Below are 57352 nucleotides of genomic sequence, written 5' to 3' on the forward strand. Positions count from 1 at the left end.
GTTGTAGATCCAGCTGACCTCCATCGCCTCGATGTCGGCCAGGCCCGAACCGGCGGCCAGGTTGGTGTCGAGGTTCTTGATGTGTTCGTCGACGGTCTTCGCCCGGCGCTCGGTGATCTTGACGTTGGGATGGGCGGCCTCGTACTCCTGGTACAGGTCGCCGTAGCCGAACTCGTTGAAGGTCGCGATGGTCAGTTCGACCCTCGGGCCGTCGCCGGTGCCGGACTCGGTCGAGGCCGACGGGTCGCTCCCGCCACAGGCGGAGACCAGCAGGGTGAGGCTGCAGGCCAAAGCGACGACAGCAAAACGTGGGCGGGCACTGGGCCGCATTCGAATGCTCCCTGATACAGGACGGGTTGAGAGCGCTCCATTTTTAGAAAGTGTGCTGAGTTTCGGGCGTTATGACGGAGTGTGTCAAGCGCCACATCGTTACGCTGAGATACGACCGTCACTTGGTCAGTACATAGCCGTCGTGAATGTCACCGTGTGATTCACGGCGGTCACGGATCGCCGATTTCAGGGCAGAAGATCGCGCACCACGGCGTCGGCGAGAAGCCGCCCGCGGGTGGTCAGGACCAGCCGGTCCGTCTCGACCAGGAGGCCGTCGGCGACGGCCAATTTGGCGGCGGCCTGGCCGGGTTCGTCGAGTACGTCGAGCGGGAGTCCGGCGGACAGTCGGATCTCGAGCAGCACCCGCTCCACCCGGCGGGTCTCCTCGTCGAGAGTCTCCCGCGCGTACGCCGGGCTGTCCCCCGCGGCCAGGCGGTCGGCGTACGCGCTCGGGTGCTTCACGTTCCACCAGCGCACGCCGCCGACGTGACTGTGCGCGCCGGGGCCGATGCCCCACCAGGTGTCACCGCGCCAGTAGAGCTCGTTGTGCCGGCAGCGGGCGTCCGCAGTATGGGCCCAGTTGGAGACCTCGTACCAACCGAGGCCCGCGCTGGTCAGCAGGTCGTCGGCCAGCAGGTACTTGTCGGCCAGGTCGTCGTCATCCGGCATCGGGAGTTCGCCGCGGCGGACCCGCCGGGCCAGTTGGGTGCCGTCTTCAACGATCAACGCGTAGGCGCTGACGTGGTCCGGTTCCGCCGACAAGGCCGACTCCAATGAGACGCGCCAGTCCTCCAGCGACTCGCCGGGCGTGCCGTAGATCAGGTCCAGGTTGACGTGCTCGAACCCGGCGGCGGTGGCCTCCTTCGCCGCCTCCAGGGCGCGGCCCGGAGTGTGCTTACGGTCCAGGATCTGCAGCACGTGCGGTGTCGCACTCTGCATCCCGAACGAGACCCGGTTGAAGCCGGCCGCCCGGATCGTCTCCAGATACGCCGGATCCACGGACTCCGGATTCGCCTCCGTCGTCACCTCCGCGTCCGGCGCCAACCCGAACTCATCCCGTACTGCGGCCAGCATCCGCCCGAGGTCATCCGCCGGGAGCAGGGTCGGGGTGCCGCCACCGAAGAACACCGTGTCGACCGGCCGGTCCAGGTCACCCAGCACCCGCCGGGCCAGCCGGACCTCCGCTACCGCCGTCTCGGCGTACGACGCCTGTGATCCGCCGCCGCCGAGTTCCTTGGCGGTGTAGGTGTTGAAGTCGCAGTAGCCGCAGCGGGCCGCGCAGAAAGGCACGTGCAGGTAGAACCCGAACGGACGCGCGGCGGCCTCGTGGACGGCCGGCTCCGGCAGCGACCCGTCCCGGGGCGCAACCTCCCCCTCGGGCAGTGTCGATGGCACCTGTCCATCGTACGTGCAGGGAAAGCTAGTCCCCGCCGGACAGGTGCAGGGTGATCAGCGAGCCCTCGGCGGCGCCGTCGCGGCTTCTCGGGTCGGTGTAGGCCACGGTGCCTTCGGTTTCCGGGGAGTCCACCCGCTCGTCGGCCACGGTGACCTCGAAGCCGGCCCTCCGCAGTACGTTGGTGGCCTCGTCCGGCCGCATCCCGTTGACCGGCGGAAGTTCCTTCACGGCGCCCTTGACGATGCGGGGGTTCGGGGCCACGAACCGGCGCAGCGGCATGCCTTTCAGCGCGCCCTGCATCGCGGTCTGCCACAGCGGGCCCGCGGTACCCGAACCGGTGGGATCGGCGATGTCGCGGCCGTCCAGGGTGTGGCGGTGCATGAGGTTCGTGTACGGCAGGTTCGCGTCGGCCACCACGGCCGCGGCCGCGAGGTTCGGGGCGTAGCCCGCGTACCAGACGGCACGGTTGTCCTGGATGGTTCCGGTCTTGCCGGCCAGGTCCCAGTTGCCGAAGTTGAGCCGTCCGCCGGTGCCGCCCGGTTCCATCACGGCGCTCAGCACCCGGTTCACGCCGTCGGCCACCTCGGGCGCGATGGCCTGGCGGCACAGGGGACCCGGGATCTTGACCGGCTTGGCCGACTTGTCGAGCACCGAGGTGATGAGGAAGGGCCGGCAGTACTTGCCGCGGGCCGCGAAGGTCGCGTAGGCGTTCGACAGCATCAGCGGCGTCACGTAGCCGACGCCCAGGGTGAAGGAGACCACCTGGTCGAGCGGCTGCAGGGTCTGCGCGTTCTGCATGCCCAGGTCGGCGGCGATGGTGGCCGGCGCGCACAGCCCCGTGCGCTGGGAAAGCTGCAGGAAATAGGTGTTCGTCGAGGCCTTCGCCGCCTCGATCATGGTCAGGTTGCCGCTCTTGGTCGAGTTCTGCGGCCGATAGTCCGGATCCCGCGTCGTCCCCGTACAGGTGGTGAACTTCTTCCCGCTCAGGTCGATCTGCGCCGGCGAGTTGATCCGGTAGTCCAGCGGCAGGCCCTTCTGGATCGCCGCCGCGAGCACGAACGCCTTCATCGTCGAGCCGTTCTGGAATCCGCCGTAGCCCCCGGCGTACGACTTCTCGACGTTGTAGTTGTACGCCGTCTCGTTCCGGCCCTTGCCGTACGTCCTGCTCTGCACCATCGCCTTCACCACGCCGGTGCCGGGCTCGACGACGGTGATCGCGGCGATGGCGCTGTCGCCGGACTTGGTGTGCTCGTCGATCGAGGCCTGGGCGGCGGCCTGGATCCTGGGGTCGATCGACGTCAGCACGGTGAGGCCGCCGGTCTTCAGGTAGTGCTCCCGGTCCTTCACGCTCCGGCCCAGGGCCGGGTTGTCCAGCAGCATGGAGACGACGTACTCGCAGTAGAAGGGGTAGCGGGATCCGGCACAGCCGTTCGGGACCTTCCGGACCTTCGCCAGGTCGATCACCGGGGTCCTGAGCGCGCTGTTGGCCTGTGCCAGCGAGATCACCCCGAGCTCGAGCATCCGGCGGATCACCACGTTGCGGCGGTCCTGGGCGCGCTTGAGGTTGTTCGTCGGGTCGTAGCCGGTCGGGTTCTTCACCAAGCCGGCCAGTAGTGCGGCCTGCGGCAGCGTGAGGTCCTTGGCCTTGGTCCTGAAGTAGTGCCCAGCAGCAGCCTGTACGCCGTACGCGCCGTCGCCGAAGTTCGCCAGGTTCAGATACCGCTCGAGGATCTCGTCCTTGGACAACTCCTTCTCCAGGGCGACCGCGTACCGCAACTCCGTCAGCTTGCGCTGGTACGTCACCGCCGTGGCCGCGTGGCGCTCCTCAGCCGTCCGGGCCTTCTCGACCAGGCTCATCTTCACGTACTGCTGGGTGATGCTCGAACCACCCTGCTGCACCTCGCCGCCGGTCTGGTTTCGGACCAGCGCGCGCAGCGTGCCCTTGGCGTCCAGCGCGCCGTGCGAGTAGAACCGCGAGTCCTCGATCGCCACCATCGCCTGCCGCATGATCTGGCTGACCTGACTCAGCCGGACCGGCACACGGTGCTGCTCGAACATGGTGGCGATGAGCGTGCCGTCGCCGGCGAAGATCCGGCTGCGCACGGCCACCGGATCGGTCTTCAACTCCTGCGGCAGGTTGTCCACCGACTCGGCCACCTTCTCGGTGCCGAGTTCGGCCAGGCCGGTGAACGGGATCACCAGGCCGGCCGCGAGCGCACCGGACAGCACGCTCACGGCGAGGAACTTGTTCAACGCCCCGATCTTCGTACGAACGCCATTCCCCGTTGTACGCATATTTCCACGGTACGCCGATCGAGGTCTTCGCTCAGGTCCGTTGGCAAGCCGCGAGGACCCTGCGCCCCACCGTTCAGCCACGCTGTTGACAGAGCGTGAGGGACGGAGGGACTCTCGACCTCACGGAGGGTGAACAAAATAGTGGGGGGAATGAAAGATGCTGCGGAGCAGTGATATCGACACGCCTTCTGGCACTGGGGCTGGAGACGAATCCGAGGCCGGCCCGCCCGGCGCGCCGGCGGCCGAGGTCGCGCGCGCCGACCGCGATCTCCCCCGGGCTGCCAGGAAATGAAGGCTCGAGTGGCTAGGTCCTGTCGCGGGAGGGCCCGACGATTCGCGCGAGGGTTTGCGGTGATCTGCCTGCTCTCACTGCTCGCTGCCAACTGCGGAGAAACCACGGGCGCGGGCCGCTCCGACACCGATCCGCCGTCAACCCGCACCACCGGCGGCGTACCGTCGGTCGAAACCCCCACCTACGGCCCGGTGCCGGCTTCCAGTTGCTTGAACTCCACCGAGCAACTCTCACCCGCCACCGACCTGGAAGGCGTCACGCTGGCCCGCAGTACGGACAGCACCAGAACGTCACTCCTGCTCAAGAACACCGGGAGTCTCTCGGTCATCGTGATCCCGGACGAGAACCGCACGACGCGGCTGAGCCGAGCGCCTGCCCATGTCAACCCGACCGACCCCGCGTCGCAAGCCGCCCTCCAGGCAGTCGCCAACAGCGGCATGATCCAGTCCGTACCCGGCCTGCCGGGCGGCATTCCGTGGGACCAGGTCTACATCGTGCCGCCGCAGTGGGCGGTCTGCGCTCTCACTGGCGATGTGAGCGCACTCGCCAGTGTGCGCTACCTAAGAGACAAGACTTCCAGCGCCGAGTACTTCCTGGTGAAGGAACTAGCCGACGAACTGTCCTCCCGCTTCAGCCTGGCTCACCGACGAACCGCCGCCACGCTACAAACCTGCGCCGAAGGCACCTTCCAACTCCTCCAGGCCGACCCCCAACTCCAGGGTCTCGACCTCTACACCAAGGTCCTCGGGACAACATCATCCTGCCGCTCCAGCTACAAAACCCTCCTGGGCAACAACGAAAAGGCCACCCAACGAACAGGAACGAAGGTCTTGGGCCTGCTGGAGAAAACCCCAAGGCTGCTGGAAACCACCAAGTTCATCCGCGCTGTGCTCAGTTGAGGCACTGAACCACGCTCGCCCAACCAACGCACTTCGGCTCCCGCGCCGCCTGGTTTCACAAGCGAGCGACGCAGGAGCCCGCGCCAAGAAGTACTAGTCGTACATCTTGTCCAGGAGGTCGCCGTACGTTGTCTCCACGTACTTGCGCTTGAGCTTCAGGCTGGGGGTCATCTCGCCGCCCTCGACCGTGAGATCCCGGTCGAGAATGGTGAACTTCTTGATGGTTTCCCAGCGGTTCAGCCCGGCGTTCAGCTCGTCCACATAACCCTGGACCAGCTTCCGCGCCGCGTCCGACGTCACGATCTCCGCGTACGACTTCCCGCCCAGGTCGTTCTGCTCGGCCCAGCCCTGGATCGCCTCCGGGTCCAGCGTCACCAGAGCAGAGACGAAGTTCCGTTGCGAACCGTGTACGAGGAACTGGCTCGCGTACGGGCAGATCATCTTGAAGCGGCCCTCGATCACCTGCGGCGCGACGTACTTGCCGCCGGAGGTTTTGAACAGGTCCTTCTTCCGGTCGGTGATGAAGAGGTACTCATCCTCGAAGTGCCCGATGTCGCCGGTGTGGAACCAGCCGTCGGCGTCGATCACCTCGGCGGTCTGGTCGGGCAGGTTGTGGTAGCCGCTCATCACGCCGGGACCCTTGATCAGGATCTCGCCGTCCTCGGCGATCTTGAACTCGGCCGCCGGGAAGGCCGGCCCGACGCTGCCCAGGCGGTAGTGGTCCGGCCGGTTCAGCGTCGATCCGGCGGCGGTCTCGGACAGGCCGTAGCCCTCGAGGATCAGCAGCCCGGCAGCGTGGAACCACTCCGCCAGCCGCTTGTCCAGCGCGGCCGACCCGGACACGAAGAACCGGATCCGCCCACCGAAGCGGGCGCGGATCTTCGAGAGTACGAGCTTGTCGGCCAGCGTGTACTGCGCCGCCAGCGCTCCGCCCGGCTCCTTGCCCTCCTGCCGCAGCTTCGACACCTTGGCGCCGACCCCGAACGCCCAGTGGAACAGCTTCGCCTTGACCCCGCCCTCGGCCTCCATCATCGTCACGATCCGGCCGTGCGCCTTCTCGAAGACGCGGGGCGCGGCGGCCATGAAGGTCGGCTGTACGACACCGGCGTTCTCCACGATCTTGTCGACCCGGCCGTCGATCGCCGTCGCGAAGCCGATCTGGAACTGCACCGCGAGCAGCACCTGGCCGAACACGTGCGACAGCGGCAGCCACAGCAACTGCAGGTCGTCCGGGCTGAGCACCCGGATCCCTTCCACCGCGGCGCCTTCGTACGTCCACACCGAGTGCGGCAGCCGCACACCCTTCGGCCGGCCGGTCGTACCCGAGGTGTAGACGAGGGTGCACAGGTGCTCGGGCAGAACCTGCGCGATCCGCTCGTCGACCGCCTGCGGGTTGTCGTCCAACTGCTTGGCGCCGAGTTCGTCCAGCGCGGCCAGGCTCATCACCCAGTCGCCGTCGCGCTCCTCCGGCTCACCGTCGATCAGCACGACCTTCCGCACCGACCCGATGTCCGACTTGTGCTCACGCAACTTGTCGACCTGGCTGGCGTCCTCGGCGAACACCACCTGTACTTCGGCGTCCGCGACGATGTACGCGACGTCCGCGGCCATCGTGGTCGGGTAGATCGTGGTGGTCGCGGCGGCGGCGAGCACGCCGGCCAGATAGCACTGGACCCACTCGATCCGGGTGCTCGCGGCGATGCCGACCCGCTGCTCCGGCTGCACGCCGAGAGCGATCAGGCCGGCCGCGCGGCGGCGTACAAGGTCATCGGTCTGCCGCCAGCTGACCGACTGCCAGCCGTCGCCGGCCGGGTGCCGGAAGGCTTCCCGGTCAGGCGTCGCGGCGACGCGGTCGAGGAACATCTGGGCGAGGTGTTCCTTGCGGTTGCTGAGCAACGCGAGCTGGGGACCGTCGGCAACGGGCTTCATGTCTGGCCTCCACGAGGGGTCAAGTAACCGAACGGTAATGGAACGAGACAGCGCTGACTATGCCCTTCGCCAGCCCGTCCGCACCAGGTCGATCACGTTTCCGCAACAGGCGCGCACAGTCGGTCGCACTAGCCTCACTGTCCGTTCTACTCCCCCGTCGGCTCACCCGGTCCCGGCGACCGGCCGGCTTCAGCGGCGCTGCTGCAGGAGCTCCGCGATCTGGACCGCGTTGAGAGCGGCTCCCTTGCGGAGGTTGTCGTTGGAGACGAACAGGACGAGCCCGCGGTTGCCCGGCACCGACTGGTCCTGACGGATCCGGCCGACGTACGACGGGTCGTTGCCGGCGGCGTACAGCGGGGTCGGGAGGTCGGCGAGCTCGACACCGGGCGCCTGAGCGAGCAACTCCGTGGCCCGCTCCGGCGTGATCGGGTCCGCGAACTCGGCGTGGATGCTCAGCGAGTGACCGGTGAAGACGGGCACGCGGACGCAGGTCCCGGCGACCGCGAGATCCGGCAGGTGCAGGATCTTGCGGCTCTCGTTGCGGAGCTTCTGCTCCTCGTCGGTCTCACCGGTGCCGTCGGCAACGATCGACCCGGCCAGCGGGAGCACGTTGAAGGCGATCGGACCGGCGTACACCTGCGGCTGCGGCAGGGTGATCCCGTCGGTCCCCTGCGCGAGCCGGCCGGCGCCTTCGATCAGCGACCTGGTCTGGTCCTCGAGCTCCTGGACGCCGACTCCTCCGGAACCGGAGACAGCCTGGTACGTCGAGACGATGAGGCGGGTCAGCCGCGCTTCCCGGTGGAGCGGAGCGAGCACCGGCATCGCGGCCATCGTGGTGCAGTTCGGGTTCGCGACGATGCCCTTGGGGAGGTTGGTCAGGTCATCCGGGTTGACCTCGGCGACCACCAACGGCACCTCGGGGTCCATCCGCCAGCCGGAGGAGTTGTCCACCACGACCGCGCCGGCAGCGGCGACCTTCGGCGCGAACTCCTTGGACGCCGTCTTCCCGTTGGAGAACAAGGCCAGGTCGAGTCCCTTGAAGTCGGCCGTCGCCGAGTCCTCGACGGTGACCTTCTCGTCGCCGAACGGCAGTTGACTCCCCGCCGAGCGCGCCGACGCGAAGTACCGGATCTCATCGACCGGAAACTCCCGCTCCACCAGCAACTGGCGCATCACGCCACCGACCTGACCTGTGGCCCCGAAAACTCCTACTCGCATGGAAGGAGCCTAGTAGAAGGGACCCGCCTCGTTCCGCACTCGTCCACAGCGCGGGCAGCCGGTCACTACCGCCCGTACACCGCCGTTTGCTCTTCGACCCGCTGCTGGTCGTCCGCGAGGATGCCGCCGTCGACCGCGACCAGGTCGAGCGGGTACTCGACGAGGAACGTGACGAAGTCCGGCAAGTGGTAGGCGTCGGCGACCGCCGCGTTGATCCCTCGCAGCATCTTGCGCTTGGCCTCCCCATCGACTCCCTTCGGGACGTGCAGGACCAGCACAGGCCTAGCCGGTTCGGAGCCGAGGGCCCCGTTCTGGCTCACGCTGTCGTGCGGCCATTCGTGCAGGAAGATCCGCGTGTCGTCCGGGAACGGGAACACCTCGTACACGGCGTCGTAGATCCCCTTCACCAGTTCCCTCTTCTTGCCGAGTTCGAGGCCGGTGGGGACGTCGAGATATCCAACGGGCATGTCCTTCTCCTTCGATCGGTTGTACTTTCTTTTAGAAACTTCTTACTTTCTATCAGAGAGCAGAGAGCATGTCGATAGGAAGTAGTCGCAGTAGGATGGAAACCATGGCGACCAACCGTCGGTACGGTGATGGATGCGCGATCGCGACCGCGCTCGACTATGTGGGCGAGCGATGGGCCCTGCTGATCGTGCGAGAGCTCCTGCTGGGCGCGAAACGCTTCACGGATCTGCAGGACGGGCTGCCCGGCGCGGGCTCCAAGGTGCTGGCCCAGCGATTGCGGGATCTGGAGAGCGGCGGCGTCGTACTGCGTCGCACCCTCCCCCCACCGGCGAGCTCACAGGTGTACGAGCTGACCGAGTGGGGCGCGCGGCTGGATGGCATCGTCGTCGCGCTGGGACGCTGGGGAGCCGATGCGCCGGAGCCGTCCGGGGACCCGGTGGGTGCGGACTCGGCCATGATCCGGCTGCGCAGCTTTTTCGGCGCGCAGCCGGCACACCCATGGACGGCCACCTATGAGATGCGCCTCGGCCGGTACCGCTTCACCATCCGGATCGCGGATGGTCAGCTCGCCGAGGTGAGCCGCGGGGAGCCGCGCGAACGCCCCGACACGGTCATCGAGACGGATCCCGGCACCCTGAACGACATCCTCGGCGCGGATCGGGCACGCACCAAGGCCATCAAGGACGGCCGGCTCGCCATCACCGGGGACGACCAGGCCGGCCACCGGCTCTTCGACGCCGTACGGAGCTGAACCGGCGCCGGCCCGGTTCCTCTGGGGCGGGAGAGGGAACCGGGCCGGCGCGGCGGGGATGGATCAGGAGTCGGAGACGAGGACCCCGCCGTTGGCCACGTCGGACTTCTCGATCTCCTGGAACACGATGCGGACGGCCTCGCGCTTGGCGCCGAGGATGGCGATCGCGGAGTCGGTGACGGCGGCGACGAACTCGCGGCGCTGGTCGAGGGTGCGACCGGAGAGCAGTTCGACGGTGATGTTCGGCATGAGGCTCCTCAGGAAGATGTCAGTTCTGCATTGTGGAACATTGTTCCAGAATGGGGATCAGTTCACCGCCGCTGCCCGACGGGCGAGAACCTCGTCGGTCTCGTCGGGATCGGTGTTCAGCGAGTCGAGCAACTCGTCGACCTCGGGACGACGCTCGGGCAGCAGCAGCCCGAGGCCGACGTACACGACCAAGGATGTTGCCAGCGGCAACGCGACGACCAGGGTCGTGTCGGTGGAACCGGCACCCCACTTCACCACCGACCAGACGATCAGGCCAGCCGCCCACGAGGCGATCGCCGCCCGCGCGCCGCAGCGCCGGAACCAGGGCAGCAGGCCGAGCATCAACGGGATCGAGATCGGGCCCATGGTCGCGGCCACCAGGTCCACGACGATCTTCAGCACCACCCCCTGGCCGCCGGTGATGATCGCGATCAGCATGCTCAGGGTGACGAAGGTGAAGGTGGTGATCCGGGCGAACTTCAGGATCCCGGCGTCGCTCAGCCGGCGCAGTCTCGGGACCAGCACCGGGCCGATGTCGCGGGTGATGACGGAGGAGATCACGTTCGCGTCCGAGGCCACCATCGCCATCGTGTGCGAGAAGAACCCGGCGAGCACGAGACCGATCAGCCCGCTCGGCAGCAGCAGTTGCGACAGCGCGACGTACGACTGCTCGGCCTTGCCGATGTCCGGCACCAGCAGCGGCGCGGCGCACATCGGGATGAACAGCACCAGCGGCCAGACCAGCCAGAGCACCGACGACAGCAGCGCCGACCGCTTGGCCTCGGAACCGGACGGCGCGGCCATGTAGCGCTGGGCCAGATTCCACATGCCGCCGTTGTACTCGAACGTCTTGATGAACAGGAACGCGATCAGGAAGACCGGCGTGTACGGCCCGGTCAGCGCGTCACCGTGCCCCTCGGGCAACTGGTCCCACATCCTCCACAGCGTCGGGATGCCGTCCAGGTGGGTCAGCACGCCGACGAACATCGCGATCCCGGCCGCGGCCTGGATGATGAACTGGCCGAAGTCGGTGAGTACGTCGGCCCACAGGCCGCCAAGCGTCGCGTAGAGCATCGTGACGACACCGGTGAGCAGGATGCCCCAGCGCATCGGCACGCCGGTGAACCCGTTCAGCAGTACTGCGATCGCGACCCACTTCGCCGCGATGTCGACCACCTTCAGCGCGGCACCGGAGTACGCGAGCACCTGCTGGGTCGGCAGGTTGTAGCGCTGGGCAAGGTATTCCAGCGGTGAGACGACGCCGTGTTTCGCCCGCAGCCGGTTCCACCGGGCGGCGAACACGAACGCGCCGATCCCGACCCCGACGCCGATCGACACGGCCCACCAGACGTACACGGTGATGCCGTAGTTGTAGGCGACGGCCGCGAACGCGACGAACATGACCGCGCTGTAGCCGGACATGTGGTGGGAGATGCCGGACAGCCACCAGGGAATCCGGCCCCCGGTCGTGAAGTAGTCCACGACGGTCTTGATCTTGGTGCGGGACCACAGCCCGATCACCACCATCAGCACGAAATAGCCGGCCAGCACCGTCCAGTCGAGCGCGGTCATCTGGTGTCCTCCAACATGCTTGGCCTCCAGGGCGGAGATGTGACCGAAGGTTCCACCTGTCAGAACTAGGTGTCAAGAGGCGGAACACTGCGCCGCTCAGATTGCAGCTCCGCAGCCCACGACACGGACAACGTTTGACAGGATGTTCCACTCAGTAGAACCTTGTTCTGTGAATTCGCCGCAGAAAGCTCTCCAGGTCAGGCACGCCACCCACCCCGACCAGGTGCCCGGGTTCGACACCGCCGCGCTGCGCCGGACGTACCTGGTCGACGACCTGTTCAGCCCCGACTCGATCACCGCCGTGCTCACCCACCACGACCGGATCGTGCTGGCCGGCGCCCGGCCGGTCAGCGGCCCGCTGACCCTGGGCACCTGGCCGGAGCTGCGCAGCGAGTTCTTCCTCGAGCGCCGCGAGGCCGGCATCGTGAACGTCGGCGAGCCCGGCACCGTGACGGTTGACGGCACCAAGTTCGAGCTGACCACCGGCGCCTGCCTGTACGCCGGACGCGGCGCGCGCGACGTCGTCTTCGAGGGCGAGGCCGCCGCCTTCTACCTCTTCTCCGCGGCCGCGCACACCGACTTCCCCACCACGCTGGTCCAGCCGGGCGAGGGCAACCGCCTCGAGCTCGGCGACCAGCAGACGGCGAACCGCCGCACCATCGACCAGTACATTCATGCCGACGGCGTCCGGAGCTGCCAGATCGTGCTCGGCGTGACCACGCTGCACGCCGGCAGCACCTGGAACACGATGCCCGCGCACACCCACGACCGGCGTACCGAGTGCTACCTGTACTTCGGCCTGCCGGAGTCGGAGCGGATCGTCCACCTCCTGGGCGAGCCCGAAGAGACCCGGCACCTGCTGGTCGCGGATCGCCAGGCCGTGATCTCGCCAAGCTGGTCGATCCACTCGGGCGTCGGCACCTCGTCGTACAGCTTCGTCTGGGCGATGGCCGGCGAGAACCAGGCGTTCACCGACATGGACGGCGTCAACGTGACGGATCTGCGGTGACCCGCGCACGACCCGGGCAGACCGTCCAGCCGGGCTTCTCTCTCGTGGGCAAGACAGCCCTCGTGACGGGAGCGCGGCGCGGGATCGGGGCGGCGATCGCCGCCGGGTTCGCCGCGGCCGGCGCCGACCTGATCCTGATGGCGCGCGACGCCGCCCTCGAGGACACGCTGGAAGCGATCAAGCTGAACGGCGGCGGCGAGGCACAGGTGATCACCGCGGACTTCGCCGATCCGGCCGCGGTCGAAGCTGCCGGTGCCGCAGTGGTCGCTGCCCAGGCCGCGACGGGCCGCGCGATCGACATCCTGGTGAACAATGCCGGCACCATCCGGCGTGCGCCCGCCGCTGAGACCACGGCGGCCGACTGGCAGTACGTGATCGACGTGAACCTGAACTCCACCTGGGCGTTGACCCGGTCGATCGGCACCGCCATGGTCGAGCGCGGAGCGGGCAAGATCATCACGATCGCTTCCCTGCTGAGCTTCCAGGGCGGCATCACCGTGCCCGCCTACACCGCGAGCAAACACGCCGTCGCCGGTCTGACCAAGGCGCTGGCGAACGAGTGGGGATCGTCCGGAGTACAGGTGAACGCGATCGCGCCCGGTTACATCAGTACGGACAACACCACCGACCTGCGCGCGGACGCCGAGCGCGAGGCGGCGATTCGCGACCGGATCCCGGCTGGGCGCTGGGGCCGGCCGGAGGACCTGGTCGGGGCCGCGGTCTTCCTGGCCTCGGCATCCTCGGACTACGTCAACGGACACGTGCTCGCCGTCGACGGTGGCTGGCTGGCGAGATAAGAGGTGACAGGATGAGCGACATGAGTTCGCCCTCGGCCATCGACAAGACGCTGATGGTGCTCGACGCCGTCCTCGAGCACTCCCGGTTCACCGACGTGGTGACGGCCACCGGCCTGGCCAAATCGACCGTGCACCGGATCATGGCGTCCCTGGTCGAGCATGAGTTCGTCGCCCAGTCCGAGGACGGCTCGTACCACCCGGGCCCGAAGGCGCTGCGCCTCGCCGGGCACGCGCTCACCAACGTGGACCTGGCGACGGTCGCCCGCCCGGTACTGGCCGACCTGGTCGCGCAGACCCGCTGCACGGTGCACGTCGGCCTGCTGAACGGCGACGAGGCGATCTATGTCGCGCGACTCGACGGGCCCAAGCCGTACCGGATGCCTTCGCGCGTCGGCAAGGCCTTCTGGCTGCACTGCACGGGCATCGGCAAGGCGCTGCTCGCCGAGAAGGACGACGAAGCCATCGACGCGCTCGTCACCCGAACCGGCCTGCCCGCCCGTACTCCGCTCACCCACACGACGGCCGCCGCGCTCAAGGCCGACCTCGCCCAGGTGCGCTCTCGGGGCTACGCGCTGGACGACGAGGAGAACGAGCCCGGGATCCGTTGCGTCGCAGCGGTCATCCACGATCACACCGCGACGGCGATCGCCGCGGTCAGCATCTCCACCCTGTCGCTGGAGCAGTCGATCGCCCAGGTCGCCCTGATGGCACCGGCCGCGATCGAGGCCGCCCGCAAGATCTCCGCCGCCCTCGGCTACCTGGAGCCCGCGAGCTAAGCCCTTGAGCTAGTGTCCCGCGCGGCGATGCGCTCGGCCGTCTCCCTCAACTCGTCCATCACGTCGGCTCCCGAGTCGAGCAGGCCGCGCATCCGGGCCGAGTCCTGGGCCTCGAACATCACGCCGATCGTCACCTCGTGATCCGGCCGGCTCAGTACTTCGATCCGATCCCCCGCGCCCACCGTGCCGGTCTTCAGTACCTTCAGATACGCCCCCGGCCGGTTCTCCTGGTGAAACCGCTTCACCCACTGCGGAATCCCCATCCGGTCCTGGAAGGTGATGCAGGGAATCCGCGGCGCCCGGACCATCACCTCGACCTCGTCACCGATCCGCCAGATCTCCCCGATCAAGGCGTTGGTGACATCGAGCCCCTCGGTCCGCAGGTTCTCGCCGAACAACCCTGACGGAATCTCCCGCCCGAGCTCCCCCGCCCACCAGTCCGCGTCCTCCTGCGCATACGCGTAGAGCGCCAGATCGGGCCCGCCGTGGTTCTTGGTGTCGCACACGCGGTCGCCCGCCAGCCCGAGCTCCCCCACCGCGACTCGTGCCGCCTGCGGCCGCTTGTCGATCGCCGTCCAGCCCGTCTCCTTGGGCCCTGGAATCAGTTCTTCGACCACGTTCACCGTCAGCACCCGCATACCCGGCATCCTCCCCCTCCGCCCGACCCGCTGCCACCGAGTTTCTGGTGAAGCCAGAGCCCCGTCAGTCCTGGATCGCCTTCACGATGGCGATGTTGCGGGTCAGCCAGTCCTGCGGGAGGACCTCGTCGGCGCCGGCGTTCCTCACGGCGCCGAGGGCGTTCTGCATCTGGCGGACGATCACCCAGGCGCGGGCGCGGTCCTCGTCGAGGCCCGCTGTGTCGATGACGGCGTAGAAGCGGCTGCGGAGGGCGATGCGGAGGTCGTGGGCGGCGGCGAGTTCGTCCCAGCGGTTCCACAGCAGCGGGGCGACCTCGTAGTGCGGGTCGCCGGACAGCGGCTTGGGGTCGATCACCAGCCAGGGCTCGCGGTCGGCGGCCAGGACGTTGAAATAGTGGAGATCCGTGTGGATCAAGCGACCGTCGGTGTCGGGGTCAGCCGCGAAATCGCTGGCCAGGGAGGCAGCCTGCTCGACGTAGCGGCGGGGTACGGGCGCGGACGCGGGCAGTTGCAGAAGCTCCTCGGACAGCCGCTTCATCTCGGCCGACAGCGGCTTGAACTGTGGACCCGCCGGGACGTGCAGCCGCTCATAGAGCGAGGCGACGAGTTCGCAGGCCTCGATGGCGTCGACGGTGGTGAGGTCCCGCGCCTGAGCCCGCTCCAGCAGCATCGCGAACCGGCGCGGATCCGCCCGGAGCAGGCGGATCGCCCCGTTCCCGTCCCAGATCCGCAACGCGAGGTGCTCGGTCTCGGCCTCCCAGTGCGGGAACTGGACCTTCAGCACCGCGGCGGTTCCGTCCGCGGTACGGACCGGGACGACCAGCGCACAGTTCCCGTACGCCGAATCGCCGTCGACGCGCAGTCCCCAGCCGTCCAGCAACTCCCGCGTCAGCCGCGGCAGTCCGTCCAGCCAGGAAGCCCACTCCGGCCCGCGCGACGCGACCTTCCGGAACTCCGCGGGGATCTCGACCGGCACTACTTCTTGGCCTTCTCCGACGGCTCGTTCGTCTTCAGGGCGGCGATGAAGGCTTCCTGGGGGACCTCGACCCGGCCCACCATCTTCATCCGCTTCTTGCCCTCCTTCTGCTTCTCGAGCAGCTTGCGCTTCCGGGTGATGTCACCGCCGTAGCACTTCGCCAGCACGTCCTTGCGGATCGCCCGGATCGACTCGCGGGCGATGATCCGGGACCCGATCGCGGCCTGGATCGGTACCTCGAACTGCTGCCGCGGGATCAGTTCCTTCAGCTTGCCGGCCAGCGCGACGCCGTAGGAGTACGCGTTGTCGCGGTGCACGATCGCGGAGAACGCGTCGACCGTCTCGCCCTGCAGCAGGATGTCCACCTTGACCAGGGCCGCGGACTGCTCGCCGGTCGGCTCGTAGTCCAGCGACGCGTAGCCCTTGGTCTTGGACTTCAACTGGTCGAAGAAGTCGAAGACGATCTCGGCCAGCGGCAGCGTGTAGCGCAACTCGACCCGGTCCTCGGACAGGTACTCCATCCCCTGCAGGTTGCCCCGCTTGGTCTGGCACAGGTCCATGATGACGCCGATGTAGTCCTTCGGGCTGAGGATCGTCGCCCGCACCACCGGCTCGTAGATGTCGGCGATCTTGCCCTCGGGGAACTCGCTGGGGTTGGTGACGACGTGCTCCTTGCCGTCCTCCATCTCGACCCGGTAGACCACGTTCGGCGCGGTCGAGATCAGGTCCAGGTCGAACTCGCGCTCGAGCCGCTCGCGGACGATCTCCATGTGCAGCAGGCCGAGGAAGCCGCAGCGGAAGCCGAACCCGAGCGCGCCCGAACTTTCCGGCTCGTACTGCAGCGCCGCGTCGTTCAGTTGCAGCCGCTCCAGCGCGTCCCGCAGCGTCGGGTAGTCGTCGCCGTCGATCGGGAACAGCCCGGAGTACACCATCGGCTGGGGGTGCTTGTAGCCGCCGAGCGCCTCGGTCGCGCCGCGGATCGACGAGGTGACGGTGTCACCGACCCGGGACTGGCGGACGTCCTTCACGCCGGTGATCAGGTAGCCGACCTCGCCGACGCCGATGCTCGGCGACTTCATCGGCTCGGGCGAGATGACGCCGACCTCGAGCATCTCGTGCACCGCGCCGGTGGACATCATCTTGATCTTGTCGCGGTGGGTGAGTTCGCCGTCGACGACCCGGACGTAGGTGACCACGCCGCGGTAGGTGTCGTAGACCGAGTCGAAGATCAGTGCCCGCGGCGGCGCGTCCTTCACGCCCTTCGGCGGCTCCACCTGGGCGACGATCTCGCTCAGCAGGTCCTCGACGCCCTCGCCGGTCTTCGCCGAGACCCGCAGTACGTCGGACTCTTTGCAGCCGATGATGTGCGCCAGTTCGGCGGCGTACTTGTCCGGCATCGCGCCCGGCAGGTCGATCTTGTTCAGCACCGGGACGATGTGCAGGTCCGCGCTCAGCGCGAGGTACAGGTTGGCCAGCGTCTGCGCCTCGATCCCCTGCGCCGCGTCGACCAGCAGCACCGCACCCTCGCACGCCTCCAGCGACCGCGACACCTCGTAGGTGAAGTCGACGTGGCCGGGGGTGTCGATCATGTTCAGGATGTACGTCGTGCCGTCGGGCGCGAGCAGACCGCCGGGCGTCTCGGGCTTCGGCGCGAACGGGAGCCGGACCGCCTGCGACTTGATCGTGATGCCGCGCTCGCGCTCGATGTCCATCCGGTCCAGGTACTGCGCCCGCATCGAGCGGTCGTCGACCACCCCGGTGATCTGCAGCATCCGATCGGCCAGCGTCGACTTGCCGTGGTCGATGTGGGCGATGATGCAGAAGTTCCGGATCAGCGACGGGTCGGTGCGACCCGGCTGCGGCACGGTCGTGGGGCCAACGGGCACGGAGGGTTCCAGTTCGTCTCAGGGTCGTACAGGACTTTCAGGCAACTGCCCAATCATCCCACGGTCCGCCACACCTTTCCGCATCCACGGCAATCCCCGCCGTCGCACGGTGCAACAAACCGGGCCGTCGCGAGTCTCTCTACTGTGAGCGACATGACGATGAGCCCGGGCCGGTCGGGTGTTCCGCCCAGCGCGGTCACGGAACGTGAGGACGCGATCACCCGGCTGCACCGGGAGCAATGGGCCGGACTGGTCCGCCTCTCGCTCCTGCTGCTGGGCGATCGCGCGTCCGCCGAGGACGCGGTCCAGGAGTCCTTCGCGGCGATCTACCGCCGCTGGGACAAGATCAAGGACCGGGACCGGCTGGACGCCTACCTGCGCTCAGCCGTACTGAACACCAGCCGCTCCGTACTGCGCCGCCGCCGGCTCGCCGTGCTCCACCGCCAGCCAATCGAGCCACCCGTGTGGTCCGCCGAGAGCGAGGCGATGCTCGGCGAGGACCGGCGCGAGGTCCTCGCCGCACTGGCGACCCTCCCGACGAGGAGGCGGGAGGTGCTGGTGATGCGGTTCTACCTGCACCTGTCCGATGCCGAGATCGCCGAGACGCTGGGGATCAGCGCGGTGTCCGTCCGCTCGACTGTTTCCCGTGGCCTGAAGGATCTCGGCCAGAAACTGGAGGAGGGCCGATGACTCTCGACGAACGGCTGACCGACGCCCTCGAGGCGGCCGCCCGTACTGTGCCGGACAACGCAGTACCGCGGGAGGTTCCCGAGTTCGACGGCGCACGGCGGTGGCGCAAGCCTGCCTTGGTCGCTGCCCTGGCGGCCGCCGCGGTGGCCGCGGCCGTGGTGGTGCCGCTGGCTGTGACCGATCGCGCCGTGCAACCCACCACCGCGCCCTGCCCGGCGCCGCCTGCGGTGGAGGCGATAGAGCTCGGGCAGCAGAGCTATCCCGGTAGCCAGACCGCACTCGACCGGCTGCCGTTCGGGGCACCGCCTAAGGTGCCGTTTCTGCTGACGAAGGACGGCCGGGGCTATCTCGAGGATCGCGGCGTCCGGGTCCCGTTGCCGTCCGGCGACCGGTACAGCGTGCTGGGCCGGACGTCCTGCGGCTGGCTGGTGGTGCGGACCAAGGACGAGAAGAAGTTCGATGCGGGGCTGCTCGGCAGCGCGGGTGACTTCCGTCCGATCGGGCCGATCGTGGATCGCGAAATCACCCTGTCGCCGGACGGGACCCGGTTGGCGTACCACGACCGGTCCGGGCCGATCGTCGTCCTGGAGGTTGCCAGCGGCAAGGAACTGGCGAGCTATCCGGCCGGCGTCGCAGCCCGGCTCGACGGCTGGAACACGGATGGCATCTGGTTCGCACCGAACCAGCGGAAACTCGGGGTCCAGCTGTGGCGGCCGGGTTCGGCGCCGGTCGTCGTCGTGCCGGACAGCTGGCGCGTGGACGTGACCCGGACCAACGGCCTGGTGATGGTCGACGCGAGCGAAGGCATCATCCCCTGTTTCCAGATCGCCGTCCTCGAGGACACGATGCGGCTGCGGAACCTGCAGAAGAAGGTCTGCGGCACCCCCTTCAGTTCGCTCTCGCCGGACGGCGAGTTGGCCGTGACCACCGCGGGAACGACCGGCGGCTTCTTCGTGCGGTCCCGAGAGGACACCCCACTGGAGTTTCCTGGGATGGTGGGTTCGCTTCCGCCCGGAATCGTGTGGGAGGACGCGAGGCACATCGTCGGAACCACCTCGCCGAGCCTGCAGCGCCAGGCCACCGTCCGCTGTGACGTCCTCACCGGCGCGTGCGAACGGATCCAGGACGGCCCCCCGAAGTCCGGCCTGACCCTCGGCAAGCCGTAATTCGTTCCTTGGAAAGGGCCATCGCGCTCTACCCTCTTCAGTCATGGCACACGCTGTGGGCGTTCGATTGCCGTACGAGAAGGTCCCGGCCCGGGTGCGGGCCTGGGTGGACCGCTCGTTGGGATCGTCGGTGGTCAGCGCCTCGACCCAGCAGGGCGGCTTCTCCCCCGGCGTCGCCGCCCGACTGGTCGCCGCTTCGGGGCGCCGCGCCTTCGTCAAGGCTGTCGGTACGGAGCTGAATCCGGACACGCCGACCTTGTTCCGCAACGAGATCGCGGCGATGCAGGGGTTGGCAGCACACTCGTTGCCCCATACCCCGTTCCTGTACGACGTCTACGACGACGGCGACTGGGTGGCACTCCTGCTGGAGGACGTCGACGGCTATCTGCCGCCTCATCCGTGGCATCCCGCGGACGCGGCGCGGGTGCTCGACGCGCTCGCGGAACTGACGGACTCCCTGCAGCCGTCGCCTTGGGCGGATGCGCCTCTGGCGGCAGTGCGGAGTGAGGCCTTCCTGAGCAGGTGGGACCTGGTGATCGCGGACGGGCTCGCAGTACCGGCGTGGGTTGCTGGGCGTGAGCAGGAGTTGGCCGAACTCGCCCGGACCGGGCTGGACGCACTTGCCAAGGGCACCAGTCTTGCTCACTGGGACCTGCGGGCCGACAACATCATCCTGACCGAGGAGCGGGTCGTCTTCATCGATTGGGCGCACGCGGCCCGCGCTGCCTCCTGGGCTGATTCGGTGATCCTGCATGCCGAGATGCGGGCGTCGGTAGAGCTTCCGGAGTTGCCCGATGACGAGGGCATCACCGGGTTTCTGGCTGGGATCGCCGGAGGTCAGTGGTGGGGGTCCAGCCGGCCGGCGCCGCCGGGGCTTCCGACGTTGCGGGAGTGGCAGCGGAAGGCGGCGCTGGTGCATCTCGACTGGTTACGTGAACGCCTGACATGACACAGCGGCAGCCTTCCGGCTGCCGCTGTGCCTATCTGTCCTAGCTTGCTGGCTATCTCAGCTGTCTACGCGGATCAGGGTGAAGCCAGAGCCGTCAGCGCCGTCTGTGTAGGCGAGGCGGCCCAGGTAGCGAGTACCGGCGGTCAGGCCGGACCAGGTTGCGGTGACGGTGACCTGTCCCGCGGCCTGAACGGCTTGCGAGGCAGGCGTCGCCGTCAGGTTGCCTGCCGGCTCGTTGACCTGCCAGTGGTTCAGCTTGACGGCCTGCTCGGCTGCTCCGCCGAACAGGTCGACGTAGACGTCGTACGAACCACCAGCGGGTGCAGCGAGGTTGACCTCTTCCTCGGAGGTGCCGCCCGCGCTGCTGCCGAGCACCGCCGTAGTACCGGCCTTGTAGACGAAGACGTCGAGGTCGGTACCGGCCGGGTAGTCCGCGTCGAACGTGGAGAACCTGGCGTGCTTGGTGCCGGCCGGGACGTTCACCGTGAACTTGGCGACGTGGTCATTGACCTGCGGGTTGGTGGTCGGGAAGGACACGCCACCCGGGTTCTTCAGCGTGGCGTTGGCAACCGTCGCCGGGGTCAGCCCGCCGACACTCGTCTGCAGGGTGCCGGTGTAGCCGGAGGTCACCGGGACCTGGATGGAGCCGCTGGTGCCGGTGCCGTTGACCTGTACGGGCGCCTTGACCGTCAGCGGGCGGATAGCCAGCGTGCTGCTGACCACGTGCTTGCTCGAGCGCCAGATCAGCTTGCCGAACGAGTACTGCTCCAGCGGCGCACCGTTGTGCTCGAAGGTCACGGTGTACGTCGCCGTGTGGCCCGGCAGCACCACGAGGAGCTTGGGCGAGACGGTGACCTTGATACCGGTCAGCGCCTCCACCTTCGGGAGGTAGACCTCGGCGTACTTGCTGACGTTCCGCACGGTCCGGGTGACCGTCTGCTTGCCGGCCAGGTCGCCGACCGCGATGGTCGGGTAGTTCAGGTTGCTCGGGTCGATCTTGCCGTTGGCGCACAGCACGTGCGTCTCGGCCACCTGCCCGGAGCCGCAGACGAACTTGGCCCAGTCGTCGTACGACGAGTCGTAGACCAGGCCCGGGTCCATCGCCGACTTCGGCTGGACCAGACCCGCGCCGTACCCGAACGGGTTGCCCGGCGAGCCCGAGTCGTTCTGGATCGGCTTGCCGTCGGTGCTCTTGTCGGTGCCGGTCGTCAGCAGTGCCGACTTGATCGCCATCGGGGACCAGGTCGGGTACTTGCCCTTGAGGACCGCGGCCGCTCCGGCGATGTGCGGCGCCGCCATCGAAGTACCGCTCATGAAGGTGTACTGACCGCCGGCGGCCGCGAACGGGCTGGTGGCGGCGAGCACGTTGGTGCCCGGGGCCATCACGTCCGGCTTGAGCAGGTCACCGTTGCCGGCCGGCGACGGGCCGCGGCTGGAGGAACTGGCGACCTTCGGGGCGTTCACCCGGACGGTCTGGGCGACGCCGATCGTGGCCGTCGGGTTGGCGGTGCCGGAGACGTAGGCCTTGATCTCCGGGGCCGCCACGTGGTCCAGGTGGACCGTCGGCACCGAGTGCAGGTCGGCGTCGAGCGTGCCCGGCGTGATGTTCACCAGGATCGTGCCGATGCCGCCCGCGTTCTTCACCTGCAGGCTCTTGTCCACCCGGGCGTTGCCGCCGCGGTCGCAGACGACGATCTTGCCGGTCACCTTGGCCGGGTCGAGCGTGCCCGCCATGCAGAGCACCAGGTTGGTCTGGTTGGCGCCCGCGAGGCCGGCGTCCTTGGCGAGGATCACCGGGGCGCTCGGCGTACCGGAGCCGATGCCGGCGCCGGTGTAGGACCTGCCGTCGCCCAGCGTCACCGTCGTCTGGACGTCGCGGTCGTGGGTGCCGTTGGCAACAGTGGTGACCCAGGGGTAGTTCTTGCCGACCGTCGAGACGCCGGGGCCGGTGTTCCCGGCGCTGGTCGAGACGAACACGCCGGCGCGGGCCGCCCGCAGGAAGGCCAGGCCGGTCGAGTTCACGAACGTCGAGCCGGAGCCGGAGATCGAGTAGTTGATCACGTCCACGCCGTCCGCGACCGCGGCGTCGATGCCCGCCACGATGTCCGCGTCGGTGCCGCTGCCGCCGCCGGTGGCGTCGACGGCCCAGAGCACCTTGTAGATGGCGAGCCGAGCGGCCGGGGCGATACCCGAGCCCTTGCCGTAGTCGCGACCGGAGACGGACATGTCGACGCCGTAGTTGCCGGCCGCGGTACTGGCCGTGTGGGTGCCGTGGCCGCCGTAGTCCCGCGGGGACTTGAACTCCTCGGCGATCGGGCGGTTGCCGATGCCGGCGTCGAAGTACCGGGCGCCGATCACCTTGTTGTTGCAGGTGACCGGGGCCTCCTCGCCGACCTGGCAGGTGCCCTTCCACTTCTTCGCGATCAGCGCGTCCGACGCCTTGGTCGTCTTCATCGGCGCGAAGCTGGCGCGCTCCGGGACGTAGCCGGAGTCGATCACGCCGACGATCACGCCGTCACCGGCCTTGTCGATGCCACCCGCCTGCTGCCAGGCGCCACCCCGGCCGGACAGGCCGAGGTACCTCGGGGTGTCGACGGTGTCCTGGTGCTGCATCTCGCTCGGCTCGACGCTCTTCACGCCGGAGGACTTGGCCAGCTTGGTGGCGTCGTCGTGCGACATGCGCGCGGAGAAGCCGGCGTACGTGTAGTTGTAGTCGTACAGCTTCTGCACGGCCGGCGCCTGGCCGAGGACCTCGGCACGCTCCCGGGCGAGGTGCTTCACGTAGTCGACGACCGGGGCCGCTCCCGCGAGGAGCTTGCCGCCGGGGAGGGCGCGGGTGGCGGGCAGGCCGGCGATGTCACCGGCGTACTCCGCGACCGGGGCGTCGTCGAGCTGGACGATGTACGCGCCGGTCGACGACTCCTTCACCTCCGGAGCGGCCTGGCTCGGGGCCTCGTCGGCCGCAGTACTGGTTGTGGTGGCTGTGGCTTGGGAGCCGAGGGCAAGCACCAGGGTAGTGGCCGTGGCGGCGGCCACAGTGAGCACCCTGAAGCGACGGCGGGCGGAAGCTGGCACGGAGTTCCTCCAGGCAAGGACGAAGCTGAGTGATGCTGTGACGACCGCACACACCACCCCCGCGGTGATCAGCGTCACGAGAGGGCCGAGTATGCCCTCACCCCTGCCTGATGTCACGCTCGGTTGGGGCCATGACACGGACGTGTCACCCGGGATTCACCGTCGGCACAGGAGGAATCGACCATGCCGGACTGCACCGCGCCGATCCCGGTCGACGCGCGGGCCGGGGATCGCCGGCTGGGCCTACTCCTTCACGGCTACGGACAGTGGTTGCGTGGTGGACCAGCACGGCATCCGGACTACCCTCGCCAGGCTCCAGACAGCCTCGGAAGCCACCCGCTGACCGCTGGAGCCGCCCGGATCGGCTACCGTCCGGTTTGGTGCTGACCGAGGCTTGTTGCTAATCTGTCTCTTCGCGCGTGTGCGTTGGTACTCACCCGTGCACGCACCACCTTTCCTGTACTGATCCCAAAAACTGATCGAGGCTCTGCATCCGTGGCGAACATCAAGTCCCAGATCAAGCGCAACCGCCAGAACGAGGCTGCGCGGCTTCGCAACAAGTCGGTGAAGTCGACCCTCAAGACGGCTGTTCGCCGCTTCCGCGAGGCTGCTGACACCGGCGACTCCGCGAAGGCACAGGAGCAGGCCCGCGTTGCCGCCCGCCTGCTCGACAAGGCAGCCAGCAAGGGCGTCATCCACGCCAACCAGGCCGCCAACCGGAAGTCGTCCATCTTCAAGAAGGCCGCTTCCCTCTGACAACGCCGAACGATCGGCCGGTCCGCCCGCGGACCCCGGCCGATCGTTTTTGCGTACCCAGATCCAGCCGTCAGACCCGTAAAACCACAGGCTGACTAGTGGGCACCGGCCGAGAAGTCACAGGCCGTGCCGCAGAGGCTCAGATGTCAGCGGCCGGGCCGTAGGTACCGGCTGAGAAGGCACGGGCGAGGGGCTTAGCGGCGGCCGTGGGCTCGGCTTACGGTGATGACCATGCGTTCCAGGGCGTAGCCGGCGTCGCCGGAGGCGCCCTTGACGTCGGCGTCGGCTTGGGCGACCGCCTTGATCGCCGTTGCCAGGCCGCCGGCGGTCCACCCGCGCGCCTGCTGCTTGAGCGTCTTCAGCTTCCACGGCGGTACGCCGACCTCGCGCGCCAGGTCCGCCTCTCGCAGCCCCGTCGGGGCACTCGAGTATTTCGCCAATCCGCGCAGCCCGCCCGCCATCGCACTCGTGACGAGCACCGCGGCAACCCCGCAGTCCAGCGCCCAGCGCAACTGCTCCAGCGCCGGCTCGGTCCGCCCGGCGATCGCCGCGTCCGCCACCGCGAAACTCGTCACCTCGGCGCGACCCCCGAAGTACTGGCCGATGAGATCCGGGTTGATCGGCTGCCCGCCCGAGTCCGCCACCAACTGCGAGCAGGCGCCGGCGAGTGCCCGCAGATCATGCCCGACCGCATCCACCAGCGCAGCCGCACCCCGCTCGTCGATGCTCCCGCCGAGCAGCCGGATCTCCCCGATCACGAACTGCGGCAGTTCCCACGTCTTCGGCGCCGTCGCGACCACCTCGTTGACCGACGCCTTCCGCAACTTGTCGAGTACGGCCTTGCCCTTCTGCCCACCCGAGTGGACAAGCACGACCAGTACGTCGTCCGATGTCGAACCCGCATACTCCAGCAGATGCGGAACCATGTCGGCCGGCAGGTTCTCCAGCGTGCGCAGCACCATCACGCGCTCCGCCGCGAACAACGAGGGCCCGGTCAGTTCGGCGAACACCCCGACGTCCAGATCGGCCCCACCGAGTTCGGTGACCTCGACTTCGGCGCCGCCCTTCGAGACGGCCGCGATCGCGGAACGGACAGCACGGTCGGCGAGAAACGCCTCCGACCCGGTGACGAGCAGGACGTCGCCGAGCTTGGGCGCGGAGTTCTTTCGAGCAGCCATAACGCCCGCCAGCATGCCATGCCCCACCGACATTCCCGCACCAGGCCAACGGACACGCCAGCCAGGTTGTGCTGCGGCGGTTGCCTACGGCCTGGACGGACCTTTCGAGATCAGGGAGAGACGGTCATCGGTCTTCAGGATCGCGATGGACCCAGAGGTATCGGTGCGCGCGATCCGCATGCCCTGCCGACTGAGAAGGTCGAGGGTCCTCGGAGCCGGGTGACCGTAATCGTTCTCGGCACCCAACGAGATGACAGCCAGCCGCGCCCGCGTCGCCGCGATGAAGCCAGGATCCTGCTGACTGGACCCGTGGTGCGGCACCTTGAGCACGTCTGCCCGAAGATCGACCCCGGTCGCGACGACGGCCCGCTGAGACTCAGGCTCGAGATCACCCGTCATCAGCATCTTCAGACCGGACACCTCCACCATCATCGCGATACTCGCGTTGTTCTCGGGAGACCCCTCCTCCGAAGAAGCCGCCGAAGGCTTACCCGACGGGGATAACGCAGGAACGCGTGCCGGCCAGAGTGCGGTCCAGGTGATCGGCCCGACAGCCCGCTTCTCTCTGAATCCGACCACCCGGATCGGTATCCGGTGCACGGCGGCCAGGTCTGCCACCCGTTTGTACTCGGCTGCGGGCGCGAAGTACGGCGTCACCTCGATCTCGTCGACCTTCCGCCCCTGCAGGACACCGGCGAGACCACCCGCATGGTCCGCGTGGAAGTGGGACAGCACCAGCACTGGCACCCGCTTCACGCCCAATTCCCGCAGGCAGCGGTTCATGGCTGCCGGATCAGGTCCCGTGTCGACCACCACCGCGGTTCCACTACCCGCTCCGAGGACCAACCCGTCGCCCTGCCCCACATCACAAGCAACCATGAGCCAGTCCCCCGGCGGCCAGCCGAGCGAGCGGACTGGTCGTAGTACGACGACTGCCAGCAGGACGACGGCGAGCAGCATCGCGATCGGACGCGCCAGGATCCGGTGCAAGCCGATCACCAGCGCCAGGCACAGGATCGTCAGTACTGCGACGCCGACGACCGTCGCGGGCCACGCGCTCGAGGCGCCGGGCAGGTCCGCGCCCTGCTCGGCGACGAGGATGATCCACCGGGCCGGCCAGCCCGCGAGCCACCCGAGCAGACGGGCCAGATCCGCGCTGAGCAAGGCGATTCCGGCCGCGCCGAAGCCCAGGATCGTCGCCGGGCCGACCGCGGGACCAGCCAGCAGGTTGGCCGCGACGGCGACCAGCGAGACCTGTCCCGACAGCCACGCCACCACCGGCGTACAGGCGAGTTGCGCCGCGAGCGGGCACGAGATCGCCTCGGCCAGCCGCATCGGCATCCACCGCGCGAGCGCATCTCGCCACGGCGGCCCGAGCAGCACGATCCCGGCCGTCGCCAAGACGGACAAGGCGAATCCGGCAGACCGCGCCAACGAGGTGTCGAGCAACAACAACCCGACCACCGCCACCGACAGACTCCGTACTGCGCGGCGCCCGCTCGCGCCCGTCATCGCCGCCAGCGCGACCAGTCCCATCGCGGCCGCGCGCAACACACTCGGCTGTGGCCGGGCAAGCACCACGAACACGACCACCATCACCAGCCCGACCGCGGTCAACCCCCGAGCCCGTACGCCAAGCAGCCTCGCCAACGGCAGGACGAACGCCAGCAGCAACGTGAGGTTGGTCCCGGAGACAGCCGACAAATGCGTCAGCCCTGTCGTCTTGAAGTCCTCGGCCACCTCGGGCGGCAGACCCGACTCATCACCCATCACGAGAGCAGGCACCAACCCTCGCACTGCCTCGGGCTCCTCGGCGACCGATTCCCGCAGCCCGGCCCGAACCCGCTCGGCCGCACGCAACCACCAGCCCGGTTCATCGAGCACCCGTGGAGGCATCCGCGACGACAGCATCGCCGCCACATCCGAACCACGGTCAACCTGTTGGAGCCGCCCGCTCGCCTCGACATGCTGCCCGAAGCGCACGTCCTTCCAGCGGATCGAGCCGACCACGAGCACCGGCGTACGGACCCTCGTCGTCTCCCCTCTCCCCGACACCTCCTCCACGGTCGCCCGCACCACGACGTACGGCGGTCGTCTGGTGCTCGACCCGCTCCGGACCGATGGATCCCCGTCGACCTTCAACCGCACTTTCACCGCGGCCTCCGCCTTGGCCAACTCCATCACCGGCCCGGCCCTCAGTCCCTCCACCTGCAACCCCGACGCAACCGCCATCCCCGCCACCACGACCGCCACACCAGCCAAAGTCGCCCACCCCCGAAGGCCGGAGCGCCGGTGCACAACGACGACGGCGAGCACCAGCGCGACGGCAACTCCTGCGGTCCACAAGGCGGTCGACAACTCCTGCGCGACCAGTACCACTGCGGTCAGCCATCCAGCCGCCGCTGGAATCAGCAATCGCAGATCGGTTTGCTCGGAGTGCTTCTCCGCCAAAGACTCCGAAGCATCAGACGCGGACATGAGGCTTCAGCGATTCGAACTTCTTGGGACCGACCCCGGGGACCTCCTGAAGTTCGTCAGTCGTCGTGAACCGCCCGTGTTCGGTGCGCCAGGCAAGGATTCGCTGAGCCAGCACAGGGCCCACCCCAGGAAGAGTTTCCAGCTGAGCGAGAGTGGCGGAGTTGAGGTCGAGCGGGCTCGTGGTGCCGGGCCCCGCGGGCTGCGGTGCACCAGTCGGAACTGCGGTGGTGGGAACGCCAACGACGATCTGCTCGCCATCGGTCACCGGGCGCGCGAGGTTGAGAGAACTCAGATCCACGCCAGGCAGAGCACCGCCGGCCGCGGCCAATACGTCTGCCACCCGGGAGCCCGACTTCACCCGGATCAGGCCAGGCCGGCGGACCTTGCCGGCCACGTGAACCACGACGGTTGCTGTCGACGGACTGCTCGGACCGGCGACAGGCGAGCCAGAGACTATTGCGCTCGACGGACGCGACTCAGGGACCGTCTCGGGACGAGCGCGAAAGACAGAACAGCCGCCCCAAACCAGCCCGACCAGCAAGATGACAGCGATGACCACCAAGTGACGCGGAGCCAGCGTCCACCTGCTGCCGCGCAGACGCTCGGGCACTGAATCCGGAATCCATCCACCTCGCACCTCGTCATCCCCCTCCGAGTCGGTCGCACCCGCTGTCTCGGCGACCGGCGCAGCGGTCTCCCGCGGACCGCTCGGTGTGGCGGCGTGGAGGCGAGAGAGCGCATGCAGACGGTCGGCCGGGTCAGGCGGTGGGGTGCGGCGTGAAAGCTTCACGCCAGGGAAAGTACGAGCCTTTCGCCGGTCGACCGAGACGAGTTGCCGACCTGGGGACAACCGCCCCTCGAAACGACCCTCAGTACGGCGCGATGACGACGGCGAGGAGCCCGGGCCCCACATGCGCGCCGATGACCGCGCCTACTTCCCGAAGGACGATCTCGTCGGCCTGTGGAAGCCGCTCAGCCAGACCGTCGGCCAGGGTATGAGCCTTGTCCAGGCTCGCGAGATGGTGGACGGCCACCTGCACGCGGCCATCGCCGGCCCGCTGCACGGCGATGTCGGCGAGCCTGGCGATCGCGCGGCTCGAAGTACGGACTTTCTCCAACGGGACGATTCGGCCGCCGCTGATGGTGAGCAGGGGCTTGACGGAGAGCGCGGTACCGAGGAGGGCTTGGGCTGCGCCGATGCGGCCGCCGCGGCGCAGGTACTCCAGGCTGTCCACGTAGAAGTAGGAGGAGATCGTGGCCATCCGGGCTCGGACGGCCGCTTCCACCTCGACCTGGTCGGCTCCGTCAGCCGCAGCAGCCGCAGCGGCGAGCACGGGGAAGCCCAGACCCATCCCGAGCGACCGCGAGTCCACCACCCGCACCGGGATCGGCGACTCCTTCGCCCCGATCATGGCCGCCTCGAACGTGCCCGACATGTCCCCGGACAGATGGATCGACACGATCGCCTCGGCCCCGGCAGCGGCACACTCGGCGTACGTGTCGGCGAACGTCTGCGGCGCGGGCCGGCTGGTCGAGACCGGGGTGAACGTCTTCAGCGCCTCCGCGACGGCGTCGGAACTGGTCGCACCGTCGTCATAGGCGGTCCCGCCGATCACCACCTGCAGCGGCACGACGGTCAGCGGGTGCCGGAACACCTCGTGCGCCGACAGACCCGCGGTGGAGTCCGTGACGACGTGCACGCGCGCTGACATGCAGCGAGGTTACCGGAGAGTTTTCGTCGGCGCCTGGTGTCAGACTCGGAAGAATGAAGGAGACCAGCGAAGAGGTCGAGGAACTGCAGCGGCTGCTCGACGCGGCCTACGAGCGCTCCACGGAGCATCTGCGAAACATCATCACCGACGAGCGGCACCTCACCGCCGCTGAGCTGACGCAGGCGCTCCAGGGCATGTGCACGCTCAATCTGGCCACGGTGACGGCCGCCGGCGAGCCGAGGATCAGCGCGGTCGACGGGCATTTTCTGCACGGGAGGTGGGTGTTCACGACGTCCGGTACGGCCGCGAAGGCGCGGCATCTGCGGGCTCGGCCGGCGGCGAGCATCTCGTACGTCGACGGTGAGCGGATCGGCGTGTTCAGCCACGGGCAGGTGGAGTTTCTGGAGCCGGAGCATCCGGACTTCGGTGCGATCGAGGAGCACCTGGTGAAGCACTACGGGAGTTCGCCGTCGAGCTGGGGTGAGGAGATCGTCTATTGCCGGCTGCAGCCGACGTGGATGGTCGGGTACGCGTTCGACAAGGCGGCGGTGCTCGGCGAGAGCAAGAAGTAGCAGCACACACCTGTACTCCGTTGGCGCGTGGTTGAGGCTGTGCGCACGAAACCGCGCTGCCTCGCTGAGCACGCGAGCAAGCTCGCAGGTGTGGTCGAGGCTGCTGACTTCAAGATGTCGGCCGGTGCGCTGGCGTCCGCCGTGGAAACTAGCGAGCGAGGTGGGGGCCAACCCCTCCGGTGGCCCCACCTCGCCTGTAGCTGACTCCCCCTCGGTGTCAGCTCACTGCGCTTGGTACCGGCAAGTGCGGAGAGCTGTTCCCTGTGCAGCTCGCCGCGGTTCCCCCCGGGAGGCCCCAGCGGTTGACCCCACCGGCGGGTGACCAAACCCGTCGGCTTCCCGTGTCAACCGGACCCGCACTCGTCCCCTGTGTCGTGTGCCTGGTCACTGCTGGGGCCCCTCCCCGGGTCGCGTGCCCTGACGGTGCACGGCCCCCGGTGTGAGGTGGAGCAGGTCGCCACGGTGCAGCACTCCGGATCTCCTGACAGCTGTGCGGCGCCCCCACCGGTCCGCTGTCGCAGATGATCCGCGTCGTCCGTCGCGGGTTCGAAGAGTTCCCCGGCAGTCCGGTGGCCCATGTCTGCCTCGTCATGGTCACCGCCCCATTCCCTGCCCGTGTGGCTCGAACCCGGTCTCGGATCTCTGTCTCGTGGTGCCCTGCCCTACGGCTGTAATTCTTGTTCCGGCGGGCATGTCCGGACGAGGCAGAAGACCGGCAGCTATCCGGCAGCTTCCGCCGGTCCGCGTCACGAAACGACCTGGCGCTCGTCAGGCCCCGCTCAAAGCCGGGTCGATAAGACGAGAAAGGGTCAGGAAAGAGCCGCGAGTACGTCGTCAGCCAACCGGCCGACCGCCGCCGCGGGATCGGGCAGGGGCCACTCGTCAGCCGGCTGGGCGCTGTCGCACGACTCCTGCAGCACGGCCCACGCCGTCGGGAGCATGGGCGGGTCCATCGTCCGCTGCCACGCCAGTAGCTCCCCACACAGCCGGTCGGCCTGCTCGTGCTTCCCCAGCGCGTGCAAAACTGCCACAGCCTCCGGCAGCACGTCCAGCAAGTACACGACGCGTCCCTCGAGTTGCAGCCGGCTCACCGCATCCCGGATCGACAGACGCGCCTGCTCGAGATCGCCACTGCGCCGGGCCAGCCGGCTCCGGTAGAGCATCACCAGGTAGTCGAAGTACCCGCGATGACCCCGGATGTCCGCGTCAGCCTCATCGAGCAGCGCGGTCGCCAGGTCGTAGTTCCCGGCGTGCAACTCCACCATCGCCAGGCAGCCCGCCACCTTCGTCCGCTCCGGGTCGTCCGAAGCCTGCACATCCCGCGCCAGCTCAGCCCAGCGCCGTGCCTCCGACAGGTTCCCCAGCTCCAGGTCCACCCGGCTGAGCGCCATGTAGCCGGTCTCGTCCGGGTACACGCCCGGGTTCACCAGAGCGGCCTCCCAGGCGAGCAGCAACTCCTTGGCCTCCGGCAACCGTCCCCAGCGAGCCAGAGCGAGTCCACAGATCGCCTGGACCGTCGCAGACCGCTGCACGTTCCCGTGCTCACGCGCGTCCGCTACGAGCGCCGGGATCTCCGCCAGGCTCAGCGTGTCCAGCAGCAGCGAGCCGGAGGACACCCAGCCGCCGCGGGCCATCAGGCCCATCTCCGACTCAGGCGCGATCAGCGTCCGGGCCTCGCCGTAGTACCGGCGGGCGGCGCGGACGTCGCCGGTGAGGTTCGAGAGCCTTCCGGCGATCGCCAGCAGCATGCCGCTGACTTCCTTGTCGTCGACGTTCTCCGCGCAGTGGCTGGCCCAGTGGATGCCGCTCTCGGCAACGCTCGCCTGGTACTGCCAGGCGATCCGGAAGCCGAGCACGATCTGAGCGGCCGCGTCCCACTGCCCCAGCTCCGCCGCCCGCTCCAGCGCCACCTCGAAGGTCGCCGAGTTCGCGTTGGCCGCCCGGTAGCGCCGCTCCCGGTCCGGACTCGACCAGGCGCCTTCCAGACCCTCCACGTACGTCGAACACCAGGCGACGGCACGATCCCGGAACTCGGTCAGGTCAGAACCCTGCGACGACAACCCGGCGTAGGCGTGCTCGCGGATCGTCTCCAGCATCTTGTAGCGGGCTCCGTAGAGCTGCTCGAACTCCAGCACCGGCTGCAGCAGCGACTTGTCCACCAGCTCGGCCAGCAGCATCGGCACGTCCGCTGCCTCTATCGGCGTACCAGTGCAGACTCCGACCACCGCGTCCAGGGTGAATGGCGATCCGAGCATCGAGGCCCGGTACAGCAGTTGCCGTGCCGCGTCGGACAGCGCGTCCACGCTCCAGGCGATCGTGTCGGCGAGTGTGCGCTGATGCGGAGCTCCGAAGCGGCGCGGCCCGGACAGCAGCCGGAACCGGTCGTCCAGAGCCGTCAGGATGGTCTCCACCGACAGCGAACCGGCCCGGGCGGCCGCCAGCTCCAGGGCCAGCGGCAAGCCGTCCAGCCGCTGGCAGAGCCGTGCCACCGTCGCCGCGTTCTCAGGAGTCAGGGTGAAGTCCGGCCGGACTCGCGCCGCCCGGCGGCAGAACATCTCGACGGCCGGGCTGCCGGCGATCTGGTCGAAGTCCCGGTCGTTCGCCGGTACGCCGAGAACCTGGACGCGGCGTACGACCTCGTCCGGCAGGCCCAGGGGGATCCGGGAGGTGACCAGTACGCCGATGCCCGGGAAGCTGCGAACCATCCGGTTCGCCACCGCGGCCACGCCGTCCAGGACATGCTCCGCGTTGTCCTCCACGATCACCAGGTCGCCCGGCTTCCGCCCGGACAACACGTCGTCGAGGTCCGACGTACCGGGAGCTGTCCCGAAGGCGTCCAGGATCGCGGACGGTACCGCGGCGTCGCGCTGAACCGTGGTGAGATCCACGACCACCACGCTGGTGTCCACGCTCGACACCCGGTCCGCGGCCGCCAGAGCGAGCTCGGTCTTGCCCACCCCGCCCGGCCCGACCAGAGTCACGAGCCGGTTCTGCCGGAGCAGGCCCTCCAGCTCGAGCAGTTCCTTGTCACGGCCGACCAACCCGTCCGGGATCGGCCTCGTCCCGCGCCACCGCAAGCCGGTGGAAACCGGGTCGGCCACCGCGATCACCGGCCGGGCGGACGCATGCCCGGCGGCGGCCAGGAACCGGCCGGCGTCGCCCTCGCGCAGCCCGAGGCCCTCGGCGAGCAGCCGGACCGAGTCCTTGCGGGGACGAGCGACCCGACCTGCCTCGAGCTCGCGGATGGTACGCACGCTGAGGCTGGCGCGGTCGGCCAACTCCTCCTGGGAGAGCCCTGCCTGGACCCTCAGGTCAAGCAGGAGATCGGCAAACCCGCGCCGTCCCTCAGCCCGGCCGTCAGCATCCGTCAAAGCCCGTCACCCCTTCAGAGCCTCACAGGTCCCCCGCACAACATAGCGTGACAGCTCCGGGGTTCGCCGACGCACCCGGTGACCGGACTGCGGACGGACGCGCCTCACCAGCGGAACGAACAGTTGAATTCTGTCCTACCGGCGGTGAATTCGGCGGCCCATTGCTGACGCCGCAAAGAATACGGGAACAAGCGGGCCGGAATAGCCGGTTTTCAGGCGCTGACACGCACCGGCCGGGCCTCGATCTCGGCGTCGTAAAGGGAGTCGTAAAGGGAGAGGACCTCGACCCAGTCCTCGATCCGGGCCCGGGTGTCGGCCCGCCCGGCCTCGGCGTTCAGCAGGCTGCCGGCGCAGATGCTCCGCGTCGCGCGGACCAGGAGTTCGGTGCCGACGCCGAGCCAGTGCTCGCGCAGATTCTCGAGGGCTGCCATGCGAAGTATTCAAGCGGAGACGTGTTTCGCGTACGTAACGCATTCGCCAACATCCCGATAAGTCACCAAGATGCGGAATTCGCCCATTACCCGGTAGTCCACCAACCGGTTGCCGGCTCAACCGAAGTCGCCAGAATCACACCGGGTCAGCTGGGTCAGCTGGGCAGCCAGGACAGCCGGACCTGGCGTTGCGGGTTGTCCACGTTGGTGTCGACCAGGCAGATCGACTGCCAGGTGCCCAGCATCATCCGCCCGCCGATCACCGGGATGCTCGCGTACGGCGGGATCAGCGCGGGCAGCACGTGGTCGCGCCCGTGGCCCGGCGTACCGTGCCGGTGCTGCCAGCGGAAGTCGCGCGGCAGCAGTTCCTCGAGCACGGCGAGGAGATCCGTGTCGCTGCCGGCGCCGGTCTCCAGGATCGCGATGCCGGCCGTCGCGTGCGGCACGAACACGTGCAGCAGCCCGTCGCCCTGGGCCTGGTGGGCCTCAGCGGCGACGAACTGCTCGCACCTGCTCGTCAGATCGAAGACGACCTCGTGGCCACCGGTCTTGACGTCGATCAGCTCAGAACGCATCCGTGCAGCCTGTCAGGCCGGGACGATGTTGACCAGCTTCGGCGCGCGGACGATGACCTTGCGAACGCCCCGGCCGTCCAGAGCCTTCTGGACGTCGCCGGAGGCCAGTGCCAGTTGCTCCAGCTCGGCATCGGAGATGTCGGGTGACACCTCCAGCCTGGCCTTCACCTTGCCTGCGATCTGGACCACGCAGGTGACGGAGTCCTGGACCAGCAGCGCCGGGTCCACCGCCGGCCAGCCGGCCTTGGCGACCGTGGGCTCGTGCCCCAGGTTCTCCCACATGTCCTCAGCCGTGTACGGCGCGACCAGGCTCAGCAGGATCGCCACCGTCTCGACCGCCTCGCGGACCGCCGGGTCGGCAGCACCCGGGCCGGAGTCGATCGCCTTGCGGGTGGCGTTCACCAGCTCCATCACCCGCGCGACCATCACGTTGAACCGGTACGACTCCAGCAGTTCGGTCGCGTCGGCCACCGTGCGGTGGGTGATCTTGCGCAGCGCCACGTCGCCGGTCGAGAAGTCCACGCCGGCGGGAGCCTCGACGGCCCCGCTCAGCCGCCACGCCCGCTGCAGGAACTTCAGCGAGCCACCGGGCGACAGGTCGGCCCAGTCGATGTCGTCGTCGGGCGGACCGGCGAACACCATCGTCAGCCGGACCGCGTCGACCCCGAAGGCGTCCAACTGGTCGCCCAGGTTCACGCCGTTGCCCAGCGACTTGCTCATCGCCTTGCCCTCGTTGATCACCTGGCCCTGGTTCAGCAGCCGGGTGAAGGGCTCGACGGCGTCCAGCAGGCCCATGTCGTGCAGCGCCTTGGTGAAGAACCGGGCGTACAGCAGGTGCAGGACCGCGTGCTCCTTGCCGCCGACGTACTGGAACGCCGGCATCCAGCGCCGCGCCGCCTCGGGGTCGAACGGCCCCTCGGTGTACTCCGGCGAGACATAGCGCAGGAAGTACCAGGACGAATCCACGAACGTGTCCATCGTGTCCGTGTCCCGCTCGGCGGGTCCGCCACACTTCGGGCAGGCGACCTCGACCCAGTCGCGGGCCGACGCCAGCGGCGAGACACCCCGGGGAGCGAGAGCGGCGCCCCGCAGGTCGGGCAGCTCCACCGGCAACTGGTCGTCCGGTACCGGCACCTCGCCGTCGACCGGACAGTGGATGATCGGGATCGGCGCACCCCAGTAGCGCTGCCGGCTCAGCAGCCAGTCGCGCAGCCGGTAGTTGATCGTCCGCTCGCCCAGGCCCTTGTCCTGCAGCCAGTCGATGATCTTCGCCTTGGCCTCGGGAATCGGCAGCCCGTTCAGGTCGACCTCTGCGTTGGCGCTGTTGATCGCCGGTCCCTCACCGGTGAAGGCCTTGCCGTCGAAGCCCTCCTCCGGCTGCACGGTCCGCACGATCGGCAGGCCGAACTTCTCCGCGAACTCCCAGTCCCGCGAGTCCTGGCCCGGCACGGCCATGATGGCGCCGGTGCCGTAGTCGGACAGCACGTAGTCCGCGGCCCAGATCGGGATCCGCTCGCCGGTCACCGGGTTGGTCGCGTAGGCGCCCAGGAAGACACCGGTCTTCTCCCGGTCGGTGCTCAGCCGCTCGATCTCGGTCGAGGACTTCACGGCCTTCAGGTACTCGTCGAAGGCCTCGCGCTGCTCCGGCGTGACCAGTTCCTCGGCCAGCTTGGCGTCCGGCGCGACCACCATGAAGGTGGCGCCGAACAGCGTGTCCGGCCGGGTGGTGAAGACCTTGATCGGTTCGTCGCGTCCCTCGACCTCGAAGGAGGTGAAGGCGCCCTCGGACCGGCCGATCCAGTTCCGCTGCTGCAGCAGGATCTCCTCGGGCCACTCCAGCAGGTCCATGTCGTCCAGCAGGCGCTGCGCGTACTCGGTGGTCTTGAAGTACCACTGGGTCAACTCGCGCTTGGTCACCTCGAAGCCGCAGCGCTCGCAGCGGCCCTGGACGACCTGCTCGTTGGCCAGCACGGTCTGGTCGTTCGGGCACCAGTTCACGTACGACGCCTTGCGGTAGGCCAGGCCGCGCTCGTAGAACCGCAGGAACAGCCACTGCGTCCACCGGTAGTACTCCGGGTCGGACGTGTGCAGGCGGCGTGACCAGTCGAAGCTCAGGGCGTACCGCCGGATCGACTCCGCCTGGGTCTCGATGTTGGCGTACGTGTACGTCGCCGGGTGCTCGTTGCGCTTGATCGCCGCGTTCTCGGCCGGCAGCCCGAAGGAGTCCCAGCCGATCGGGTTCATCACGTCGTAGCCCTGCTGGAACCAGAACCGGGCCAGTACGTCGTGCAGCGCGAACACCTCGCCGTGGCCCATGTGCAGGTCCCCGGACGGGTAGGAGAACATCGTCAGCGCGTACCGCCGCTCCGCGGAGCCGTCGTCGCGCGCCTTGAACGGGTCGAGCTTCTCCCACACCGGCCGCCACTTGGCCTGCATGGCGTTGAAGTCGTAGCCACCCCGGTCGATCGGGGCGTCCGCCTCGTGCTCCACCTGCTCGCTCACCGTCGTACTCCTGCGTTGTAGAGATGTCATCGGAACCCTGCCAGAAAGGTGCTGGAAATAGAAAAGCCCCTCACTCAGGAGGGGTCGCCGCACTGACCGGCGCAGAGGCGCTGGATGCCAGTACGGCTAGATAAGGAGCAGGGTCACTCGCATACCACCAGATTAGCGCATCCGGCCACCTGCCTCGCGGGCAGGCGGCCGGATGCGTCACGGACGGTCAGCCGAAGGTGACACCGAACGTCGCGAGCCATGTCTGCACGACACCGATGTCCACCCGCTGCAGGCCGCCGAGGTAGCGGCAGTTGCTGGTGTAGACGTAACTGGTCACCGTCACCACGTAGCCGCCGTGGAACGACGGGCCGCCGGAGTCACCGAAGCAGGTGCCCCCGGTGCCGCGGTTGTCGTTGGGGTTGCCGTTGACCTGCAGGATCTGGTCCGTCAGCCGCTGGCCGGGCTGGTCGGCGTAGCGACGCAGCAGCGGGTACGTCATCGGCTGGACCTTCTGCGGACCCGAGTCGGGCTTGCGGACCTCGGTGCCGTAGCCGACCGAGGTGAAGAGGGTCTTGTTCAGCGTCGGCTGGGCGAAGGCGTCCAGGTAGTCCAGCGGCGCGATACGCGCCGGAGCGATGGTCGTGACCGGCCGGTCGAGCACGATCACGCCGACGTCGTTCCAGTTGTCCAGGTCGGTGAAGTTCGAGTACTCCGGGTGCGTGAACGCAGTACCGGACAGGTAGCCGGCCGCCTCCAGTTCGGCCTGGGTGTAGCCGACCGCCGGGTTGGCAGCGACCGGGAACGGCGACGGCGGCTGCTCGGCGATCACCGACTGGAAGGTCACCAGGGTCTTGCCCAGGGTGCCGTCGGTGCAGTGCCCCGCGGTGAGCAGGACGGTCGGCGAGACCAGCGTCGCGCTGCAGCGGAAGCGCCCGTCCGGCGTGTAGAAGAGGATCAATCCGACGTTCGGGTGCCGGTTGCCGTCCGGCTCGCCGCCGGTGATCGCGCTCGCCGGCAGCACCGGCAACAGCGCCATCACGAGAGCCAGTAGGGCAATGCCGATGCTGCGACTCAATCGACTCATGTCAGCTCCAGGGGAGATTCAGTGTTCTTGCACGACACACTGGAACACCGCGCAGGAAGGCGGTCCAGAGTTCCGGCCGAAGACGAGGGTCATCCTTCGGAAGCAAGGTGATGGGTCCCTCCGGAGGCCCGGAAGGCCGTTGGCGACTGACCGTGCCGACTTCGGAACGCTGTGCTGAACGGCCGTACGTCGGAGTAGCCGCACCGCCGGGCGATCTCGGTCACGGGCGCGCTCCCTTCGAGCAGCAACTGCGCCGCCAGGTCGAGCCGCATCAGCCGGAGGGTCGCCATCAGCGAAGCGCCGGTCTTCTCGCGGAACAGCCGCTCGGCATGCCGCTCGGACAGGTGGACCGCGGACGCCACCTCCCGGACCGCCACCGGCCGGGACAGGTTGTCGACCAGATGCCGCTGCATCGCCTCGACGACCACCTCGTCCCGCGAGCGCGACCGCGAGCGGGCGCTGGGGTCGATCGACAGGTCCTCGTCCAGAGCGAAAGCGCGAGCCGTGTCCAGCACCAGCGTCGTTCCCAGGGCGGCCAAGGATGCCTGGTAGCCCGCGAGCGGAGCCGCTGCCTCGGTGGCAAGACCGGCGACGGCAGCGGCCAAGCCACCGATTCGCGTCGACACGACCGGCCCGTCGGCTCGAGTCAGTCCTGACCACCAGCCCTGTCCTGAGGCTGACCGTTCAGCTCCGGCTCCTGCATCGGCAGCCACCGGCCGGAAGGTGAAGCCCCAGAAGGCGATTCCCAGCGGATCGGACCTGCTCGACTCGATCTCGTGGACGACACCCGGCCGGGCCAGGAAGAGGTCGCCCCGGCTCACGTCGTACTGCGTACTGCCGGAGTTGAAGCGGCCTTCACCGGCATAGGCCAGGCACACCTCGTGGAAGGAGTGGCTGTGCCAGTAGTTGCGCCAGTACTGCGGCCGGTAGTGCCCCCAACTCACGAAGTCCGCGTGGAAGCCGTCGACCTCGCAGGACTCCAGCAGTCCCGCGAGATCGACGAAGCGCTCCGCTGACGCCACGGACGCGAGGCTCAAGCGCCACTCCTACCGGTCGGGTCCACTCCCCTCAGCATCATCCCCTGCCCGAGCGAGTGGTCGTGGGTCTTCACCGTGGGCGGGTCGCCCGGGTCGCGGTACTGCACCAGCCAGGTGGTCCTCGGCTCGTTGCTGACGTTCACGCCGGAGCCGTGCACGGTCAGGTAGGTGAAGAACAGCACGTCCCCGGCCTCGGCCGGTTGCGGCACCGCGGACTCGAACGGCACGTCGGGCAGGTGGTACGAACCTTCCGGATCGTGTTCCCGCGGCCCCTGCAGGTGGCTGCCCGGCAGGATCCGCACGCAGCCCTTCTCCACGGGTGCGTCGTCGAAGTGGAAGATCGCGGCGCCCACCCGGTGGTACTTGTGCGGGAAGAACGGGTAGTCCTGGTGCAGCGGGAACGGCGAACCGTTCTCCGGTGGCTTCACGAACAGCTTGGTGTGGTGCAACTGCACGTTCTCGACGCCCATCACCGCGGCGGCCACGTCGGTGAACCTCGGGTCGACCAGCAGCCGCGAGAAGGCGGCGTCGTAGAACTGCGCGTCGTGCAGATGCCGCAGCCGGGTCTTGCCGCCGGACAGGCCCATCGCGGACTGCCAGGTCGGGTCGTCGTCACGGTTCAACCGGCTCAGCAGTTCGTGGCTGGTCTGCCGGTACGCCGCCGCTTCCTCCTTGCTGAGCAGGCCTTTCACCAGCACGAAGCCCTGCGCCGCGTACTGCGAGGCGAACTCCTGCAGCTGCGTCGAACCTTGTGTGATCGTCATTCTCCAGTCCTCCAGGTCGGGTACTCCCGAGCCTAGGAAGCTCGGCGCCCGGGCGGCAGGACGCGCCCGGACGCCGATGTTCGCCAAACGGACATGTCCGCCTGGCTACAACCCCAACTGGCCGAGCCGGACGCTGATCCGCGGATCCGTCGACAGCACCGGCGACTCCGTCTTCACCCACGGATCGCCGTCGAAGTACGTCTCGAAGATCTTCTCCGCGGTCCGGGTCGCCAGCGCCTGGCTGGTCAGCGTCGGATTCGGGCCGCCCAGCCCGTTGGCCAGCGCCGAGTTGTCCGCGACGAAGAGCCGCTTCACCGCCCGGGTCTCGCCGCGGGAGTCGAGCACCGAGTTCTGCTCCGACTCCCCCATCCGCATCGACGACTGGACGTGCAGGATCAGCGGCGCCCAGTCGATCCGGTAGACCTTCTTCGCGCCGGCACCGCGGAGCAGTTCCGCCGCCTTGCGGGCCATGAACTCCCTGTTCCGCAGCGTCCGGGCGGTCCGCTTGCGCTGCTTGAAGGTGACCTTCGGGATCGGGCCGTTCTCGTCGGCCGGCAACGCCGACGTGGTCACCCGGTTCTGTGACTCGACGTCGTCGTCGGTGATCACCAGCACGCTCAGCAGGTGGTCGAGCCCGCCGGCCATCAATTCCTTCAACTCCGGCCCCATCACGCGCCCGGCCGGACCGTCCCACGGTCCGGTCTTGCCCCGGCCGTTCTTGTACTGGCCGCGGATCCCGCTGTCGGACAACGTGGCCGAGAAGGCGTTCAACGCCGGCGGCAGCCCGACGTTCTCGAGCCCTCCGTACGGCGGGTAGTCCAGCCGCGCGCTGGATCCGACGCCCTTGGGGTTGCCGGTGTAGTCGTCGAACGAGCCGATCATCCAGTCGAAGAAGTGGTCGGTGTAGCCACGTCCCACCCAGCCGTTCGGGTTCGGCAGGCCGCTGTTGAACCAGAGCCGCGGGTTCTCCGTGCAGCCGCCGGACATCACCACCACGCGCGCGTCCTCGCGGTGCTCCTCACCCGACACGTTGTCCCGCCACGTCACACCCGACGCGGTCAGTACTCCGTTGCGCGACTCGGTGTGCACCCGGGTCACATAGGCGTCCGCGATCAACTCCGCCGGCTTCCCGCCGCGAGCCCACACCTCGGCCGTCAGCGCCATCGGCACGTAGCTGTTGTCGGTCGAGCGCTTGGCGAACTGGTTGCGCGGGGCACCGTTCGGCCGCATGCAGCCCTGGAAGCAGTACCCGCAGAACGTGCAGCCGGTCGCCTGCGGGAAGTTCAGCAGGTTCTTGTCCGAGGTCTTGCCGGCCGTGCCACCGGGCTGCAGAATCGCGTTCTCCTGCGGCCGGTACGACGGGCGGTGCGTGGTCTTGGTGGTCTGCACGGGCAGGTCCATCGTCTCCGCGCCGCGGAAGAACAGCTGCTCCTTGTGTCCCATCGCCGCGGTCTGAACCGGCATCAGCGCCTCGACCCACTCGAAGTACGGCACCATCTCCGAGTAGGTGAACGGGAACCGGTGGTTCACGTCGTACTCGTTGCGGTCGGCACCGTCGTAACCCTTGAACACGCCGGGATACGCGCGCGGGTAGTTGCCGTAGAAGTGCTGGGTGGTGCCGCCGACACCGGACAGCTGCCAGACGAAGGAGTTCTGCGGCCACTCCCGGAACCAGGCCGGCTTCGACCGATCCGTCGGGCCGAGCCGGAAGTACCCCGTGAGCGGGTTGTTGGCGTCGTTCTCGAAGGTGGTCCACTCCTCGCGCGGCTTCGCGTGCCGGGGCCCGGCCTCGAGCAGCAGGACGTCGAGTCCCTTCGCGGCCAGTTCCTTGGCCACCACCGGGCCACCGCCGCCGGCTCCGATCACGATCACGTCGCGCATCAGTCGTGCACCTCCGTACGCCCTTGGTAGTAGCCGATGAAGTCGTCCCAGCCCTCGACGGGTCCGTCCGGCTGGTAGCCGGTCAGGTCCCAGCCGACCGGCCGTTTGCGCAACTGCTTGGTCTTCTCGTCGAACACCGCGAACTCGCCGTACCCGCCGAAGGTGGCGAACTCGATCAGTGCGCCGCCGACGAACTTGAGCAGCCCGGACACCGACGCCTTCAACGGCTCGGGGAAGTGCACGTCGAGCAGCGCGACCAGGTCCGAGTCGGTCCGCTCGATCAGCTCGAACGCCTTCGCCTTCTCGGCGTACGTCAGCCGCGCGAACGGCGAGAGGTGCACTCCGTTGACGGCCAGCGGGTTCACCTGGGTCGCCATCAGGTTGAGCAGTCCGGCGATCGGGAACGACAACGGCAACGCCTCGTCGCTCTGCAGGAACGCCGCGAAGGCGCGATCCAGGCTGCGGAGCTCGGCCGGCAGTACTTCGAGGCCGGGCAGCGCGATCCCCGTGTCGGCCATACCCGTCACCAGGGCGGCGCCGATCGGTTGGGCCAGCGCGTCCGGGAACGGCACGAAGTTGTCCAGCGCGTGGATCATGAAGTCGGTCGCGCCGGCCTCCAGCGCACCCGGCGTACGGCTGCGGGTGCCCTGGGTCCGGGAGTAGGCGTCCGGTCCGGGGAGACAGAACGTGGTCAGGCCGTTCAACGTGTCGCGGGCCAACTCGGCCAGCACCGGCCGGATCAGGTCGACCGTCGGAGGCAGGAGGGGATTGGTGGCGGCGTCAGCCGGAGCCAGGAGACTGCGGGCAAGCAGTCCCCCACCTCCGAGCGCCGCACCGAGCACACCTATCCGGGCCAGGAAGGCCCTTCGGGCAAGAGGAACTGCAGCAGGCATACGGGGTCCTTCGCAGTGAGACGGGGGGGCATGCCGACGTCCCACAGGGAAGGAACCACCGGCACCACTGGTCTTACAACGACCAGTGGTGCCGTGAGGTCACTCGTTTGTTTCGGCCTTTGTTTCCACCGGTACGGTGATCGGCCGCAGCCTGGCCCACAGCACGAACACGGCGGCGAAGGCGAGCATCGCGATCCCGCCCCACAGGTTGATGTTGATCCCGGCCGCCTTGGCCACTTCCTGCGGGTCCGCGATGATGCCGAGGATCGTCAGCAGCAGGCCGTAGATCGCGATCAGGGACGCGATCACCACCCGGATGTCGAACGCGCCGGCCTTCTTCTTCCGTTGTTGCTCAGCCATCGTGAGTCACTCCTTCCGGGGGTGGGTCAGCCGAAGACGATGTTGAGGACGATGGTCATGGCCAGCGCGATCCCGGCCAGCAGGGTGGGCTTGCGGTACCAGCCGTGGTCGCCCTCCTGCGCGGTCTCGGTCCGATCCTCCTTCGGGGTCAGCGAGTACACCAGGCCCTTCAGTTCCTCGTCCGTCTTCGGCCTGGTCCGCAGGCTGATCAGCACGCTCAGCAGGATGTCCACCACGAACGCCGCACCGGCACCGACGAAGCTCGCGCCCTGGCCCGGCAGGTCGATCACGCCGGTCTCGGACAGGATGAAGACGATGACGGCGGTCGTCGTACCGCTGACCAGGCCGACCCAGCCGGCCGTCGCGGTCATCCGCTTCCAGAACATACCGAGGATGAAGGTGGCGAACAGCGGCGCGTTGAAGAACGAGAACAACTGCTGCAGGTAGTCCATCAGGTTGCTGTAGCCGGACGCGATCGCCGCGGTGCCGATCGCGATGATCGTGCCGCCCACGGTGACCCAGCGACCGGTGCGCAGGTAGAACGAGTCGTCGCGGTCCTTCACGATGTACCGCTCGATCAGGTCGTACGTCATCACCGTGTTGAACGAACTCAGGTTCGCCGCCATGCCGGCCATGAAGGAGGCCAGCAGGCCGGTGATCGCCAGGCCGAGCATGCCGTTCGGCAGCAGGTCGCGCATCAGCAGCAGCAACGCGTCGTTGTAGGTGACCGAGCCGGCCTCACCCGCCTTGACCCTCGCCAGTTCCGGTACGGCGACCGCCGCGATCATGCCGGGGATGATGACGATGAACGGGACGAACATCTTCGGGAACGCGCCGATGATCGGGGTCCGCCGGGCGGCCGACATGTTCTTGCTCGCCATCGCCCGCTGGACCTCGACGAAGTTCGTCGTCCAGTAGCCGAAGGACAGCACGAAGCCGAGGCCGAAGACCAGCCCGATCACCGACAGGAAACTGTTGCTGAAGCCGCTCAACTCGTTGCCGGGCCAGGCGCTCAACTGCTCGGCACCACCCGGCGAGGCGGTCACCTTGTCGACCAGGCCCTGCCAGCCGCCGACCTTGTGCAGCCCGACGATCGTCAGCGGCAGCAGCGCGGCCACGATGACGAAGAACTGCAGCACCTCGTTGTAGATCGCTGCGGACAGGCCGCCGAGGGTGATGTAACTGAGCACGATCACCGCGGCGACGACCACCGACACCCAGATCGGCCAGCCGAGCAGCACGTTGACGATGGTCGCCAGCAGGAACAGGTTCACGCCCGCGATCAGTACCTGGGCGACCGCGAAACTGATCGCGTTCACCAGGTGGGCGGGTTTGCCGAACCGGCGCAGCATGAACTCCGGGACGCTGCGGACCTTGGAGCCGTAGTAGAACGGCATCATCACGACGCCGAGGAACAGCATCGCGGGGATCGCGCCGATCCAGAAGTAGTGGACGGTCGGCATGCCGTACTGCGCGCCGTTGGCGGACATGCCCATGATCTCGATCGCGCCCAGGTTGGCGGAGATGAACGCGAGACCGGTCACCCAGGCCGGCAGCGACCGGCCGGACAGGAAGAAGTCGAGGCTGTTCGAGACCGCGCGTTTGGCGAGATACCCGATTCCCAGGACGAAGGTGAAGTACAGCGCGATGATGATGTAGTCGATCGCCGTGGCATCCAGCCGCAGAATCGAGTCTTGCGCAATCACAAGCCGGTCCTCCGCATCGTCGTGCTGACGCTAAGTGGTGTTACCGGTGAGGAACGTTACTCTCACTCTCCGACACAGTCCCCCCGAGCCGCGCCGGTGCGTTTCGCCCGCTGAGGACAGCTCCGGTGACCGTCGCCGGCCGGCCAACCCACCCTGCCGGGCTGAGCGCGCGAGCAAGCTCGCAGAAGTCGGCGGGGGGAATCCTCACCGGTTTCCGCGAGCTTGCTCGCGTGCTCAGGGGCCAGGTGGTGCAGGTCGCGCCGGGCGGTCACCAACCGTCGGGGTCATTCGTCAGATGCGGACTTCAGCGACCACAGGGCGGTGGTCGCTGCCGGTGGGGTTCATCACCCAGGCCTTGGTGGGGACGACGCCGCGGACCATGATGTGGTCGATCCGGGCCATCGGGAACTTGGCCGGCCAGGTGAAGCCGAAGCCGGAGCCGGCGGCGCCTTGGGCTGAGCGGAGGCCGGCGGTCAGGGGAGCCAGGCTGCGGTCGTTCGCCGTGCCGTTGAAGTCGCCCATCACGATCACGCCGGCCAGTTTCTCGGCCGCGATCTGCTGACCCAACTGCTCGATCGTGTCGTTGCGCTGGTTCGACGTGAAGCCGCTCGCGCCGATCCGGACCGACGCCAGATGCGCCACGTAGAACGCGACCTTGCCCTCCGGCGTGCTCACCTCGGCCCGCAACGCCCGGGTCCAGGCGAAGCCGACGTCGACCGACTCGCTCTCCTCGACCGGGAACTTCGACCACAGCGCCACCGTCCCGCGAGCGACCACATGCGGATATGCCTCGGCGAACTGGGCCTTGTAGACCTTCAGATCAGCAGGGGTGATCTCCTCCAGCGCGACCACGTCCGCGTCCGCCGCGAGCAGATCCTGCGCCGTCTTCGCCGGATCGGGATTCGCCGCGTCCACGTTGTGCGACAGCACGCGCAGGTCGTGCGCCCCGCCGCCCTTGCCCGGGACCATCAGGTGCCCGTACATCAATCCCCAGACCGCCAGCGGCACGAGCAGCGCCACCCCAGCGGTCGCCGAGCGCCGTACCAGCGCTGCGACGGCGAGGATCGGGACCGCGAGGCCGACCCACGGCAGGAAGGTGTCGAGCAGGCTGCCGAGGTTGCCGAACGAGTTCGGCACGTACCGGTGGAACAACAGCGGGAACGCCGCCAGGATCGCCAGCACGGCGATCACCCAGCCGCGGCGCCACTTGCCGGCGCGGCGTTGACGCCGGTCGGCGGTGCGCGCGGGCTTGGGCTTCCGGCGAGTGGTGACGGTCTGGCGGTCGGACATGCACAGATTCTTGCGGACGCCGGTGCCGTACCAAAGTCAGGGCGGGCAACGATTCGGCCGCGCAGGCGTGCGAAGGACCCGGATTTCATCCGTAGGAACGACCGGTCCGGCCGAAGGGACGAACGTCACGCGGACCGGTTACCGGTGCCGGGTTAGGGTCCGGGCATGGCTGAGCAGACGTACCAGTGGGTGGATCCGGCGCAGGTACTGGCCCAGACCGCGACGTTGAGCGGGCTGGAGTACATGGAGGGCCTGCGCGACGGGACGATCCCGCCGCCGCCGATCGCTGTCCTGATGCAGTTCCGGCCGGTGCAGGTCGAGTCGGGCAGGGTGGTGTTCGAGTGCGACCCTTCGCAGGCGCACTACAACCCGATCGGGATGGTGCACGGCGGGCTCGTCTGCACGATCCTCGACACCGCGACCGGCTGCGCGGCGCACAGCACTCTGGACGCCGGCGTCGGGTACACGTCGGTCGAGATCAAGGTGAACTACCTGCGCCCGGTGCTGTCCGACACCGGCGTACTGATCGCGACCGGCCAGGTGATCAAGGGCGGCAACCGGGTGATATTTGCCGAAGGCAACGTCACCACCGGTGCCGGAGACCTGGTCGCGACGGCCAGCAGTACCTTGCTGGTCCGCCCGCGCCGGGCCTGAATCGAGCCGGTCGCCACCACCGGTCGCTGCGGCAGGTACCGCGGGCCTCCCCCACCACGCGCCCGCGGCACACCCCGTGCTTCATCGAACTCAGCCTCCCCCGCCGGCGCCGATCAGCTCTGGTCGTCGACAATCGCGTCGGCGGCGTTCTTCTTCACCGAGGCGACGCCGTTCAGCGCCGAGTCCTTGCTCTTGTAGCCCTCGGAACTGGCGATGATCTGCCCGTTCGGCGCTTTCAGCCGAAACCTGTACTCACCCCTGCTGTCCTTGTAGACCTCGAACTTGGCAGCCACGACGCACCCCTCCCTGGTCTGACCCCGTCTTACGCCTGACTATCTCCGCGCGAGGGGTCGGTGTTACCGGATAGGCGGGGTGGGTTGACCAGACCGCGCAGCCGGTACGGCGTACCGGCTGCCGCGCCCGGCCCGGCAGCGGTCGAGTGGGTGTCAGTTCTTGCCGGCGAGGAGTTTCTCCAGGTCGTCCAAGGTGGCCATCGCGCCGAGCGGGCCGAGACCCAGGAACCACACCTCGTCGTTGACCCGGGCGACCTTGCCCGCCTTGACCGCCGGCAGCGCCTTCCACAGGTTGCCGTTGACGACCGTGTTCTCGGCGGTGGTGTCGGGCTTGCCGTAGCTGGAGTAGAAGATCCAGTCACCGTCCGACTTGCCGATGTTCTCCTGGGAGACCTCGACGGCCAGGTCCTGCACGTCCTGGATCTTCGGCCGCGGCAGGCCGATGTCCTTCAGGATCACGCCGATGAAGGACAGGTTGCCGTAGAGCCGGATCTCGCCCGGGCGGAACCGGACCAGCGAGATCGTCGGCGACCCGGTGACCTTGCTCTTCACCTCGGTGGCGCGCTTCTGATAGTCGTTCAGCAGTCCGGTGGCCTTGGTCTCCTCACCGAGCGAGTCGGCGAGCAGCAGGAAGTCTTCCTTCCACGGGAACCCGGGCCGGATGCTCATCACCGTCGGCGCGATCGCGGACAGCTTGTCGTACAGGTCGTTGGCGCGCAGCTTGCTGCCGAGGATCAGGTCCGGCTTCAGGTTCGCGATCGCCTCGAGGTTCAGCTCGCTGATGCCGCCGACGGTCGGGATGTCCTTGGCCTTGTCGGCCAGGTAGCTTGGTACGCCGTTCTGTCCCGCGGTGGTGGCCATGCCGACCGGGGTGATGCCGAGGGCGAGGACGCCGTCGAGCTCGCCGCTGTCCAGCACGACGACCTTCTCGGGCTTCTTCTCCAGCTTGGTCTCGCCGAGCGCGTGCTTCACCGTCCGCGGGAAGACGCCGGCCTCAGCATCGGAGCCGAGCTTCGCGGTGGCCTCGTCGGCGGTCGAGAACAGCCTGCCACCGGTCGCCACCTCGGTGTCACCGACTCCCGTGTCGGCCGACTTGTCGTCATTGCTGCCACACCCTGCCAGCAGCACCGTCATCATCGCCGCACCGGCGATGAACCGCCGAGCCGTTCCCATCACGAGCAGTCCCTCTCCTAGATCAACGATTGAGAATACAACGACTTTGGATAGGCACACCTAACGCCCTTGAATCCGGTACTTCGGTACGGGTTTACCGTTGATCGCATGAGAAGCGGACAGGTCGCCGCCGCGGCCGGCGTGAACCTCCAGACCCTCCGGTACTACGAACGCCGCGGGTTGCTGCCGGCGCCCGACCGCACCCTCGGCGGCCACCGCGCCTATCCCGCGGAGACCGTCACCCGCCTGCGCACCATCAAGGTCGCCCAGCGTCTCGGCTTCACCCTCACCGAGATCGGCGACCTGCTGGCCGCCGGTGAGCACCCGCACCGGCGACGCACCAGCGGCCCCGGCCGATCCGGCCGCTCAGGCCGATCCGTGGAGGCCGGCCTGCAGGCCCAGGCCGCCGCCAAACTCGCGGACGTGGAGGAACGGATCGCCGAACTGACGGTGATCGCCGAAACCCTCCGGTCCGCGATCACCGTCGGCTGCGACGACCTGGCCGAGTGCGCCACCACCGCGAACTGCCCGCTACCTTTCGCCGAACTCGGCCGTTAGCTCCCGCTTCTGCCCGGCTGCGAGGGTGACCTCGACGGCCTTTCCACCCAGTGCGCTGATCCGGAAAGTACCGGCCTGGTCCGCGGTGACCGTCGCGCCCGTGAGTTCGCCCGCGGACCAGGAGACGTCGAAGGTCAGGCCGCCCCGGGCCCGGAGCCCTCGGTATGAGCCGTCCGCCCAGGCAGTGGGCAGCGACGGGAGCAAGCGGATCACGTCCGTGTGGCTCTGGATCAGCAGTTCCGCGATGCCCGCGGTCAGGCCGAAGTTGGCGTCGATCTGGAAGATGTCGCCGTCGCGGTGCAACAGGTTGCCGGACACCAGTCTGGACGTGTAGTCCCGGATGACCGCAGCCGCCTTCTCCGGCTCGAAAAGCCTGCCCCACAAGGCGATCAGCCACGCGCTCGTCCACCCGCCCGGCGGCCGGCCACCCGTCCGTACTGCGAGAGAGGCGCGCACGGCGGAGGCCCATTCCGGAGTACGGGCCGGGTCGATCTCCGAGCCCGGGTAGAGCCCGTAGAGGTGCGACTGATGCCGGTGGTCCGGCTCCGAGGGCTGCCAGTCGGTCGGCCACTCCATCATCCGGCCGTCCGCCGCGACCGAGATCTCCGGCAACCGCGGACCCGCCGCCCGAATCCGGGCGGCCAACTCCGACGACAGTCCCAAGGCGTCCTCAGCCTGCAGCACGTTGCCGAACAGTTCGCGCAGCACCCAGATGTCGTACGTCGTGGTCAGGTCGACCGAGGCCTTCTGTCCCGAGGGCAGGACGAAGTGGTGCTCGGGCGCTGTGGACGGGATGAACTGCAGCCGCCCCTCGCGGTCCTCCACCACCATCGAGAGCACGAACTCCGCGGCACCGGCGAGCACCGGATACGCCTTGTCCCGCAGGTACTCCAGGTCCGGGTGGAACCGGTAGTGCTCCATCAGGTGAGCCGACAACCACACGCCGCAGGTCGCGGCCATCGCCCAGACGGGGTCGTCGCCACCGTCGCCGACCGGCCAGCTCGCCATCCAGATATCGGAGTTGTGGTGCGACACCCAGCCCGGCGCGTCATAGAGGACGCGCGCCGTCTCCGAACCCGATTCGGCCAGACCGTCCATCAGGCTGGTGAACGGATCGAAGCACTCGCGCAGACCGGTGACGTCGGCGGGCCAGTAGTTCATCTGGGTGTTGATGTTGTTCGTCCAGTCGCTCGCCCACATCGGGCGGCGGTCCTCGTTCCAGATGCCCTGCAGGTTGGCGGCCTGTGTTCCGGGCCGGGACGATGCCATCAGCAAGTACCGGCCGAACGCGAAGATCAGTGCGCTCAGATCCGGGTCCTCGCCACCAGCGGCGACCGCGCGGATCCGCTCGTCCGTCGGGAGGTCGACCGGTGTGCCCAACGTCAGCTCGGCCCGGTCGTAGAGAGCGGTGTGATCGTCAAGGTGCCGCTCACGCAGCTTGTCCAGATCGGCGGCGTCGAGCAAGGCCGTTGCCTCGCGCAACGCGGCGGTGGGATCGGAGCCTGGGGCAACGGACCAGCCGGCGAAGGTGCTTGCCGCCGACAACACGACGGTCAACTGGTCGGCACCGCGCACCCGCACACCGGCGTCCTTGACCGACACCGAGCCGCCGGTCGCGAAGGCCCGCAGGGCGACGCCGAAGCCGATCCCCCGGCCTTCCTCGTACCGGATCGGGTCGGCGCTCGTGCGGTACTCGATCGTCAGGTCCGACGGTGCGTGGCCGACCATGGTGAACGTGTCGCCCAGGCCGGCGACCTGCACGGGATGCTGACTCGTGAGCACGAGATCGAGGTCGATCGTGCCCGGCTCACTGGCCTCGATCGTCCACACCATCACCTGGTCGGGCGTCGAGACGAAGCTCTCGCGGTGGAAGCGCACGCCCGCGCGGGTGTAGTCGACGGAGACGATGCCGGTGCGGAGATCGAGGCTGCGCCGGTAGTCCTCGGCCTCGCCGGGTGAGGTGATCAGGAGGTCCCCGAGCGGCTGGTAGGACTCGACCAGCGGGCCCTGCAGAGCACGCGTGCGCTCCGTGGCGGCGTACTGGTCGCCTTCCTCGAGGAGCAGCCGCCGTACGTCGGCAAGGACCTCCGGGCCGTCCGTCACCTGCAGCTTGCGTGGTCCGGCGCCGGACCACACATCGTCGAGGTTCAACGCGATCCGCTCGTCGGGCACGCGGCCGAAGACCTTCGCCCCGAGGTGGCCGTTGCCGATCGGGAGCGCTTCGAACCAGTCCGGAGCCGGAGTACGGAACCACAGTTCGTTCGACATACAGGAAGCTTCCTTCGCCAGAGGACAGAGGGGCGGCCGTGCCGGGAGCTAGGACGGTAGCTCCCGGCACGGCCGGAGGGGATGCGGCCGCAGGGGACGGCCGACGGACTACTTGTTGCCGGACTTGTACTTGTCGTAGGCCTGCTGCTCGAGCTCCAGGTACCGGGTCATGCCGGTGCTGTCGAGACCCTTCACATAGGCGCCCCAGCCGGTGTCGATGTTCTTGGTCCCGGTGATGAAGGCCAACTGGTTCTGGGTGACGTAGCTGTTGAGGTTGGTCTGCAACGTGGCCAGTTCACCGCTGAGGCTCGGGTCCACCCAGACCGAGGTCTGCGGGAACCACTGCGCCTTGTCCTCGTGGCCCTCGTACTGCTTGGTGGCCTGGAACAGCCGGCGCTCGAGGCCCGCGTCGGAGTAGATGTCGGTCGGCACCGCCTGCTCGTTGCGGTAGTTCAGGGTGATGTTGTACTGCGCCATCGAGTCCCAGGAGATGTTCTTCTTCTTCTCGGCCTCGGTGAACCGGTAGTAGCCGACCTTCGTCTTGTCGTCGAGGGCGACGTCACCCGGGCGCGGCCTGGACCAGCCGACACCTTCCGGGCCCATCACGCTGATCTTGCGACCTTCGTCGCTGTAGATGTAGTCGAGCATCTTGACCGCGGCGACCTGCGCCTCCTTGCTGGCCTTGTTGGTCAGCATGAAGGTGTAGCCGGTCGAGCTCGGGTAGTTGTAGCCGGTGTAGCTCTTGCCCGCGGGACCGGTAATCGGCGGCACAGCGTCGTACTGCTTGTCGCGGCCGTCCTTGGAGCCCAGTTGGACGAAGATGCCCGGCCACAGCACCGGCACGGAGCCGACCACGACGGCCTTCGGGTTGTTGCCGACGGCCTTCAGCGCCTCCGCGTTCTGGGTGAAGGAGGCCCGGTCGATCAGGCCTTCGGCGTAGAGCGAGTTGATGTACTTCAGGCCGTCGCGCCAGGCGTCCTTGTTGACCGGCGTGACGACCTTGTCGCCCTCCAGCGCCAGCAGCGAACGGACGCCGTTGTTGGCACCGACCGGGTTGTAGGCGAAGGCGTTCATCAGGAAGCCGAGCAGGCTGCTGTCCTGGACGTCGGTGGTCATCGGGATCTCGTCGGCCTTGCCGTTGCCGTTCGGGTCCTGCGTCTTGAACGCCCGCAGTACGGTGCGCAGTTCCTCGGTGGTCTTCGGCATCTGCAGGCCGAGCTTCTTCAGCCAGGCGCTGTTGATCCAGAGCTTGTCCGGGTAGGTGCAGTGGAAGCAGTCCGACCACTGCGGCAGCGCGTAGATGTGACCGTCGGGGGCGGTCGACATCTCCTTCAGCGTCTTGTTGGAGTCCAGCGCCTTCTGGATGTTCGGCGCGTTGTCCTTGATCAGGTCCCCCAGCGGCATCGCGACGCCCTGGGTGCCGAGCTTCTGGACCTCCGCCTGGGTGATGCCGTCCACCCACGGGATCAGCATGAACAGGTCCGGGTAGTCGCCGCTGGCCAGCGCGATCTGGCGCTTCTCCTTGGCCGGGCCGGCGTCGTACGTGGTGGTCTGCCACCGGAACTGGATCTTGAACTTGTCACTCATGATCTTGCTGACCGGGTTGGTGTCCCAGTTGTCGTCCGGTCCCTGCGGCCCGAAGGTGTCGATGACGACCTTGCCGTCAGCACTCACCTCGTTCGCCGCACCCTCGTCGGACTTGTCCGAGCTGCAGCCCGCGACAGCCAGCGCGGTGGCTGCCACCAGGGCGGCCACCCTGCTCTTGGTTGAGCGCATTTCCTTGTTTCCCTTCGTGGAAAAGAACGACTAACCCTTGACGGCGCCGACCATCACGCCCTTGGTGAAGTGGCGGGCGATGAACGGGTAGATCAGTAGTACGGGCAGGCTCGAGATGACGATCAGCGCGTACTTGAGCACGTTCGCGAGCTGTTGACGTTCCAGCGTCTGCGAGATGTCCGCGGCGGCTCCGGTGGTGGAGTTCAGGATCAGGATGTTCCGCAGCACGATCTGCAACGGGTACAGGCCCGGGTCCTTGAGGTAGATCAGAGCGTCGAAGTAGGTGTTCCACTGGAAGATCGCGTACATCAGCGCGATCACGGCGATCACCGGCTTGGACAGCGGCAGCACGATCGACCAGAGGAACCGCAGGTCACTGGCCCCGTCGAGCACCGCCGCCTCGTACAGATCGTCGGGAATCGTGCTGCGGAAGAAGGTCCGGGCGATGATCACCTGCCAGACGCCGATGGCGCTCGGGATCACCATCGCCCACCGGGTGTTCAGCAGGCCGAGGTCCTGGACCACCAGGTAGGTCGGGATCAGGCCACCGGAGAACAGCATGGTGAACAGCAGCAGGCTCATGATGACGTTGCGGCCGAAGAACGTCTTGCGCGACAGCGGGTACGCGATCGCGATGGTCAGGGTGACGCTGATGAACGTCCCGCCGATGGCGTAGATCAGCGAGTTGTAGTACCCCTTGAGGATCTGCGGGTCGCTGAGCGCCTCCCGGTACGCGCGCAGGCTGGGCTCGACCGGCCAGAGGAAGACCCGGCCGGCGCTGACCGCGCCCGCGCTGCTGAACGAGTTGGCCACCACGTAGACCAGCGGGATCAGGACCGCGATCAGCGCGATCCACAGCATCACCTTGATGCCGATCAGGAAGATCCGGTCGGCCCGGGTCTCGGCGATGGTGGACTTCTCCGCCCCCACGCCAGGCTTGCTCAACCGCGTCTTGAACGGTTGCAGGGTGACGCTCATCGGTTCTCCTCCGACGGTGTGCTGGTCATGACCACAGTCCGTTCCCGGTGATCCGCTTGGCCGCGAAGTTCACCGCGACGAGCAGGCAGAGGTTGATCACCGAGTTGAACAGGCCGACCGCGGTGGCCATGCTGAAGTCCGCGTTGAGCAGACCGGTCTTGTAGACGTAGGTGGCGATGATCTCGGACTGGGCCTGGTTCAGCGGGTTCTGCAGCAGGAACGCCTTCTCGAAGCCGATCGCCATGATGTTGCCGACGCCGAGCACCAGGATGATCACCGCGGTCGGCATGATGCCGGGCAGGTCGACGTGCAGGATGCGCTTGAGCCGGCTGGCGCCGTCGATCTTGGCCGACTCGTGCAGCGCCGGGTCGATCCCGGCCAGCGCGGCCAGGTAGATCACGGCCGAGTACCCGGTGGTCTGCCAGACGTCGGACCAGACGTAGATGTGGCGGAAGTAGTCGGGATTGCCGAGGAAGTCCACCGCCGGGATCCCGAACAGGCCGATCGCGTCGTCGACGAAGCCGATCCGCGGCGACAGCACCAGGATCGTCATCGAGACGACCACCACGGTGGAGATGAAGTACGGCGCGTAGGTGACCAGTTGGACGGTCTTCTTGAACAAGCCGGCCCGGATCTCGTTCAGCGCGATCGCCAGGATGATCGGGATCGGGAAGCTGGCCAGCACCGTGTAGGCGGCCAGCAGGAAGGTGTTCTTGACCAGGGTCCAGAAGACCGGGTTCTGGAAGAACAGCTCGAAGTTCCGGAAGCCGACCCAGTCGCTGCCCCACGGGCCCTTGACCGGGCTGTAGTCCTTGAACGCGATCACCGCGTTGGAGATCGGGATGTACTTGAAGATGACGAAGTACGCGAGCGGCACGACGACCAGCAGGTAGAGCTGCCAGTGCCGGCGGAAGCTGCGCCGGGCCTCCGTCCAGCGACTCGGCCGCTTGATCCGGGGGGCACTCACCGCCTGCTTCAGCACCGGCGCAGGCGGCGCCGGTTTCACTTCGATCGTTCCGCTCACACCCGCGTCCCTTCGTGTCCCGCACCTGCTGTGACGAGCTGTCACTTCCTGGAGACAAACCGATATCCGATAGGATTTTGGCGTCAACCGGGAGGATTGCACAGAACCTCCGACAGCGGAAGAGTCGCGGCGCCGGTCGATATCGGACCTTGACCAACGGTCGTTTCGCCTTCACCACAAGGGCTTCCAGCGAATTTTGCCTAAGGCAACAAACACTCCCAGGCCCCGTGGTGAACCACGGGACCTGGGCGGTCGTCAGCGCCAGGTGACGTCGTCCGCATCGCGACGCCGACCTGGGAGGAGTTTATTTCCTTGGTGAACTATATGGCAGTCAACTGGCGTTCGCCACTTATGTCAAGACCTGGATGATCAGGCCCCGGCGAGGACGTCGGCCAGCACGACCCGCCGCTTCTCGGTTCCGGAACGGACCGCCGCCTCGACCATCGCGAGGCTCTGCACGTTGCTGTGCGCTTCGGTGCTCGAAGCTTCACCAGTCCGCACGCAGTGGACGAACTCGGCGAGCGATCCGTCGATCTGTTCCGGCGCGTCACCGACGGCCACCGGCGTCACCGGATCCCCCACCAGCGGCGCGTTGTCGCCGTCCCACACCGCCGTACCCCGCTCGGCCGCCATCCGCCACCGGCTGTTCCACGACGTCTCCTGGCCGGGGCTGACCCAGCTGCCGTTGAAGACGAACCGGGCACCGCCGGGGAACTCGAAGATCGCGGTCGCCGCGGCGTCCCCGGCGAACCAGCTCCAGCCGGGGTTGTACGACTCGCAGTACACCGAGACCGGGTCCTCGCCGATCAGCGCCCGGGCGGAGTCGAACTGGTGGATCGCCATGTCGAGCAGCAGCGGCGAGTCCATCTCCTCGCGGAAGCCGCCGAAGTGCGGTGCCTTGGCGAACTCGCAGGAGACGGTGGCGATCGGCCCGAGCCCGGCGACGGCTTCGCGCAGCGCGGTGAACTGGTTGAGATAGCGGCGGGACTGGCTGATCATCAGCAGCTTGCCGGTCTCCTTCGCGACCGCCGCGATCTGCTGGGCCTCGGCGACGGTCGGCGAGATCGGCTTCTCGCAGATCACCTGCAGGCCGGCCCGCAGGGCTTCCTCGTTGACCGGGTTGTGTGCGGCCGGAACGGTCACGTTCACCACCGCGTCCGCTCCGACGAGGCCGACGAGCTCAGACAGCGACCTGGCCACCGGGACGGCTGCCGCCAACTCCTCCTCGCTGACCCGCTGGGCGAGAGCGAGGTCGAGGTCGACCAAGCCGACCAGTTCGACATCGGGCGATCTGGAGATGGTGTGCAACCAGGCCTTGCCCATCGCCCCGGCGCCGACCTGGATCAACCGCAGCTTCGTGAACTCAGACATCGTGGTTCTCGTATCCGTTCTGATTCGGAGACCGACGGCAAGGCTTTCGATCGGGACCGAAACCCTTTGGCAGCCCAGGGAGCAGTTCCTAACGTTCTTCGCGTGACTCGTCGTGGAGGCGGCGGGCACTCACTGACTCTGGGGAGAGAGATGTTCCGACACCGCAAGATCCTCGCCGCTGCCGGCGTACTGGCGAGCGTGTTCACCGCCGTGGCGACGGCGCCCGCCGCCCAGGCACGGGCGGTCGAACCGACGGCCGAGTCCACCGCGAAGGTGACGCAGACCCGGACGGCCGACGGGTCCGTCCTGATCGGCGTCACCGGCGGCTCGGCCTCGTCGACCCGTACGACCGCCGCGGTCCCGTCGACGTCGCCGGCCGTGGAGCGGGTGTTCGTCTCGGGCAGCCAGACCACACCCTGCAACCCGGGTTACGCCTGTGCCGCTGTGCCGTACGGCAGTGGCGCCTACATCTTCAAGTTCGTCCGCTACGACGGCTACTCCGTGAGCAACTGGACCGGCTACGGCTACTTCCTCAACAACCAGACGGGCGGCGCCGCCGCCCGGTACGACAATGTGAGCGGTGGCCAGCTCGGCTGCGTGTCGGCCGGCATCCTTCGCACCGGCATCAACTGGGACCCGGTCTGGCGGGTACGCCTGACGGCAGCCGCCTGCTGACCTGACCTCGACATTCGGGACCGCCACGGCAAGCACCACGCCGTGGCGGTCCGCCGGCCAGTCCGCCGCGCAGTCATCTCGAGCCGATCTCGCATCGCCACGCAGTCGCTGCGCATCAGCCACCGAAGTCGCCTACCGAATGGCGTTCCAGCGTCGGCGCCTTGCGCTCCGGGCGATCGGTCGCGGCCCAGGCGACGCCGTTGGCGATCACCTTGCGGACGTCTCGGTGGTGGTAGACCGGGTACTCCTGGTCGCCCGGGGAGAAGTAGAAGATCCGGCCGTGGCCGCGGCGGAAGGTGCAGCCGCTGCGGAACACCTCGCCGCCGCTGAAGTTGCTGACGAAGACGAGTTCGTCCGGCACCGGGATGTCGAAGAACTCCCCGTACATCTCCTGCGCCTCGATCTCGATCGGCTGCGGCACGCCCTGCGCGATCGGGTGGGTCGGGTCGACGGTCCAGACCAGCTCGCGATCCCGCTCGTTGCGCCAGCGCAGGGTGCAACTGGTCCCCATCAGCTTCTGGAAGATCTTCGACCAGTGCCCGGAGTGCAGGACGACCAGGCCGAGCCCGGCGAGCACGTGCCGCTGGACCCGCTCGACCACCTCGTCGGAGACCTCGCCGTGTGCCATGTGCCCCCACCA

At 68.1% G+C, this 57352-nt stretch carries 49 protein-coding genes (2 of these 49 running past the window's edge); 13 read left to right on the forward strand and 36 right to left on the reverse strand.

Features of this window, described 5'->3' with window-relative positions; translation table 11 throughout:
- The 3 genes from ABD255_RS29905 to ABD255_RS29915 all read right to left on the reverse strand — a co-directional run.
- Window positions 1-330: the beginning of an ABC transporter substrate-binding protein gene (locus ABD255_RS29905; protein WP_344219884.1), read on the reverse strand. The gene continues 993 nt to the left of window position 1, outside the view; only the first 330 of its 1323 coding nucleotides appear in the window; the start codon lies at window positions 328-330; the stop codon falls past the left edge of the window.
- A gap of 186 nt (window positions 331-516) precedes the next feature.
- Entirely contained in the window at window positions 517-1725 is a 1209-nt protein-coding gene (gene hemW / locus ABD255_RS29910; RefSeq protein ID WP_344219886.1) for a radical SAM family heme chaperone HemW, read from the reverse strand.
- Window positions 1726-1750: 25 nt separating this feature from the next.
- Window positions 1751-4021 carry a penicillin-binding protein gene (locus ABD255_RS29915; RefSeq protein WP_344219888.1) on the reverse strand — a complete coding sequence of 757 codons (2271 nt, stop codon included), beginning with the start codon at window positions 4019-4021 and terminating at the stop codon, window positions 1751-1753.
- Between the two features lie 351 nt (window positions 4022-4372).
- Between ABD255_RS29915 and ABD255_RS29920 the strand changes: the two genes are divergently transcribed.
- Complete coding sequence (locus ABD255_RS29920; RefSeq protein WP_344219890.1) at window positions 4373-5212, forward strand: hypothetical protein; 840 nt, start codon at window positions 4373-4375, stop codon at window positions 5210-5212.
- A 93-nt stretch (window positions 5213-5305) separates the two neighbouring features.
- Here the strand turns inward: ABD255_RS29920 and ABD255_RS29925 are convergent, their stop codons facing one another.
- The 3 genes from ABD255_RS29925 to ABD255_RS29935 all read right to left on the reverse strand — a co-directional run bounded on the left by ABD255_RS29925 (window position 5306) and on the right by ABD255_RS29935 (window position 8826).
- Entirely contained in the window at window positions 5306-7141 is a 1836-nt protein-coding gene (locus ABD255_RS29925) for an AMP-dependent synthetase/ligase (protein WP_344219892.1), read from the reverse strand.
- Window positions 7142-7330: 189 nt separating this feature from the next.
- Window positions 7331-8359, reverse strand: coding sequence for an aspartate-semialdehyde dehydrogenase (locus ABD255_RS29930; protein ID WP_344219894.1), 1029 nt, complete (start codon window positions 8357-8359; stop codon window positions 7331-7333).
- Between the two features lie 65 nt (window positions 8360-8424).
- Window positions 8425-8826 (reverse strand): tautomerase family protein, encoded by a 402-nt coding sequence (locus tag ABD255_RS29935; protein WP_344219896.1) that lies wholly within the window; start codon window positions 8824-8826, stop codon window positions 8425-8427.
- 104 nt (window positions 8827-8930) lie between these two features.
- On the opposite strand from ABD255_RS29935, the gene ABD255_RS29940 reads away from it, so the two are divergent.
- On the forward strand, window positions 8931-9578 hold the full coding sequence (locus ABD255_RS29940; protein WP_344219898.1) for a winged helix-turn-helix transcriptional regulator: 648 nt from the start codon (window positions 8931-8933) through the stop codon (window positions 9576-9578).
- Between the two features lie 63 nt (window positions 9579-9641).
- On the opposite strand, the gene ABD255_RS29945 is transcribed toward ABD255_RS29940, so the two are convergent.
- Together ABD255_RS29945 and ABD255_RS29950 are read right to left on the reverse strand one after the other, a co-directional pair.
- The gene (locus tag ABD255_RS29945) at window positions 9642-9827 is read right to left on the reverse strand and encodes a tautomerase family protein (RefSeq protein WP_132194310.1); all 186 of its coding nucleotides are present in this window, start codon (window positions 9825-9827) and stop codon (window positions 9642-9644) included.
- A 57-nt stretch (window positions 9828-9884) separates the two neighbouring features.
- Window positions 9885-11399, reverse strand: a complete 1515-nt coding sequence (locus tag ABD255_RS29950) for a sodium:solute symporter family protein (RefSeq protein ID WP_344219900.1) — start codon at window positions 11397-11399, stop codon at window positions 9885-9887.
- Between the two features lie 169 nt (window positions 11400-11568).
- Between ABD255_RS29950 and kduI the strand changes: the two genes are divergently transcribed.
- Genes kduI through ABD255_RS29965 form a run of 3 tightly spaced genes read left to right on the forward strand, consistent with a single transcriptional unit; the run spans window position 11569 to window position 13981 of the window.
- Window positions 11569-12408 carry a 5-dehydro-4-deoxy-D-glucuronate isomerase gene (gene kduI, locus ABD255_RS29955; protein ID WP_344219902.1) on the forward strand — a complete coding sequence of 280 codons (840 nt, stop codon included), beginning with the start codon at window positions 11569-11571 and terminating at the stop codon, window positions 12406-12408.
- Window positions 12405-13205 (forward strand): SDR family oxidoreductase, encoded by an 801-nt coding sequence (locus ABD255_RS29960; RefSeq protein ID WP_344219904.1) that lies wholly within the window; start codon window positions 12405-12407, stop codon window positions 13203-13205. Before kduI ends, ABD255_RS29960 begins: the two co-directional genes overlap by 4 nt.
- A gap of 11 nt (window positions 13206-13216) precedes the next feature.
- On the forward strand, window positions 13217-13981 hold the full coding sequence (locus tag ABD255_RS29965; RefSeq protein WP_344219906.1) for an IclR family transcriptional regulator: 765 nt from the start codon (window positions 13217-13219) through the stop codon (window positions 13979-13981).
- Here the strand turns inward: ABD255_RS29965 and ABD255_RS29970 are convergent.
- The 3 genes from ABD255_RS29970 to lepA all read right to left on the reverse strand — a co-directional run bounded on the left by ABD255_RS29970 (window position 13978) and on the right by lepA (window position 17481).
- Window positions 13978-14619, reverse strand: coding sequence for an MOSC domain-containing protein (locus tag ABD255_RS29970; protein ID WP_344219909.1), 642 nt, complete (start codon window positions 14617-14619; stop codon window positions 13978-13980). The two genes, ABD255_RS29965 and ABD255_RS29970, sit on opposite strands and share 4 nt — an antisense overlap.
- Before the next feature lie 64 nt (window positions 14620-14683).
- Window positions 14684-15595 (reverse strand): aminoglycoside phosphotransferase family protein, encoded by a 912-nt coding sequence (locus ABD255_RS29975; protein ID WP_344219912.1) that lies wholly within the window; start codon window positions 15593-15595, stop codon window positions 14684-14686.
- Window positions 15595-17481 (reverse strand): translation elongation factor 4, encoded by a 1887-nt coding sequence (gene lepA / locus ABD255_RS29980; RefSeq protein ID WP_344219914.1) that lies wholly within the window; start codon window positions 17479-17481, stop codon window positions 15595-15597. Before lepA ends, ABD255_RS29975 begins: the two co-directional genes overlap by 1 nt.
- Before the next feature lie 153 nt (window positions 17482-17634).
- On the opposite strand from lepA, the gene ABD255_RS29985 reads away from it, so the two are divergent.
- The 3 genes from ABD255_RS29985 to ABD255_RS29995 are packed head-to-tail and all read left to right on the forward strand — an operon-like array spanning window position 17635 to window position 20286.
- Complete coding sequence (locus tag ABD255_RS29985) at window positions 17635-18171, forward strand: SigE family RNA polymerase sigma factor (RefSeq protein WP_344219916.1); 537 nt, start codon at window positions 17635-17637, stop codon at window positions 18169-18171.
- Window positions 18168-19337, forward strand: a complete 1170-nt coding sequence (locus tag ABD255_RS29990; RefSeq protein ID WP_344219918.1) for a hypothetical protein — start codon at window positions 18168-18170, stop codon at window positions 19335-19337. The genes ABD255_RS29985 and ABD255_RS29990 overlap by 4 nt, the downstream gene beginning before the upstream one ends.
- A 43-nt stretch (window positions 19338-19380) precedes the next feature.
- Window positions 19381-20286 carry an aminoglycoside phosphotransferase family protein gene (locus tag ABD255_RS29995; RefSeq protein WP_344219920.1) on the forward strand — a complete coding sequence of 302 codons (906 nt, stop codon included), beginning with the start codon at window positions 19381-19383 and terminating at the stop codon, window positions 20284-20286.
- Between the two features lie 57 nt (window positions 20287-20343).
- Here ABD255_RS29995 and ABD255_RS30000 read toward each other — a convergent pair whose 3' ends face one another.
- Entirely contained in the window at window positions 20344-23322 is a 2979-nt protein-coding gene (locus ABD255_RS30000; protein WP_344219922.1) for a S8 family serine peptidase, read from the reverse strand.
- A gap of 534 nt (window positions 23323-23856) precedes the next feature.
- On the opposite strand from ABD255_RS30000, the gene rpsT reads away from it, so the two are divergent.
- On the forward strand, window positions 23857-24117 hold the full coding sequence (rpsT, locus tag ABD255_RS30005) for a 30S ribosomal protein S20 (protein WP_344219924.1): 261 nt from the start codon (window positions 23857-23859) through the stop codon (window positions 24115-24117).
- A gap of 194 nt (window positions 24118-24311) precedes the next feature.
- Here rpsT and holA read toward each other — a convergent pair whose 3' ends face one another.
- The 4 genes from holA to ABD255_RS30025 all read right to left on the reverse strand — a co-directional run bounded on the left by holA (window position 24312) and on the right by ABD255_RS30025 (window position 29485).
- Window positions 24312-25295 (reverse strand): DNA polymerase III subunit delta, encoded by a 984-nt coding sequence (gene holA / locus ABD255_RS30010; protein ID WP_344219926.1) that lies wholly within the window; start codon window positions 25293-25295, stop codon window positions 24312-24314.
- 84 nt (window positions 25296-25379) lie between these two features.
- Window positions 25380-27773 (reverse strand): ComEC/Rec2 family competence protein, encoded by a 2394-nt coding sequence (locus ABD255_RS30015; RefSeq protein WP_344219928.1) that lies wholly within the window; start codon window positions 27771-27773, stop codon window positions 25380-25382.
- Entirely contained in the window at window positions 27760-28686 is a 927-nt protein-coding gene (locus ABD255_RS30020; RefSeq protein WP_344219930.1) for a ComEA family DNA-binding protein, read from the reverse strand. The genes ABD255_RS30015 and ABD255_RS30020 overlap by 14 nt, the downstream gene beginning before the upstream one ends.
- Window positions 28643-29485: a DegV family protein gene (locus ABD255_RS30025; RefSeq protein WP_344219931.1), complete on the reverse strand. Its 843-nt coding sequence runs from the start codon at window positions 29483-29485 to the stop codon at window positions 28643-28645. Before ABD255_RS30025 ends, ABD255_RS30020 begins: the two co-directional genes overlap by 44 nt.
- A gap of 53 nt (window positions 29486-29538) precedes the next feature.
- On the opposite strand from ABD255_RS30025, the gene ABD255_RS30030 reads away from it, so the two are divergent.
- Window positions 29539-30057 (forward strand): pyridoxamine 5'-phosphate oxidase family protein, encoded by a 519-nt coding sequence (locus ABD255_RS30030; protein ID WP_344219933.1) that lies wholly within the window; start codon window positions 29539-29541, stop codon window positions 30055-30057.
- A gap of 809 nt (window positions 30058-30866) precedes the next feature.
- On the opposite strand, the gene ABD255_RS30035 is transcribed toward ABD255_RS30030, so the two are convergent.
- The 12 genes from ABD255_RS30035 to ABD255_RS30090 form a co-directional block, all read right to left on the reverse strand.
- Window positions 30867-33428 carry an ATP-binding protein gene (locus tag ABD255_RS30035; protein ID WP_344219935.1) on the reverse strand — a complete coding sequence of 854 codons (2562 nt, stop codon included), beginning with the start codon at window positions 33426-33428 and terminating at the stop codon, window positions 30867-30869.
- Between the two features lie 212 nt (window positions 33429-33640).
- Window positions 33641-33859, reverse strand: coding sequence for a hypothetical protein (locus ABD255_RS30040; RefSeq protein ID WP_344219937.1), 219 nt, complete (start codon window positions 33857-33859; stop codon window positions 33641-33643).
- A gap of 155 nt (window positions 33860-34014) precedes the next feature.
- Complete coding sequence (locus ABD255_RS30045; protein ID WP_344219939.1) at window positions 34015-34434, reverse strand: YjbQ family protein; 420 nt, start codon at window positions 34432-34434, stop codon at window positions 34015-34017.
- A 12-nt stretch (window positions 34435-34446) separates the two neighbouring features.
- Entirely contained in the window at window positions 34447-36870 is a 2424-nt protein-coding gene (gene leuS / locus ABD255_RS30050) for a leucine--tRNA ligase (protein ID WP_425554575.1), read from the reverse strand.
- Window positions 36871-37153: 283 nt separating this feature from the next.
- Window positions 37154-38011, reverse strand: coding sequence for a trypsin-like serine protease (locus tag ABD255_RS30055; protein ID WP_344219943.1), 858 nt, complete (start codon window positions 38009-38011; stop codon window positions 37154-37156).
- Window positions 38012-38100: 89 nt separating this feature from the next.
- Window positions 38101-39048, reverse strand: a complete 948-nt coding sequence (locus tag ABD255_RS30060; protein WP_344219945.1) for a helix-turn-helix domain-containing protein — start codon at window positions 39046-39048, stop codon at window positions 38101-38103.
- A complete protein-coding gene (locus ABD255_RS30065) occupies window positions 39045-39812 on the reverse strand; it encodes a phytanoyl-CoA dioxygenase family protein (RefSeq protein ID WP_344219947.1) in 768 nt (255 codons plus the stop codon). The genes ABD255_RS30060 and ABD255_RS30065 overlap by 4 nt, the downstream gene beginning before the upstream one ends.
- A 105-nt stretch (window positions 39813-39917) precedes the next feature.
- A complete protein-coding gene (locus ABD255_RS30070; RefSeq protein ID WP_344219949.1) occupies window positions 39918-41693 on the reverse strand; it encodes a GMC oxidoreductase in 1776 nt (591 codons plus the stop codon).
- Window positions 41693-42586, reverse strand: a complete 894-nt coding sequence (locus tag ABD255_RS30075; protein ID WP_344219951.1) for a hypothetical protein — start codon at window positions 42584-42586, stop codon at window positions 41693-41695. Before ABD255_RS30075 ends, ABD255_RS30070 begins: the two co-directional genes overlap by 1 nt.
- Before the next feature lie 99 nt (window positions 42587-42685).
- Window positions 42686-42946 carry a hypothetical protein gene (locus ABD255_RS30080; RefSeq protein ID WP_344219953.1) on the reverse strand — a complete coding sequence of 87 codons (261 nt, stop codon included), beginning with the start codon at window positions 42944-42946 and terminating at the stop codon, window positions 42686-42688.
- A gap of 26 nt (window positions 42947-42972) precedes the next feature.
- Entirely contained in the window at window positions 42973-44652 is a 1680-nt protein-coding gene (locus ABD255_RS30085; RefSeq protein ID WP_344219955.1) for a sodium:solute symporter family protein, read from the reverse strand.
- Between the two features lie 291 nt (window positions 44653-44943).
- Window positions 44944-45942: an endonuclease/exonuclease/phosphatase family protein gene (locus ABD255_RS30090; RefSeq protein ID WP_344219957.1), complete on the reverse strand. Its 999-nt coding sequence runs from the start codon at window positions 45940-45942 to the stop codon at window positions 44944-44946.
- Between the two features lie 165 nt (window positions 45943-46107).
- Between ABD255_RS30090 and ABD255_RS30095 the strand changes: the two genes are divergently transcribed.
- Window positions 46108-46596 (forward strand): PaaI family thioesterase, encoded by a 489-nt coding sequence (locus ABD255_RS30095; protein ID WP_344219959.1) that lies wholly within the window; start codon window positions 46108-46110, stop codon window positions 46594-46596.
- Window positions 46597-46709: 113 nt separating this feature from the next.
- On the opposite strand, the gene ABD255_RS30100 is transcribed toward ABD255_RS30095, so the two are convergent.
- Both ABD255_RS30100 and ABD255_RS30105 read right to left on the reverse strand, forming a co-directional pair.
- Complete coding sequence (locus ABD255_RS30100) at window positions 46710-46889, reverse strand: YegP family protein (RefSeq protein ID WP_344219961.1); 180 nt, start codon at window positions 46887-46889, stop codon at window positions 46710-46712.
- Window positions 46890-47042: 153 nt separating this feature from the next.
- Window positions 47043-48062, reverse strand: a complete 1020-nt coding sequence (locus ABD255_RS30105; RefSeq protein WP_344219962.1) for an ABC transporter substrate-binding protein — start codon at window positions 48060-48062, stop codon at window positions 47043-47045.
- A 108-nt stretch (window positions 48063-48170) separates the two neighbouring features.
- Here ABD255_RS30105 and ABD255_RS30110 point away from each other — a divergent pair, with 108 nt between their 5' ends.
- On the forward strand, window positions 48171-48620 hold the full coding sequence (locus tag ABD255_RS30110; RefSeq protein ID WP_344219964.1) for a MerR family transcriptional regulator: 450 nt from the start codon (window positions 48171-48173) through the stop codon (window positions 48618-48620).
- Here the strand turns inward: ABD255_RS30110 and ABD255_RS30115 are convergent.
- The 5 genes from ABD255_RS30115 to ABD255_RS30135 form a co-directional block, all read right to left on the reverse strand.
- Window positions 48594-50888 (reverse strand): glycoside hydrolase family 95 protein, encoded by a 2295-nt coding sequence (locus ABD255_RS30115; RefSeq protein ID WP_344219966.1) that lies wholly within the window; start codon window positions 50886-50888, stop codon window positions 48594-48596. The genes ABD255_RS30110 and ABD255_RS30115 overlap by 27 nt on opposite strands.
- Before the next feature lie 108 nt (window positions 50889-50996).
- Window positions 50997-52664: a type 2 periplasmic-binding domain-containing protein gene (locus ABD255_RS30120; RefSeq protein ID WP_344219968.1), complete on the reverse strand. Its 1668-nt coding sequence runs from the start codon at window positions 52662-52664 to the stop codon at window positions 50997-50999.
- A gap of 30 nt (window positions 52665-52694) precedes the next feature.
- The gene (locus tag ABD255_RS30125; RefSeq protein ID WP_344219970.1) at window positions 52695-53642 is read right to left on the reverse strand and encodes a carbohydrate ABC transporter permease; all 948 of its coding nucleotides are present in this window, start codon (window positions 53640-53642) and stop codon (window positions 52695-52697) included.
- Window positions 53643-53667: 25 nt separating this feature from the next.
- Complete coding sequence (locus ABD255_RS30130) at window positions 53668-54666, reverse strand: ABC transporter permease (protein WP_344219972.1); 999 nt, start codon at window positions 54664-54666, stop codon at window positions 53668-53670.
- 369 nt (window positions 54667-55035) lie between these two features.
- Window positions 55036-56037, reverse strand: coding sequence for a Gfo/Idh/MocA family protein (locus ABD255_RS30135; protein WP_344219974.1), 1002 nt, complete (start codon window positions 56035-56037; stop codon window positions 55036-55038).
- Window positions 56038-56187: 150 nt separating this feature from the next.
- Here ABD255_RS30135 and ABD255_RS30140 point away from each other — a divergent pair, with 150 nt between their 5' ends.
- Window positions 56188-56712 carry a hypothetical protein gene (locus ABD255_RS30140; protein ID WP_344219976.1) on the forward strand — a complete coding sequence of 175 codons (525 nt, stop codon included), beginning with the start codon at window positions 56188-56190 and terminating at the stop codon, window positions 56710-56712.
- 115 nt (window positions 56713-56827) lie between these two features.
- Here ABD255_RS30140 and ABD255_RS30145 read toward each other — a convergent pair whose 3' ends face one another.
- Window positions 56828-57352: the 3' portion of a ThuA domain-containing protein gene (locus ABD255_RS30145; RefSeq protein ID WP_344219979.1), read on the reverse strand. It continues 216 nt past the right edge of the window; the window shows 525 of its 741 coding nt (coding positions 217-741); its start codon lies beyond the right edge, outside the window; it ends in the stop codon at window positions 56828-56830.

Source organism: Kribbella sancticallisti (assembly GCF_039530625.1).
GTDB classification, from domain to species: Bacteria; Actinomycetota; Actinomycetes; order Propionibacteriales; family Kribbellaceae; genus Kribbella; species Kribbella sancticallisti.

What these genes read in the sequence shown, in the direction of transcription:
- ABD255_RS30025 (WP_344219931.1), bottom strand. Translation starts at nt 29,485, where the DNA reads ATGTCAGCGCGCGTGCACGTCGTCACGGACTCCACCGCGGGTCTGTCG.
- leuS (WP_425554575.1), bottom strand. Translation starts at nt 36,870, where the DNA reads ATGCAGGCCAAGTGGCGGCCGGTGTGGGAGAAGCTCGACCCGTTCAAG.
- ABD255_RS29925 (WP_344219892.1), bottom strand. Translation starts at nt 7,141, where the DNA reads ATGAAGCCCGTTGCCGACGGTCCCCAGCTCGCGTTGCTCAGCAACCGC.
- ABD255_RS30095 (WP_344219959.1), top strand. Translation starts at nt 46,108, where the DNA reads ATGGCTGAGCAGACGTACCAGTGGGTGGATCCGGCGCAGGTACTGGCC.
- ABD255_RS30120 (WP_344219968.1), bottom strand. Translation starts at nt 52,664, where the DNA reads ATGCGCTCAACCAAGAGCAGGGTGGCCGCCCTGGTGGCAGCCACCGCG.
- ABD255_RS30115 (WP_344219966.1), bottom strand. Translation starts at nt 50,888, where the DNA reads ATGTCGAACGAACTGTGGTTCCGTACTCCGGCTCCGGACTGGTTCGAA.
- ABD255_RS30135 (WP_344219974.1), bottom strand. Translation starts at nt 56,037, where the DNA reads ATGTCTGAGTTCACGAAGCTGCGGTTGATCCAGGTCGGCGCCGGGGCG.
- ABD255_RS30020 (WP_344219930.1), bottom strand. Translation starts at nt 28,686, where the DNA reads ATGTGGGGCCCGGGCTCCTCGCCGTCGTCATCGCGCCGTACTGAGGGT.
- ABD255_RS29965 (WP_344219906.1), top strand. Translation starts at nt 13,217, where the DNA reads ATGAGCGACATGAGTTCGCCCTCGGCCATCGACAAGACGCTGATGGTG.
- ABD255_RS30065 (WP_344219947.1), bottom strand. Translation starts at nt 39,812, where the DNA reads ATGACGATCACACAAGGTTCGACGCAGCTGCAGGAGTTCGCCTCGCAG.
- ABD255_RS30080 (WP_344219953.1), bottom strand. Translation starts at nt 42,946, where the DNA reads ATGGCTGAGCAACAACGGAAGAAGAAGGCCGGCGCGTTCGACATCCGG.
- ABD255_RS29940 (WP_344219898.1), top strand. Translation starts at nt 8,931, where the DNA reads ATGGCGACCAACCGTCGGTACGGTGATGGATGCGCGATCGCGACCGCG.
- ABD255_RS30070 (WP_344219949.1), bottom strand. Translation starts at nt 41,693, where the DNA reads ATGCGCGACGTGATCGTGATCGGAGCCGGCGGCGGTGGCCCGGTGGTG.
- ABD255_RS30045 (WP_344219939.1), bottom strand. Translation starts at nt 34,434, where the DNA reads ATGCGTTCTGAGCTGATCGACGTCAAGACCGGTGGCCACGAGGTCGTC.
- holA (WP_344219926.1), bottom strand. Translation starts at nt 25,295, where the DNA reads ATGGCTGCTCGAAAGAACTCCGCGCCCAAGCTCGGCGACGTCCTGCTC.
- ABD255_RS30015 (WP_344219928.1), bottom strand. Translation starts at nt 27,773, where the DNA reads ATGTCCGCGTCTGATGCTTCGGAGTCTTTGGCGGAGAAGCACTCCGAG.
- ABD255_RS30125 (WP_344219970.1), bottom strand. Translation starts at nt 53,642, where the DNA reads ATGAGCGTCACCCTGCAACCGTTCAAGACGCGGTTGAGCAAGCCTGGC.
- ABD255_RS29990 (WP_344219918.1), top strand. Translation starts at nt 18,168, where the DNA reads ATGACTCTCGACGAACGGCTGACCGACGCCCTCGAGGCGGCCGCCCGT.
- ABD255_RS29950 (WP_344219900.1), bottom strand. Translation starts at nt 11,399, where the DNA reads ATGACCGCGCTCGACTGGACGGTGCTGGCCGGCTATTTCGTGCTGATG.
- ABD255_RS30030 (WP_344219933.1), top strand. Translation starts at nt 29,539, where the DNA reads ATGAAGGAGACCAGCGAAGAGGTCGAGGAACTGCAGCGGCTGCTCGAC.
- ABD255_RS29985 (WP_344219916.1), top strand. Translation starts at nt 17,635, where the DNA reads ATGACGATGAGCCCGGGCCGGTCGGGTGTTCCGCCCAGCGCGGTCACG.
- ABD255_RS30040 (WP_344219937.1), bottom strand. Translation starts at nt 33,859, where the DNA reads ATGGCAGCCCTCGAGAATCTGCGCGAGCACTGGCTCGGCGTCGGCACC.
- ABD255_RS29930 (WP_344219894.1), bottom strand. Translation starts at nt 8,359, where the DNA reads ATGCGAGTAGGAGTTTTCGGGGCCACAGGTCAGGTCGGTGGCGTGATG.
- ABD255_RS29945 (WP_132194310.1), bottom strand. Translation starts at nt 9,827, where the DNA reads ATGCCGAACATCACCGTCGAACTGCTCTCCGGTCGCACCCTCGACCAG.
- ABD255_RS30140 (WP_344219976.1), top strand. Translation starts at nt 56,188, where the DNA reads ATGTTCCGACACCGCAAGATCCTCGCCGCTGCCGGCGTACTGGCGAGC.
- ABD255_RS29915 (WP_344219888.1), bottom strand. Translation starts at nt 4,021, where the DNA reads ATGCGTACAACGGGGAATGGCGTTCGTACGAAGATCGGGGCGTTGAAC.
- ABD255_RS30110 (WP_344219964.1), top strand. Translation starts at nt 48,171, where the DNA reads ATGAGAAGCGGACAGGTCGCCGCCGCGGCCGGCGTGAACCTCCAGACC.
- ABD255_RS29970 (WP_344219909.1), bottom strand. Translation starts at nt 14,619, where the DNA reads ATGCGGGTGCTGACGGTGAACGTGGTCGAAGAACTGATTCCAGGGCCC.
- ABD255_RS29995 (WP_344219920.1), top strand. Translation starts at nt 19,381, where the DNA reads ATGGCACACGCTGTGGGCGTTCGATTGCCGTACGAGAAGGTCCCGGCC.
- ABD255_RS30055 (WP_344219943.1), bottom strand. Translation starts at nt 38,011, where the DNA reads ATGAGTCGATTGAGTCGCAGCATCGGCATTGCCCTACTGGCTCTCGTG.
- ABD255_RS30105 (WP_344219962.1), bottom strand. Translation starts at nt 48,062, where the DNA reads ATGGGAACGGCTCGGCGGTTCATCGCCGGTGCGGCGATGATGACGGTG.
- ABD255_RS29935 (WP_344219896.1), bottom strand. Translation starts at nt 8,826, where the DNA reads ATGCCCGTTGGATATCTCGACGTCCCCACCGGCCTCGAACTCGGCAAG.
- ABD255_RS30075 (WP_344219951.1), bottom strand. Translation starts at nt 42,586, where the DNA reads ATGCCTGCTGCAGTTCCTCTTGCCCGAAGGGCCTTCCTGGCCCGGATA.
- ABD255_RS30090 (WP_344219957.1), bottom strand. Translation starts at nt 45,942, where the DNA reads ATGTCCGACCGCCAGACCGTCACCACTCGCCGGAAGCCCAAGCCCGCG.